The 56,857-nt window shown below is 64.6% G+C and carries 51 protein-coding genes and 1 tRNA gene; 36 read left to right on the forward strand and 16 right to left on the reverse strand.

The features are described from left to right. Positions 1–608: 608 nt before the first annotated feature. The 4 genes from ACE10W_RS08005 (at position 609) to ACE10W_RS08020 (ending at position 2,278) form a co-directional block, all read left to right on the forward strand. A complete protein-coding gene (locus tag ACE10W_RS08005) occupies positions 609–821 on the forward strand; it encodes a hypothetical protein (RefSeq protein WP_304550959.1) in 213 nt (70 codons plus the stop codon). Between the two features lie 78 nt (positions 822–899). Beyond that, the gene (locus ACE10W_RS08010; RefSeq protein WP_074077301.1) at positions 900–1,091 is read left to right on the forward strand and encodes a hypothetical protein; all 192 of its coding nucleotides are present in this window, start codon (positions 900–902) and stop codon (positions 1,089–1,091) included. Continuing rightward, on the forward strand, positions 1,088–1,300 hold the full coding sequence (locus ACE10W_RS08015; RefSeq protein WP_028174240.1) for a hypothetical protein: 213 nt from the start codon (positions 1,088–1,090) through the stop codon (positions 1,298–1,300). The genes ACE10W_RS08010 and ACE10W_RS08015 overlap by 4 nt, the downstream gene beginning before the upstream one ends. 180 nt (positions 1,301–1,480) lie before the next feature. Beyond that, positions 1,481–2,278 carry an adenylate/guanylate cyclase domain-containing protein gene (locus tag ACE10W_RS08020; protein ID WP_304550961.1) on the forward strand — a complete coding sequence of 266 codons (798 nt, stop codon included), beginning with the start codon at positions 1,481–1,483 and terminating at the stop codon, positions 2,276–2,278. Positions 2,279–2,334: 56 nt separating this feature from the next. Here ACE10W_RS08020 and ACE10W_RS08025 read toward each other — a convergent pair whose 3' ends face one another. Next, positions 2,335–3,597, reverse strand: a complete 1,263-nt coding sequence (locus ACE10W_RS08025; protein WP_304553699.1) for an ROK family protein — start codon at positions 3,595–3,597, stop codon at positions 2,335–2,337. 257 nt (positions 3,598–3,854) lie between these two features. On the opposite strand from ACE10W_RS08025, the gene ACE10W_RS08030 reads away from it, so the two are divergent. From ACE10W_RS08030 to ACE10W_RS08045, 4 genes are all read left to right on the forward strand, one after another. Further along, on the forward strand, positions 3,855–4,817 hold the full coding sequence (locus tag ACE10W_RS08030) for a sugar-binding protein (RefSeq protein ID WP_375762590.1): 963 nt from the start codon (positions 3,855–3,857) through the stop codon (positions 4,815–4,817). A gap of 61 nt (positions 4,818–4,878) precedes the next feature. Further along, a complete protein-coding gene (locus ACE10W_RS08035; protein ID WP_304550962.1) occupies positions 4,879–6,405 on the forward strand; it encodes a sugar ABC transporter ATP-binding protein in 1,527 nt (508 codons plus the stop codon). After that, positions 6,402–7,460, forward strand: a complete 1,059-nt coding sequence (locus ACE10W_RS08040) for an ABC transporter permease (protein WP_304550963.1) — start codon at positions 6,402–6,404, stop codon at positions 7,458–7,460. Before ACE10W_RS08035 ends, ACE10W_RS08040 begins: the two co-directional genes overlap by 4 nt. A gap of 137 nt (positions 7,461–7,597) precedes the next feature. After that, positions 7,598–8,944, forward strand: a complete 1,347-nt coding sequence (locus ACE10W_RS08045; protein ID WP_011085060.1) for a carbohydrate porin — start codon at positions 7,598–7,600, stop codon at positions 8,942–8,944. Between the two features lie 121 nt (positions 8,945–9,065). Here ACE10W_RS08045 and ACE10W_RS08050 read toward each other — a convergent pair whose 3' ends face one another. After that, positions 9,066–9,719 (reverse strand): hydrolase, encoded by a 654-nt coding sequence (locus tag ACE10W_RS08050; RefSeq protein WP_028174245.1) that lies wholly within the window; start codon positions 9,717–9,719, stop codon positions 9,066–9,068. A 151-nt stretch (positions 9,720–9,870) separates the two neighbouring features. On the opposite strand from ACE10W_RS08050, the gene ACE10W_RS08055 reads away from it, so the two are divergent. From ACE10W_RS08055 to ACE10W_RS08090, 8 genes are all read left to right on the forward strand, one after another. Then, positions 9,871–10,746, forward strand: a complete 876-nt coding sequence (locus ACE10W_RS08055; protein WP_304550966.1) for a LysR family transcriptional regulator — start codon at positions 9,871–9,873, stop codon at positions 10,744–10,746. Between the two features lie 162 nt (positions 10,747–10,908). Next, on the forward strand, positions 10,909–11,661 hold the full coding sequence (locus ACE10W_RS08060; protein WP_304550967.1) for an IclR family transcriptional regulator: 753 nt from the start codon (positions 10,909–10,911) through the stop codon (positions 11,659–11,661). Between the two features lie 120 nt (positions 11,662–11,781). Continuing rightward, on the forward strand, positions 11,782–12,693 hold the full coding sequence (locus tag ACE10W_RS08065) for an amidohydrolase (RefSeq protein ID WP_369525315.1): 912 nt from the start codon (positions 11,782–11,784) through the stop codon (positions 12,691–12,693). Beyond that, on the forward strand, positions 12,690–13,613 hold the full coding sequence (locus ACE10W_RS08070; protein WP_304550969.1) for an SMP-30/gluconolactonase/LRE family protein: 924 nt from the start codon (positions 12,690–12,692) through the stop codon (positions 13,611–13,613). Before ACE10W_RS08065 ends, ACE10W_RS08070 begins: the two co-directional genes overlap by 4 nt. A gap of 275 nt (positions 13,614–13,888) precedes the next feature. Continuing rightward, complete coding sequence (locus ACE10W_RS08075) at positions 13,889–15,253, forward strand: MFS transporter (protein WP_304550971.1); 1,365 nt, start codon at positions 13,889–13,891, stop codon at positions 15,251–15,253. A gap of 2 nt (positions 15,254–15,255) precedes the next feature. Then, entirely contained in the window at positions 15,256–16,170 is a 915-nt protein-coding gene (locus ACE10W_RS08080; RefSeq protein ID WP_304550973.1) for an NAD(P)-dependent oxidoreductase, read from the forward strand. A gap of 36 nt (positions 16,171–16,206) precedes the next feature. Further along, positions 16,207–17,529, forward strand: a complete 1,323-nt coding sequence (locus tag ACE10W_RS08085; RefSeq protein ID WP_304550975.1) for an MFS transporter — start codon at positions 16,207–16,209, stop codon at positions 17,527–17,529. Further along, the gene (locus ACE10W_RS08090) at positions 17,526–18,500 is read left to right on the forward strand and encodes an amidohydrolase family protein (RefSeq protein WP_304550977.1); all 975 of its coding nucleotides are present in this window, start codon (positions 17,526–17,528) and stop codon (positions 18,498–18,500) included. Before ACE10W_RS08085 ends, ACE10W_RS08090 begins: the two co-directional genes overlap by 4 nt. A 19-nt stretch (positions 18,501–18,519) precedes the next feature. Here ACE10W_RS08090 and ACE10W_RS08095 read toward each other — a convergent pair whose 3' ends face one another. The 3 genes from ACE10W_RS08095 to ACE10W_RS08105 form a co-directional block, all read right to left on the reverse strand. Beyond that, complete coding sequence (locus ACE10W_RS08095; RefSeq protein ID WP_304550979.1) at positions 18,520–19,197, reverse strand: RraA family protein; 678 nt, start codon at positions 19,195–19,197, stop codon at positions 18,520–18,522. A gap of 258 nt (positions 19,198–19,455) precedes the next feature. After that, positions 19,456–19,584: a hypothetical protein gene (locus tag ACE10W_RS08100; protein ID WP_007600646.1), complete on the reverse strand. Its 129-nt coding sequence runs from the start codon at positions 19,582–19,584 to the stop codon at positions 19,456–19,458. Between the two features lie 85 nt (positions 19,585–19,669). Further along, positions 19,670–20,131: a universal stress protein gene (locus ACE10W_RS08105; protein WP_304550984.1), complete on the reverse strand. Its 462-nt coding sequence runs from the start codon at positions 20,129–20,131 to the stop codon at positions 19,670–19,672. Positions 20,132–20,929: 798 nt separating this feature from the next. Here ACE10W_RS08105 and ACE10W_RS08110 point away from each other — a divergent pair. From ACE10W_RS08110 to ACE10W_RS08125, 4 genes are all read left to right on the forward strand, one after another. Continuing rightward, on the forward strand, positions 20,930–21,313 hold the full coding sequence (locus ACE10W_RS08110) for a response regulator (protein ID WP_011085073.1): 384 nt from the start codon (positions 20,930–20,932) through the stop codon (positions 21,311–21,313). A 252-nt stretch (positions 21,314–21,565) separates the two neighbouring features. Beyond that, positions 21,566–22,705: an FIST signal transduction protein gene (locus tag ACE10W_RS08115; protein WP_271555347.1), complete on the forward strand. Its 1,140-nt coding sequence runs from the start codon at positions 21,566–21,568 to the stop codon at positions 22,703–22,705. A gap of 95 nt (positions 22,706–22,800) precedes the next feature. Continuing rightward, positions 22,801–25,224 carry a response regulator gene (locus ACE10W_RS08120; RefSeq protein ID WP_304551008.1) on the forward strand — a complete coding sequence of 808 codons (2,424 nt, stop codon included), beginning with the start codon at positions 22,801–22,803 and terminating at the stop codon, positions 25,222–25,224. Beyond that, positions 25,221–26,804 carry an adenylate/guanylate cyclase domain-containing protein gene (locus ACE10W_RS08125; RefSeq protein WP_011085076.1) on the forward strand — a complete coding sequence of 528 codons (1,584 nt, stop codon included), beginning with the start codon at positions 25,221–25,223 and terminating at the stop codon, positions 26,802–26,804. Before ACE10W_RS08120 ends, ACE10W_RS08125 begins: the two co-directional genes overlap by 4 nt. 45 nt (positions 26,805–26,849) lie before the next feature. Here the strand turns inward: ACE10W_RS08125 and ACE10W_RS08130 are convergent. Continuing rightward, positions 26,850–26,925, reverse strand: a tRNA-Ile gene (locus tag ACE10W_RS08130). 346 nt (positions 26,926–27,271) lie between these two features. Then, positions 27,272–28,246 (reverse strand): tripartite tricarboxylate transporter substrate binding protein, encoded by a 975-nt coding sequence (locus tag ACE10W_RS08135; RefSeq protein ID WP_028174256.1) that lies wholly within the window; start codon positions 28,244–28,246, stop codon positions 27,272–27,274. A gap of 107 nt (positions 28,247–28,353) precedes the next feature. On the opposite strand from ACE10W_RS08135, the gene ACE10W_RS08140 reads away from it, so the two are divergent. After that, on the forward strand, positions 28,354–29,316 hold the full coding sequence (locus ACE10W_RS08140; RefSeq protein WP_161536184.1) for a TAXI family TRAP transporter solute-binding subunit: 963 nt from the start codon (positions 28,354–28,356) through the stop codon (positions 29,314–29,316). A 137-nt stretch (positions 29,317–29,453) separates the two neighbouring features. On the opposite strand, the gene ACE10W_RS08145 is transcribed toward ACE10W_RS08140, so the two are convergent. From ACE10W_RS08145 to ACE10W_RS08155, 3 genes are all read right to left on the reverse strand, one after another. Then, positions 29,454–30,683 (reverse strand): ABC transporter substrate-binding protein, encoded by a 1,230-nt coding sequence (locus ACE10W_RS08145; RefSeq protein WP_011085092.1) that lies wholly within the window; start codon positions 30,681–30,683, stop codon positions 29,454–29,456. Between the two features lie 97 nt (positions 30,684–30,780). Then, positions 30,781–31,674, reverse strand: a complete 894-nt coding sequence (locus ACE10W_RS08150) for a helix-turn-helix transcriptional regulator (protein ID WP_038966578.1) — start codon at positions 31,672–31,674, stop codon at positions 30,781–30,783. After that, the gene (locus ACE10W_RS08155; protein ID WP_304551036.1) at positions 31,652–31,987 is read right to left on the reverse strand and encodes a hypothetical protein; all 336 of its coding nucleotides are present in this window, start codon (positions 31,985–31,987) and stop codon (positions 31,652–31,654) included. Before ACE10W_RS08155 ends, ACE10W_RS08150 begins: the two co-directional genes overlap by 23 nt. On the opposite strand from ACE10W_RS08155, the gene ACE10W_RS08160 reads away from it, so the two are divergent. From ACE10W_RS08160 to ACE10W_RS08175, 4 genes are all read left to right on the forward strand, one after another. Next, complete coding sequence (locus tag ACE10W_RS08160) at positions 31,986–32,819, forward strand: substrate-binding domain-containing protein (protein ID WP_304551038.1); 834 nt, start codon at positions 31,986–31,988, stop codon at positions 32,817–32,819. The genes ACE10W_RS08155 and ACE10W_RS08160 overlap by 2 nt on opposite strands. 54 nt (positions 32,820–32,873) lie before the next feature. Continuing rightward, complete coding sequence (locus ACE10W_RS08165; protein ID WP_304551039.1) at positions 32,874–33,980, forward strand: molybdopterin-binding protein; 1,107 nt, start codon at positions 32,874–32,876, stop codon at positions 33,978–33,980. Between the two features lie 13 nt (positions 33,981–33,993). Next, positions 33,994–35,943 carry a molybdopterin biosynthesis protein gene (locus ACE10W_RS08170; RefSeq protein ID WP_304551040.1) on the forward strand — a complete coding sequence of 650 codons (1,950 nt, stop codon included), beginning with the start codon at positions 33,994–33,996 and terminating at the stop codon, positions 35,941–35,943. Between the two features lie 90 nt (positions 35,944–36,033). Beyond that, complete coding sequence (locus tag ACE10W_RS08175; protein WP_304553701.1) at positions 36,034–36,264, forward strand: FAD-dependent monooxygenase; 231 nt, start codon at positions 36,034–36,036, stop codon at positions 36,262–36,264. Here the strand turns inward: ACE10W_RS08175 and mobA are convergent. Together mobA and fdhD are read right to left on the reverse strand one after the other, a co-directional pair. Next, positions 36,197–36,838 carry a molybdenum cofactor guanylyltransferase MobA gene (gene mobA, locus ACE10W_RS08180; protein WP_370205590.1) on the reverse strand — a complete coding sequence of 214 codons (642 nt, stop codon included), beginning with the start codon at positions 36,836–36,838 and terminating at the stop codon, positions 36,197–36,199. The genes ACE10W_RS08175 and mobA overlap by 68 nt on opposite strands. Next, positions 36,819–37,709, reverse strand: a complete 891-nt coding sequence (gene fdhD / locus ACE10W_RS08185; protein ID WP_028174264.1) for a formate dehydrogenase accessory sulfurtransferase FdhD — start codon at positions 37,707–37,709, stop codon at positions 36,819–36,821. The genes mobA and fdhD overlap by 20 nt, the downstream gene beginning before the upstream one ends. A gap of 207 nt (positions 37,710–37,916) precedes the next feature. On the opposite strand from fdhD, the gene mobB reads away from it, so the two are divergent. The 8 genes from mobB (at position 37,917) to ybaK (ending at position 47,702) form a co-directional block, all read left to right on the forward strand. Next, the gene (mobB, locus tag ACE10W_RS08190) at positions 37,917–38,444 is read left to right on the forward strand and encodes a molybdopterin-guanine dinucleotide biosynthesis protein B (protein WP_011085099.1); all 528 of its coding nucleotides are present in this window, start codon (positions 37,917–37,919) and stop codon (positions 38,442–38,444) included. A gap of 9 nt (positions 38,445–38,453) precedes the next feature. After that, positions 38,454–39,710, forward strand: a complete 1,257-nt coding sequence (glp, locus tag ACE10W_RS08195; RefSeq protein ID WP_304551042.1) for a gephyrin-like molybdotransferase Glp — start codon at positions 38,454–38,456, stop codon at positions 39,708–39,710. Between the two features lie 44 nt (positions 39,711–39,754). Next, on the forward strand, positions 39,755–40,018 hold the full coding sequence (locus tag ACE10W_RS08200; RefSeq protein ID WP_028174267.1) for a sulfurtransferase TusA family protein: 264 nt from the start codon (positions 39,755–39,757) through the stop codon (positions 40,016–40,018). Between the two features lie 318 nt (positions 40,019–40,336). Beyond that, positions 40,337–41,992 carry an OFA family MFS transporter gene (locus tag ACE10W_RS08205; RefSeq protein WP_161536175.1) on the forward strand — a complete coding sequence of 552 codons (1,656 nt, stop codon included), beginning with the start codon at positions 40,337–40,339 and terminating at the stop codon, positions 41,990–41,992. Positions 41,993–42,084: 92 nt separating this feature from the next. After that, positions 42,085–42,366 carry a hypothetical protein gene (locus ACE10W_RS08210; protein ID WP_011085103.1) on the forward strand — a complete coding sequence of 94 codons (282 nt, stop codon included), beginning with the start codon at positions 42,085–42,087 and terminating at the stop codon, positions 42,364–42,366. Positions 42,367–42,520: 154 nt separating this feature from the next. After that, a complete protein-coding gene (locus ACE10W_RS08215; RefSeq protein WP_028174269.1) occupies positions 42,521–44,224 on the forward strand; it encodes an NADH-ubiquinone oxidoreductase-F iron-sulfur binding region domain-containing protein in 1,704 nt (567 codons plus the stop codon). Continuing rightward, positions 44,221–46,989, forward strand: a complete 2,769-nt coding sequence (fdhF, locus tag ACE10W_RS08220; RefSeq protein ID WP_375762591.1) for a formate dehydrogenase subunit alpha — start codon at positions 44,221–44,223, stop codon at positions 46,987–46,989. Before ACE10W_RS08215 ends, fdhF begins: the two co-directional genes overlap by 4 nt. A gap of 239 nt (positions 46,990–47,228) precedes the next feature. Further along, on the forward strand, positions 47,229–47,702 hold the full coding sequence (ybaK, locus tag ACE10W_RS08225; protein WP_304551046.1) for a Cys-tRNA(Pro) deacylase: 474 nt from the start codon (positions 47,229–47,231) through the stop codon (positions 47,700–47,702). A gap of 10 nt (positions 47,703–47,712) precedes the next feature. Here the strand turns inward: ybaK and ACE10W_RS08230 are convergent, their stop codons facing one another. Beyond that, a complete protein-coding gene (locus ACE10W_RS08230; protein WP_304551047.1) occupies positions 47,713–48,393 on the reverse strand; it encodes a GntR family transcriptional regulator in 681 nt (226 codons plus the stop codon). Positions 48,394–48,549: 156 nt separating this feature from the next. On the opposite strand from ACE10W_RS08230, the gene tcuA reads away from it, so the two are divergent. The 3 genes from tcuA to tcuB are packed head-to-tail and all read left to right on the forward strand — an operon-like array spanning position 48,550 to position 52,105. Further along, positions 48,550–49,941, forward strand: coding sequence for an FAD-dependent tricarballylate dehydrogenase TcuA (tcuA, locus tag ACE10W_RS08235; RefSeq protein ID WP_028174273.1), 1,392 nt, complete (start codon positions 48,550–48,552; stop codon positions 49,939–49,941). A 30-nt stretch (positions 49,942–49,971) separates the two neighbouring features. After that, entirely contained in the window at positions 49,972–51,000 is a 1,029-nt protein-coding gene (locus tag ACE10W_RS08240; protein ID WP_060912939.1) for an esterase, read from the forward strand. Between the two features lie 4 nt (positions 51,001–51,004). Beyond that, complete coding sequence (gene tcuB / locus ACE10W_RS08245) at positions 51,005–52,105, forward strand: tricarballylate utilization 4Fe-4S protein TcuB (protein ID WP_060910760.1); 1,101 nt, start codon at positions 51,005–51,007, stop codon at positions 52,103–52,105. A 4-nt stretch (positions 52,106–52,109) separates the two neighbouring features. On the opposite strand, the gene ACE10W_RS08250 is transcribed toward tcuB, so the two are convergent. The 3 genes from ACE10W_RS08250 to ACE10W_RS08260 form a co-directional block, all read right to left on the reverse strand. Continuing rightward, positions 52,110–52,784, reverse strand: a complete 675-nt coding sequence (locus ACE10W_RS08250) for an alpha/beta fold hydrolase (RefSeq protein ID WP_060910761.1) — start codon at positions 52,782–52,784, stop codon at positions 52,110–52,112. Between the two features lie 5 nt (positions 52,785–52,789). Beyond that, positions 52,790–56,194: an acyl-[ACP]--phospholipid O-acyltransferase gene (locus ACE10W_RS08255; protein ID WP_304551051.1), complete on the reverse strand. Its 3,405-nt coding sequence runs from the start codon at positions 56,192–56,194 to the stop codon at positions 52,790–52,792. A 355-nt stretch (positions 56,195–56,549) separates the two neighbouring features. After that, complete coding sequence (locus ACE10W_RS08260; RefSeq protein WP_369525316.1) at positions 56,550–56,816, reverse strand: hypothetical protein; 267 nt, start codon at positions 56,814–56,816, stop codon at positions 56,550–56,552. Positions 56,817–56,857: the final 41 nt, after the last annotated feature.

Raw genomic sequence — 56,857 nt, forward strand, 5'->3', positions numbered from 1 at the left:
TTCGTCCATCGATCATTGTCTCCTTGAGACGACGCCGACTCCGCAAGGGGGGCTGAGAGCCGGAGCCGCCAAAGTGCCGGTGTCTTGTGGGACCCGGCCTGCGCCAACGTCCGAGCGATGCGCCGGTTCCTGTCAGCCTCATTACCGGATCAGGCGATTGCGCGAACGCACGGTTGCTGCGGTGCGCCCTCCCTGCGCGCGTCGCAAGTCGTGCGGATGGGCAATATCGGACGCATTGTCAAAAGAAATCTCCGCGCAGAACTCCTAGGTTGGCTTTACTGGCGGCCCTGCCAATGGTGCCGCACGAACGCATCGACGACAGTCAATGCTGCCGGCGCGATGCAACAGAAAAGGTGATCGACGCATCGGATGCGATCCCAAGAGGAGACGCCAATGCCAAGCTGTTCCGAAGATATTCGCAGTCGAACCGGGCGCTGTGCCGTGTGCGACGGCAGGTTTGGTCTGGTCCGCTACTACTCTTGGCGAAAGCCCCTTTGCTCGAAGAGGTGCCTCGCACGTTTCACGGTGCGCCGGCAGGGTGACTGCGACTGGGTGGGCCGATTTCCGTTGGCTTTCGACACGCTTTCAGAGAACCGCGCGAGGCCCCTATGACCATTCAGATGTCGCGACGAGGGAAGGAATATCTCGAGACGGCGCAGAGCCTGTTGCGCGCGGCCCGGACCATGACGGATGCCGTGGTCGCGGCTCGGCTCGAGATGCTCGCCACTGACTATCAGCGGCGCGCCGAAAAGGCGTCAACGGTCGATGCGGCGAAATCAACGGCGCGTTCGGCCGGCACTGGATACGAAGGGTACCCGTGAGGGCGGGTTGCGCCACCGGTTTGGTCGCTTAACCAGGCCGGCTTGCCAGTTTCCTCTTTTGCCACCTGTGGAGCCGATATGGGCGAAGTTGTTCGACTGGTCACAAGGGCCGAGCGCGAACGAGCGCGTTTGATCCGGGAAGCGCGCGCCATCTGTGACGCCGTCTTTCCACCGACCGATCCCGACGGCAAGCAGCCTGTCAGGCCGCGGGTCGACCACCCGGGCGGCGACGCAAAACCCGAGCAGGTCGAAGGAGTTCTCGTGACATGATCAAGATCATTGCCGTGCTCTGCAGCCTCTCGTCCCCGACAGACTGCCGTGAGCAGATCGTCACGACCTCGGACTTCGCGGACGTGACGATGCAGTCCTGTCTGATGGGCGCGCCGCAGCTTGCCGAATGGATGGCGCAGCATCCAGCCGAACGTCTCGCGGCGTGGCGCTGCACGATCGGCAGGCAGGAGGTTCGCAGAGGAGCGTAGGGTGCGAGTTGTCGAGGCTCGCTGATTGCGTCCGTCACATCAGGAGAATCGGAGCCGGCTCCAGGCGCCGGCCCGCCGCGCGCCGGACGGCTTCACGCCGGATCGTATTGCAAACGCGAGGGTGTACCACTACGCTTTGAACTCGGTAGCCCAAACGTTCCTACGATTGGCCGCGCGTTCATGCCAAAATTTCTTCGCATCGGAGTCCATTGGTCGAACGTATCTGGGTACACGTCGAAGGCGTGGTGCGTCAGGCGCGTTGGCCCGGTGATTTTCCTGAAATGGGGTGCCGTGGAGGTCCATGGCACCGGTGCCGGGCGAAAGGTCTACTGGGCGCGTCTGCCGCAGGAGAAGACGATTCGTTGCGGCACGGCGCAGCGTGCCCAGGACTATGCCAAGGCCGCGATCGCGCGGCGGCGGAACCACCGCTACGAGCCGCTGACCGGGCCCATTGCGAACCGGCGCCGGTCGGCCGGCGGAAGCGCCGAGCCCAAACAGGCGCTCGCCACCATCCTGATCGTCGATATCGTCGGCTCCACCGCAAAGGCCGCGAAGCTCGGCGATGCGCGATGGACCAAGATCATGGGCCACTATTACGCGGCCGTCCGCAAGGAGCTGAAGACCTCGCGCGGCAAGGAAGTCGTGACGACGGGGGACGGCGTGCTCGCGACGTTCAAGGCGCCGGCGGCCGGCGTCAGTTGCGCGACCGCGATCCGCGAAGCCGTGCGTACGCTGGGCCTCGATGTCAGGGTGGGGCTGCATGCCGGCGAGTACACGGTGAGCGGCGGCGAAATGGTCGGGCTCGCCTTCCACATCGGCACCCGCGTCGCCGCCAAAGCGCGCGCCGGCGAGGTTCTGGTGTCGAGCGCGGTCAAGGACCTGATGAAGACGCAGTCAACGTTCAGCTTCAGGGATCACGGTGTGCATCAGCTCAAGGGCGTGCCGGAGCGGTGGCGGCTCTATCGGGTGGAGGGGTAGGTACCTCCGGCTCGCAAACCCTGACCTCGCCTTGAAGATCAAGCGACCTCCGTTGCTCACTCGGTCGCCTCCATGTGGTTTCGGTCCACCACCCGCAGCGTCCTCCGCACCATGCCGTCGACAATTGCCGTCGACTCGCTTGGACGCAGATAGATCGCCGTGGACTTGAGCAGCCATGGCAACACCGCCTGCTCAAGCCGCTCCTCATAGGCGAGGCGCATCATGTCGAATGCCTGCAGGCCGGGCCCTGCCAGAATGACATGGTGTGGGCGCAGCACGGATATCGTTGCCGCGACCGCCTCGGCAAGCGCGCGACCTGCCTGCTGGAAGAGGTTCTCGAGGCGCGGATCGCCGCCCAGCGCCCGCTCGCGCAGCAGAGCCATCTGCGCCTCGGACGGCTGCTGCGAGTCCGCCGGCGGCAAGTCGAGAAAGGTGCGGGCGTCGCGGTAGAGCGCATAGTCGGCAAGATAGGCCTCGATACAGCCGCGCTGGCCGCAGCGGCATTGCGGACCATCCGGCGCCAGCTTGACATGGCCGATCTCGCTGCCGGCGCCCCAGTGCGCTTCGCCATCGGCGACAACGCCCATCCCGATGCCGTGACCGACCATGATCGTGGCCGAGAGGCCCTCCGCCAGCGCCGGTTCGGCGGCCGTAAGGGCGAGCGCAACTGCGACGGCGTCGTTCGCCATCACGACCTCGACCCCGAACGCCTGACGTATCGGCGTCGCCAGATCGACGTCGGTGATCGACAGTGCCGGGCTCCACAGCGTCCGGCCGGTATCGGCGTTCACGATACCCTGCAGCGCAAGCCCGATTCCCAACAGCTGATGGCGCGGCGTCGCCGTCGCATCAAGCATCGCATTGATCTGCGCGATGACCAGATCGCGCAGTGCGCCTGCATCGAGAGCGCGCGTCGGGAGAGCTAGTCGCGACTGCGCCAGGCCAGCGCCTCCGAAATCGGCGATCAGCGTCTCAATCAGGTTCATGCGTACGGAGACCGCGATGATGCGCCCGAACTCCGGGTTCAAGGTCAGCAGCACGACCGGCCGGCCACGGCGGCGGCCATTCAGCCCGTCCGCATCCTCGTCGTCGGTATCGTCGGACCATGACGTTGCCGCTGTCTCGGTCTCGCACAACAACTCTTCCGCCATCAGTCTCGACGTCAGACCGGAAACGGCGGGGAAGCTCAGTCCCGTGCTCCGGGCGAGCGCCACGCGGGGCAATGGCCCCTGGCGTCGCAAGAGTTCGACGAGGCGGCCGCGGTTCGACCCGCGGGCCAGGCTGGAAACGCGTCGCGGTGGCTCAATCTGGTCAACCATGCTGTCCATTTAATTCTGTTAGTGAATTTAATAGGTGCGTGTCTCGGTAGTGTTGTTGAAAAAGCACAGCCAAAGGGAGTCGTTATGCGTCATATTTACTATTATAATACCCCATGTACTATCTAAACTCGAAGAGTGAGCAAGTGCATCCTGATTTTTCTGTTTTGCTCTGCGACATTTCTTCGCTGTGTGAATAAAATAAGGCGCAAAAAGCGCCGTGAAGTCGCCTGATGCGGGGCGACCAAAGGGAGGTGCACATGAACGGATCAAGGACGAAATTGATAGTGCCGCTGCTCGCGGCCGCCGCGCTCGCGATGACCGCGGGAATGGCGCAGGCGCAGCAGAAAAAGACCATCGCGCTGGTTACCAATGTCGCGGCCGATTTCTGGACCATCGCCGGGCGCGGGCTCGAAAAGGCGCAGAAGGAGCACCCGGACTACAATATCGAATTGATCGTCACCAACGAAGGCACGGCGGCGGGCCAGCGGCGCGAGCTGGACGACCTCCTGGTGCGCGGTGTCGCCGGCATCTCCATCTCGGTGGACGACGCGCCGCACGCAACCGAACAGCTCAACAAGGTTGCGGCCAAGACCGTCTTGATCACGACGGACAGCGACGCGCCGCAGAGCAATCGCCTCGCCTATATCGGCACCGACAACGTCGCGGCCGGGCGGCAGGCCGGCGAGGAGATCAAGAAGGCGTTGCCGAACGGCGGCAAGATCGCGCTGTTTGTCGGCACGATGGACGCGGACGACGCCCGCGAGCGGGTGCAAGGCATCAAGGAAGCGATCGCCGGCACCAAGGTCGAGCTGGTCGACGTGTTCACCGACCAGGTGGACTTCGCCAAGGCCAAGGCGAACATGGAGAACGTGCTCGTCAAATATCCCGACATCGCACTGCTGTCCGGCCTTTGGAGCTACGAGACACCGCTGATCTATGACGCGGTCAAGGCGGCGGGCAAGGCCGGCAAGGTGAAGATCGTCGGCTTCGACGAGGACCAGCGCACGCTGCGGGGCGTTTCCGACGGCACGATCGAGTCGACGGTGGTGCAGCAGCCGTACGAGTTCGGCTATCTCTCCGCCACCAACATCATCAAGACGCTGAACGGGGACAAGTCCTGGATCCCGGCGGGCGGCAAGCTGATCGTACCGACCAAGGTGATCAGCAAGTCCAACGTCGCGGAGTTCACCGCAGATCTGAAGGCCCTGCTGAAGAAGTAAGTAGCACCGCCTTTCGACGCCCGGCTGGCACTGCCGCCGGGCGTCGTGCGGGAGGAGATGAATGGCGGAAATCCTGTTCGAACTCGCCGGGATCAGCAAGTCCTATCCCGGGGTCATGGCCCTCGACGATGTCAGCCTGCGCGTGTACCGCGGCGAGGTGCTGGGCCTGATCGGCGAGAACGGCGCCGGCAAATCGACGCTGATGCGCGTGCTGGGTGGCGTGATCGCGCCAACCCAGGGCGTGATCCGCATCGGCGGCATCGACCGCGCCCGCATGACGGTAAGCGAGGCGACGCAGGCCGGCATCGCCTTCGTGCATCAGGAATTGAACCTGTTCGAGAATCTCGACGTCGCCGCGAACGTCTTCATCGGACGCGAGAAGCTTGTCGGCGGCCCTCTGAAGCTGGTGGACAATGCCGAGATGCGCGCCCGCGTGACGCCGCTGCTGGAGCGGCTGGGTGCCGATTTCGCTCCTGACACACTGGTCGACAATTTGTCGATCGCCGAGCGCCAGATGGTGGAGATCGCCAAGGCGCTTTCGATCGACGCCCGCGTGATCATCATGGACGAGCCGACCTCCAGCCTGACGATTTCGGAGACCGAGCGGCTGCTCGAGGTGATTGCCGATCTGAAGGCGCATGGCATCGCGGTCATCTATATCTCGCATCGGCTCGGCGAGATCATGACCTGCGCCGACCGCGTCGTGGTGCTGCGCGACGGGCGCACGGTGGGGGAGCTGGCGCGAGACGAGTTGAGCCATGCCGCAATGATCCGGCTGATGATCGGCCGCGACCTGAAAGCGCTGCATACGCCGCCGAAACGGCCGCCGCAGCCGGGTGGCTGCGACATCCTCGGCCTCGTGACATCGGCCTTTCCCGACCGGCAGATCGATCTCTCCGTGCGGCATGGCGAGATCCTCGGACTGGCGGGGCTGGTGGGTGCCGGTCGCACCTCGCTTGCCCGCGCGGCCTTCGGCATCGATCCGCTGCTGGGTGGCGAGATCAGGATCGACAACGCGCCGGTCGATGTCACATCGCCGCGGGACGCGATCAGGCAAGGCATCTATCTGATGCCGGAGGACCGCAAGAAATCCGGGCTCGTGCTGGAGCTGCCGATCCGGGAGAACGTGACGCTGGCAAGCCTGCTGAATTATGCCCGGATGTGGCTGGTCAGCGGCGCGGCCGAGCGCAAGGTGGCGAAGGAGCAGGTCAGACGCCTCTCCATCAAGGCGCCGAGCGTCGATATCGAGGCCGTCACGCTCTCCGGCGGCAACCAGCAGAAAGTCGTGCTGGGCAAGTGGCTCTCCATGCAGCCGCGCGTGATGTTCTTCGACGAGCCGACCCGCGGCGTCGATGTCGGTGCCAAGAGCGAGATCTACGCGCTGATGCGCGAGCTCGCCGACCACGGCGTCGCGATCGTGATGATCTCCTCGGACATGGAGGAGGTGATCGGCGTTTCCGACCGGATCGCGGTGATGCATGAGGGGAGTGTCAGCGGCGTGCTGGAGCGCCCGCAGTTCAGCGAATACAACGTGTTGCAGCTCGCAATGGGCCAGGCGCCGGAAACCGTGGAAGCGGCGGCGCCATGATCAAGAAGGAACTCGGCCTGGGCCTGCTGCTCGTGGTGATTTCCGCCATCACGGGCCTGATCAATCCGGCCTTCCTGTCGCTGGTGAACCTGCTGAACATGGCCAATCTGATTGGCCTGTTCGGTGTGTTTGCGCTGGGCGAGGGGCTCGTGATCATCACCGGCGGCATCGACCTTTCGCTCGGCTCGATGTTCGCGCTGCTCGGCGTCATCTTCATCGATCTTCTGACGACTCATCAGGTTCATTGGCCGCTGGCGCTGCTGGCCGTGTTGCTGGGCGGGCTCGTGCTGGGCGCCATTCAGGGTCTTCTCGTCACCCGGCTGAAGATGCAGCCCTTCATCGTGACGCTGTGCGGGTTGCTGATCTATCGCGGCGCCGCGCGCTACTATACGAGCGACTCGACGCGCGGCTTCGGCTACGGCGACGAGGCCGGGACACTGAGCAACATTGCCTCCGGCAATTTGGCGGGCATCCCGAACACCTTCATCCTTTTGATCGTCCTTGCGCTCGTCCTCGGCGTGCTGCTGCATCGCTCGGTCTACGGGCGCTGGCTTTATGCCGTCGGCAAGAACGAGGAAGCGGCGCGCTTCTCGGGCATCAACACGAATCTCGTGATCGCAACCGCCTATATCATCAGCGGTGGGCTGGCCGGCGTTTCAACAGTCCTGTTCGTGTTCTACACGAACTCGGTGTCTCCGAGCTCCTTCGGCAATTTCTATGAGCTCTACGCGATCGCAGCTGCCGTCCTGGGCGGGTGCAGCCTGCGCGGCGGCGAGGGCTCCATTCTCGGTATCGTGCTGGGGACTGCGCTGCTGCAGGTGCTGCAGAACCTCGTGAATATCCTGGGCATCCCCAATTCCTTGAACTTCGCGGTGATGGGGACCGTGATTCTGATCGGCGTGCTGGCGGATCAGCAATTGCAGGCCCGGCGGCGGCGCAGGCAGGCGCTCGCCGGCCTCGCTCGCACGGCGCCGAAATCGACACCGGTGCAAGGACAAGGCGCGTCACCGCGCGCCGCGGATGCCTTGCCGGTGAGAACGAGTGATCAAGCATGACGGATCCACGCTCCAGTTGACACGAGGCCGCTTCGTCGGCGGCCGCTGGGGGAGGGAGCGCGTTCCAGGCTCGAGGGCTTTGGGCCGGAACGTGAGGCAAAACAAGCAAAGCCTGAGACGGCGGGAGGACGAGTAAGATGTTGCGCAGGTTTGTAAACACCGCACGAGTGTGCAGTGTGGGGATTGCTTTCTCTTCGCTGCTGGGCGGCGCGGTGCATGCGGCCGATTTTTCGACGAAAGCTGCTCCTGTTCCTTATGCTGCCGACGATTTCTGGACGAGACCGTATCTATTCGGCGATCTCGGCAGGACGAAGCTGAAGGAGCAGGGCATCGAGCTGGGCCTGACGCTGGGTAACGAATCTGTCGGCAACGTCACGGGTGGAAGCAGGAACACCGCAGCCAACGCTGGTCAGCTGTGGTTCGGCGCGAAGCTCGATATGGGGAAGCTCGCGGGCATCCCCGGCGGCACGGTCGGTCTGACGCTGGTCGACCGCTTCGGCAAGAATCTGAACACCGAAGCGGACATTCCCGCCTTGCAGCTGACCAACGAGGTGTTTGGCCGCGGCAATATTCTGCGCCTGACACAACTCTACTACTCGCAGAAGCTTTTCGATGACCGCCTCGAACTCAAGGGCGGCCGTCTTCCGGTCGGCTCCGACTTCTTCTTCGGCCTGTGCGAGTTCATTAACCTGACCTTCTGCGGCGGCCAGCCCGGCAACATCCAGGGTGGCTACATCTACAACTGGCCGGTGAGCCAATGGGCCGGTGTCGTCCATTACAAGCTGGCGCCGGAATTCACGATTTCGGTCGGCGTCTACGATGCCAATCCGAATTATCTGACGACGTCAGACCCTGCCATCTACTTCCTGCCGGGCATCCCCGCCTCAAGCCGCGCCAGCGGCGTGATGGTGCCGGTGGAGTTGGTCTGGGCGCCGTCGGGGCCGCTGAACGGGACCTGGAGATTGGGCGGCTGGTATGACAGCGCATCGACCATTGATGGTGGCCTTCCCGGGGTCATCTCAACCATCCCCGGCATTGGAGGCGTCCCGGATCAAAATCTCGGGGATCAACGCGGGCGCTACGGCGTCTACGAGTCCATCCTTCAACGCTTGACCGTCGACGGTCCGGGCGCGCAGGGCTGGTACACTTTCCTCAACACGACCGTTGCCGATCACCGGACGTCGTATCAGGACTACCAGATCGCCCTGGGCTTCCGGCATACCGGAACGTTTAGCTGGCGTCCCCAGGACGAAGTCGGCTTCGCGGTGGGCACGACCCACGTGAACTCGGCTGCCCTCAGCCCCAACGCCGGCGGCAACGAAGTTCCGATCGAAGTCTGGTACGGATGGCAGGCGACCGGCTGGCTGAACCTCAAGTTCGACGCGCAGTATGTGATCAATCCCGGCGGGCGCGGCTATAACGCCGTGGGCGTGAAGACCGACAATGCCGTGGTTCTTGGTATGCGCACCGAGGTCCACTTCTGATTCACGGCAACCTGCCCGGATCAGGACATTGAGCGAGCCGGCAGTGAGAGGTGCATGCCCCAATCGGGGCATGCACGAAAGTCACCGTTCCAGATCGAGGATCCTCATCACCCGGTTCAGCTCAGCCCGCGCGTTTCGGTACCGGTGTGTTGAGCAGCTGCTGCTCCCACAGGAACGCGATGCCGCTCCCGCCGGCATGCTGCAGGATCACCTCCGTCAGCTTGACGGCTTGATCGGCCCTGGCCCAGTCGCGCTGCCATTCGGCCGCCACTGCCAGCCAAGTCATCATGTTGGCGCCAGCCGTAATCATGCGCTGGATGGCGACCTCGTGGGCCTCGACCGAAACGGCGCCGGACGCATCTGTGACCACAGTGACGTCCCAGCCTTCGCCGAGGGCCTGGATCGTCGGCATCGCGACGCATATCTCGGTCCACAGACCGGCGATGATCAGCTGCTTGCGGCCCGTGGCCTTGACCGCGTCCACCACCTTCTTATCCTGCCAGGTGTTGATGAACGTCCGGTCGATCACCTCCTGTCCGGGGAACACTTCGGTGATCTGGGGGAAGAGCAGGCCACCCCGCTCGGCAATCACGCTCGTCAGGATCGTGGGGACACCGAAGGCCTTTGCCGCCTTCGCGAGAGCTGCCGTGTTGTTGATCACCATCTGCGGTTCGTGGCTGTTCACGTTCGCAAGCTGGTAGGGCTGGTGGTCGATCAGGACGAGCACTGAGTCTTCGGGACGAAGAAGCGAAGCAAGGCCGTTACGAAGTTTCATCATGACATCCTTTGTTGCCGTTCAATGCGGCATCGGTTTTAGGGAGATGCTCGCCAAAGGCGGGCCACCTGCAGGGCTTATTGCCGTTCCCGCGTTCGATGCGGTAGTACCGTTTTGAGGCAAGCTGTGTCGCGAAATGAGGAACGCCAAAGTGGACATCGAGGAGCTGCGGACATTCGTAGAAGTTGCTGATGCTGGCGGAGTTTCGCCTGCTGCGCTCCGGCTCGGCGTCTCCAAGTCAATCGTCAGCCGACGGCTCTTGCGGCTTGAATCGGAACTTGGTGTCCAGCTTCTTGCACGAACCACCCGCGGCGCCGCTCTAACGGAAGCTGGGGTGACGTTCCGAGACTATGCTGCCAGAGTCTGCACCGAGATCGACGTAGCCAAAGAGACGATCCTGCCTGCCGGCGAGCTTCGTGGACGCTTGCGAGTTGCTGTGCCGCTGTCCTTCGGCTCGAGCTACTTCGCCCCCATGATGGCGGAAATGGCGCGACGACACCCTCAGCTCCAAATCCACACCTGCTACAGTGACCAATTCGTCGATCTCATCGCAGGAGGTTATGACTGCGCGATTCGGATTGGCTATCTTCAAGACTCCAATTTGATCGCCAAGCGCGTCGGACCGATCTACGGCAAGTTCGTTGCGAGTCCTGGCTACGTCAAAGAGCACGGGTCGCCTGAGACACCCGAGGAACTCGTCGCCCATCAAGCGCTCATGCAGGGCACCGAAACTTGGCAGCTCATGGACGGCGACAAGATCATCACGGTTCGTCCACAGGGTCGCTTCAAGGCTGACAACGGCACTGCTCTGGCGGCCGCCGCAACAGCAGGGCTCGGGATTGCCTACCTCCCCGATTTCCTCACCAATGAATTGCTGGCATCGGGTGCGCTTGTTTCCGTCATGACCCGTCATCCACCACCTCCGGCGGGTGCCTATGTCATCCGCCCGCCAGGCCAGCATCCCGCGCGGAAGATCCGGGTCCTCACGGAATTGCTGGTCGAGCATTGCAATCCGGTCTCGGGATAACGATCAGCTTCGCCTTCACGGCAAAACGACCCGCGGACCTCACGCAGAGCAGCCCAGCTCGGAACGCGATCTCTCGATATCCCGCCAAAGCCCTGCAGGCCATCGTAGCCCTTCTACCCGCGGCGAGAATGCCGTAGGAAATGGCAGCGACGAGGATTGGACATGGCAAAGCAGACCGAGAAGAAGCCGCCTGCACTCAAAGGCGTATCGGCAGCCGAACGGGCGTTAGCGGTATTGACGGCATTTCGCCGGGGCGACGGCGCCTTGAGCCTGGCTGAGTTGGCCGAGCGGACCGGTCTGGTGAAGAGTACCATCCTGCGGCTAGCTCTATCGCTGCAACGTTACCGGCTGCTCGCGCGCCTGCCGGACGGCTCTTATCGGCTCGATGCGGAGACCTTGCGTCTCGGGACAGCCTATCAGCAGGCGTTTCGTCTGTCCGATCATGTCATGCCCGTGCTTGAGCAGCTCGCGGCGAAAACCGGCGAGACGACGTCCTTCTATGTGCGAAACGGCGAGGAGAGGCTGTGTCTTTTCAGGGTGGAGACCACCAATCGGATCCGGATGACCGTGCAGCCGGGCGACACCCGTCCCATGGACAAGTCCGCCATTGCCCAAACGCTCCGCCGCTACGAGTCCGGGCCGCCTCGACCGGATGACGAATTGCCGCTGTTCACCTCCGGCATCACGGATCCTCATGCGGCCGCTCTCGCCATGCCCGTCTTCGGCATCGGCGACTCCCTGGTCGGGGCGCTCGCCATCTCCGGGCCGGTCAGTCGGCTGACGGCGGCGCGCGCAGAGCAAATCAAGGGCGCGCTGGTCGAGGCTGCAAACAGGCTCACTGTGGCGTGCGGGGGAACTCCGCCATCCGGAGCCGGAAAGAGCACCCGCAAACGGGCGGCCAGCGTGTCTGCGTAAAACGCAACGTCGTTTCATTTTTCTTGCCCGGTCAGTCGACGCGACTTATAAGGCTCGCCATAACAAAGTATGGGGAGGACGAACGTCGTGGCTTCAGCTTCGCTCACGCGGAGGACGGTCTTGGCCGGACTCACTGCATCCGCGCTTCCCCGGTTTGCGACGGCGCAGGAGGTGCGCTGGTCGAGCGGCTCGGAGAAGCCGCGCTTCGTTCCGCCGCCGGGCGCGACCGATTGCCATTTCCACACCTATGACAAGAGCTATCCGGTCATGAAGGGCGCGACGCTGCTGCCCGAGGACGCCTTGCCCGAAGACTATCGCGCGCTGCAGCGCCGGATCGGCACAACGCGGGGCGTCATCATCCAGCCCTCCACTTACGGTACGGACAACCGGCTGCAGATTGCGTCACGACAGGCGCTCGGGCCGGAGAACTTTCGCGTGGTCGCCGTTGTGCCCGAGGACATATCGGATACCGATCTGCGACGGCTCGATGAGCAGGGTGTCCGCGGTGTCCGCTTCAATCTCGGTTTTCCGGGAGCGTTGACGGTGGACTCTCTCAAGTCGCTCGCCCCGAGACTGGCCAATCGCGGTTGGCACTGCCAGATCAACATGCGTCCCAAGCAGATTGAGGACAATGCGGACCTTCTGGCGTCTTTGCCCGGAGGCCTCGTCCTTGACCATTTGGCCCAGATACCGCAGCCGGCTGGCCTGGAGAGCGCGCCTTACAAGATCATCCGCGGCTTGCTCGACCGCGGCAAGACCTGGGTGAAGCTGTCGGGTCCCTATGTGTCGAGCAAGCAGGGTGCGCCGGACTACGCTGACGCAGGAGCCGTCGCGGCGGCCTATGTCAAGGCGGCGCCCGAGCGAATGGTCTGGGGCAGCGACTGGCCGCACCCTTCCGAGAAGGAGCGCAAGCCTGACGATGCGCATCTGCTCGATCTTTTCGCCATATGGGCGGGAGGCGAGGCCGTGTTCAAGCGCATCCTCGTCGACAACCCTGCCGAACTCTACGGTTTTCCCAAGGTCGTGCCATGACGTTCTTCACCCCACCGCGTCGGATCGAAACCAGCATCTTCACACGGCTTCCGGACCAGTTCCGCAAGCCACGCCGCACCGCCTGGGCGGACGCCAATCAGGGCGGACGTGAGATCGACTCCTTCCTTGAAGGGCCATCCTTCGATCGGCAGGGCCGACTGTATGTCACCGATATTCCGTATGGACGCATCTTCCGTGTCAGTCCGGAAGGCGAGTGGGAGCTCGTGACCGAGTATGACGGGTGGCCGAACGGGCTGAAGATTCACCGCGACGGCCGCATGTTCATCACCGACTACAAGCGCGGGATCATGCTGCTGGACCCGGCCAGCGGCAGCGTAACGCCATTTCTGGAGACGGCGGCAAGCGAGAGCTTCAAGGGCGTGAACGATCTCATCTTCGCGCCGTCGGGTAATCTTTACTTCACCGATCAGGGCCAGACCGGGATGCACGATCCCACGGGCCGGGTCTGGAAGCTCGCGCCCGATGGCCGGCTCACCTGCCTGATCAACACGATCCCGAGTCCGAACGGCATCGTCGTCGACCACGAGGAGAGCTTCCTGCTGGTGGCCGTGACACGGGCCAACCAGGTCTGGCGCGTGCCACTGCCGGCCAGCGGCCTGACGACGAAGGTCGGCATATTCTCGCACCTGCACGGCGGTCCCGGCGGCCCCGACGGCTTGGCGCTGGACAGCGGCGGCAACCTGCTGGTCTGCCACACCGGCTTCGGCTCCGTGTGGCGGCTGTCCCCCCTGGCCGAGCCGCTTGACCGCATCGTTTCCTGCGCGGGCGTGGGCACGACTAATCTTGCGTTCGGCGGACCGGAACGAAAGAGCCTTTTCATTACCGAGAGCCGCACGGGAACACTGCTCCGCGCCGAACTCGAAACGCCGGGCATGCCGCTGTTCTCGCACACCGACTAGGGCAGCGCCCGGCTCGCGATCAGTTCGGTATGCATCGGAGCAGGTGGCCGCATATCGCAAACGCGCGGCAGCCAGTCTCTCTCCAGGCCTCCCTGACATCGTAACCGGCGGCCAGCACTCCACTTTTCCAGGGGAGCGCCTCCGATCGGGCGACGCAAGCGCTTCGCTGTAGTTTCTATAAAATGAAACGGCGTTTCATTATAAATTGCAACGTCGTTCTATTTTTGCTATGGCGCGTCATGGCCGGGAAACAACGGCCGGTCTCGGAGGGAACAATGGCAAGTGTCTCTGCCGCGTCGGTCGGCGCCGGCTTCACACCCGAGCAGGAGAAAATCCTCTCGAAGTTGCTGTGGCGGATCGTGCCGTTCCTGCTGCTCTGCTACATCGTCGCTTATCTCGATCGGGTGAACGTCGGCATCGCCAGTCTGACGATGAACCGCGATCTCGGCATCTCTCCGTATGAATTCGGCTGGAGCGCGGGGCTGTTCTTCTTCGGCTATTTCCTCGCAGAAGTGCCGAGCAACCTTGCCTTGCAGGCGATCGGCGCCCGTAAGTGGATCGCGCGCATCCTGATCACCTGGGGCCTGATCTCGGCCGCAACGGCATTCGTGGTCGGTCCCGTCAGCTTCGGCGTCATGCGCTTCCTGCTCGGCCTCGGCGAAGCCGGCTTCACGCCGGGCGTATTCCTCTATTTCACATACTGGTTTCCGGCGCGCGTCCGGGGCACGGCGACTGCGGCGTTCCTGCTCGGCATTCCGATCGCGAACATCGTGGGCGCCCCGATCTCGAGTTCGCTGCTGACGCTCGACGGCTTGGGCGGCTTGCATGGTTGGCAGTGGCTTCTGATCCTGGAAGGCCTGCCGGCCACGCTGCTTGGCTTCGTGTGCTTCTTCACGCTCACCGACAAGCCCGAGCAGGCCAAGTGGCTGAGCCCCGAGGAGCGGAGCTGGCTCGCGGAGGTGCTGGCGGCGGAGCGTCAGGCCATCGCCGCCAGGCACTCATCGCGGCTCAGGGACGCCTTCGTCAATTGGCGGGTCCTTGTCTGCGCCGCCGTCAACTTCTGCGCCATCATCGGCTCCGTCGGGCTTGGCCTGTGGATGCCGCAAATCATCAAGGGCCTCGGCTTCAGTGTCGTTGCCGTCGGCTTTATCGCGGCAATTCCCTACATCTGCGGCGCCGTCACGATGATGCTGTGGGCTCGCCTGTCGGACAGGGGCGGGGAACGAAGCTGGTTCGTGGCATCCGCGCTGCTCGTGGGCGCAGCGTCACTGATTGTCTGCGGCTATGCAACATCGTCCGCGCTGATCTCGATCGTCGCGCTCTGCGGCGCCGTAATCGGGATCATGTGTTACCAGTCCACTTTCTGGCCGATCCCGTCGAGCTTCCTCACCGGCAGCGCTGCCGCCGGCGGCCTCGCGATGATCGTCTCAATCGGCAATCTCGGCGGCTTCGTTGGTCCCTATCTCATCGGCATGATCCGGCAGTCGACCGACAGCTTCTCATGGGCCCTGATCTCGGTGGCCGCATTTCTCACCTTGGCCGCCATCCTGATCCGCGTGGTTGGTGCCAGTCTCCAGCGACCGGGCGGGGCGACTGACCGCCATACCGGCCCGATCGCAAGCCTCTCGAAAGGAATCTGAAGATGAGCGAAAAGCAGCAATTCCGCCTCGGTCTGGTCGGCTATGGCGAGATCGGCAGCACGCTGGGAAAAGGGCTGCGCGAGGCCGGACTGCAGCAGATCTTCTGCTACGACAAGTACGCCTTCGACGGACCATACGCCGATTTGATCCAGAGCCGCGCCAAGGCGGCAGGCGTCACGCTGGTCAAGTCCAACAAGGAATTGGCCGATGCCGCGGAGCTGATCTTCAGCGTCACGCCGGGCTCCGCGTCGCTCGAGAGCGCGGATGCGTTTGCACCCGTGCTCGATGGCCGCCACACCTTCCTCGACTTCGCCTCCGCCACTCCGAAGGTGAAGTACGGCGTGGCCGAGCGGCTTGCCAGGACGGGCGCCACGCTCGGTGACGGCTCCATCATGGGGACGCCCAAGCACGGCTATTCGATGCACATGATGTCGAGTGGTCCCGCCGGGCAGCGCGTCGTCGATCTGCTCGTGCCCTGGGGCATGAGCATCGCATTCGCAGGCGAGAAGCTCGGCACGGCTTCGGGCATCAAGATCCTTCGCTCCGTCCTGATCAAGGGCATCGAGGCGCTGATCGACGAGACGCTGTTGGCGGCCCGGTCCTACGGTCTGGACGAAACCGTACTGGCCTCGGCGTCGAAGACGCTCACGCGTCCGTTCATGGACACCGTCGAGAGCCTGACGCCCTCCGGCGTCATCCATGCCAAGCGGCGCACCGAAGAGGTCGAGATGGCCGCCGAGGCGGTCGAGGATGCCGGAATCGAGCCGCTGATGGCGCGCGCCACGGCGGCGCGGCTCCGCTGGAAGGACAGCCTGGGTCTGAAGGAGCATTTCAAGGGCGTCGTTCCCGAAAACTACAAGATCGCCATCGACGCGATCGTGGCCAGGACGCAGGCCGGGGCGAAGGCGGCCGAATAAGGCCAAGCCCGCCGGGAAGACAACAGGGAGAGAAACGTGACGGCCGCCCGAACGGAAATCGACCAGATCGAAAAGGTGACGATGCGCAGGGTTATCCTGCGCCTCGTGCCGTTCCTGATGATCTGCTACTTCTTCGCGTTGCTCGACCGCGTCAACGTCGGCTTCGCAGCGCTACAGATGAACAAGGATCTGGGGCTGACGCCGGCGATGTTCGGCTTCGCCGCCAGCCTGTTCTTCGTCTCCTACTTCCTCGTCGAGGTGCCCAGTAACCTCGCTCTGCAAAAGGTCGGCGCCCGGCGCTGGATCGCGCGCATCATGATTACCTGGGGATTGGTGACCGCGTGCATGGCGTTCGTCGTCGGGCCGTACTCGCTCTATGCGATGCGCTTCATTCTCGGTGCGGCCGAGGCCGGCTTCTTTCCCGGCGCCATCCTCTATCTGACCTATTGGCTGCCGTCGCAGTATCGGGCGCGCATCCTGGCGACGTTCACGGTTTCGATTCCGCTCGCCACGTTCCTGGGCTCGCCGCTTTCGGTCGGCCTGCTTGAACTCGACGGCGCGCTCGGTCTGCGCGGCTGGCAGTGGCTGTTCATTCTGGAAGGGCTGCCGACGGTTCTGCTGGGTCTTGCGTGCCTGTTCGTCCTGACCGACAAGCCCGCGCAGGCCTCCTGGCTGACCGTGGAACAGCGGGAATGGCTGACCCGGCGCATGGAGGCGGAGGCCGCCGCGCGCAAGCCGGTCGGGCATCTCACGCTCTGGCAGCTCGCCACCAACAAGCATTTTCTTGTCATGGCCCTGGTCTGCTCCGGCGCCTCCGCCACGGGCAGCGTGCTGTCGGTCTGGCAACCGCAGTTGCTGAAGTCGTTCGGCCTCTCCAACCTGCAGACCGGCTTTGTCAATGCGATCCCGTACGGCATCGCGACCGTGCTCATGGTGCTGTGGGGCCGCCATTCGGACAGGACGGGCGAGCGCCGCTGGCACACGGCGATCCCGCTCTTGTTCGCAGCAGGTGGTTTTGCGGCACTGGGCATGACCGGGACTGCGGTTGCGCCGACCATCGTCATGGTGACGTTCTGCCTGGTCGGCGCATATGCCTTCAAGGGACCGTTCTGGGCACTTTCGGCAAGCTGGCTTTCGGCGAGCACGCTCGCGGCGGGGCTCGCCGGGATCAACGCGATTTCCAACCTGATCGGCGGCGGCCTGATGGTGAACGTCGTCGGAGTCGTCAAGGAGCGGACAGGCAGCTTCGTGCTCGGGATGTTGCCGCTTGCGCTGCTGTGTGCCGTGGCCGCAGCCTGCGTCCTCGTGCTTGGACGCAACGTCGCGCGCGCGGCGGAAATGGCGGCGGTGAAGCCATGAGCGCACGCATCAGAGGACCGCAGCGCGCCATCACGCGACGCGGCGTTGTCATGGGCATGCTGGCTTGCAGCACAGGCGCCTTGGCTGCGGGCGCGATGGCTGCCGGGGTGGAGCAGGCGGTGCCCAACAGCACCGGGTCGGCGGCTCCACGCCTGGATGCGCCGGCGGGCGCGTGTGACTGTCATCATCACATCTATGACGGGCGTTTTCCCGTCTCGCCGCATTGGCGCCAGGGCTTTCCGCCGGGCGCAACGGTCGCCGACTATCGGCTGCTGCAGCGGCGGCTCGGCACCACGAGCAGCGTGGTGGTCCAGCCGTCGACATATGGGATCGACAACCGGTGTCTTGTGGACGCGCTGGGCCAGCTGGGTGCCTCGTCGCGAGGGGTTGCCGTCGTTGACACGGATGTCAAGGATGCGGAGCTGCGGGCGCTTGCCGATGCCGGCGTTCGTGCCATCCGCGTCAATTTCGTTTCTCCGCAGACCTGGGGCACGACGACGCCGCAGATGCTGACCACGCTCGCAGCGCGGGTGAATCCGCTCGGCTGGCACGTGCAGATCCTGATGACGGGCGATCAGATCGCCACCCATGAGAGCGTGATCCGGTCGCTTCCCACCAGGGTGGTCATCGACCACCTCGGCCGTATCCCTCAGCCGGAGGGCGTCAAGCATCCGGCATTCGCCGCGATACGCCGCATGCTGGATGGCGGCCGCACCTGGGTGAAGGTGACCGAGCCCTATGAGGACAGTAAGCTCGGGCCGCCCTATGCCGACTCCGGCGAGGTTGCGCGTGCCTGCGTGCACGCAGCGCCGGAGCGCATCCTGTGGGGCACGGACTGGCCGCATCCCACCCAGCGCGGGACCAAGCCGGATGACGCCCAGCTGCTCGATCTCCTCGCGGACTGGGCGCCGGACGAACCTACGCGCCGGCGCATCCTGGTCGAAAATCCCGCCGAGCTGTTCGGCTTCTAGCCACCAGGCGACAGGCGTCTCAGTCGATGCCTTCGCACTTCAGCTCGCGCAATTGCCGGTTCACCCAGGAGGCATCGTGCGTGCCGGCCTCGATGTTGGCGATCTGCTTCTGCTCGGCCTCGAACTTCGCCGTTGCGGCCTTGAACACCGCGCCCGTCTGGTCGAACGGCACGCAGAGCAGGCCGTCGTCGTCGCCAATGATGAGGTCACCCGGCTCGATCACCATCCCGTCGATCGCGATCGGCACATTGATCTCTCCAGGCCCGTTCTTGTAGGGGCCGCGGTGCGTGACTCCGGCCGCGAAAACCGGGAGCTTCTGGCCCCGAATATGACCCGCGTCGCGGATCGCGCCGTTGATGACCACGCCGGCCACGCCTCGCCTGGCCATTTGCATCAGCATCATCTCGCCGATGATAGCGTTGGTCAGATCGCCGCCGGCATCGACCACGATGATGTCGCCGGGCTCGGCGAGCGCGATCGCCTTGTGCACCATCAGATTGTCACCGGGAGGTGCCTTCACCGTCAGTGCGGGGCCCGCGAGCCCGCCACCCTGGTGCATGGGACGAAGCCGGGCGCCGGCTGCCGTCAGACGGGACATGCTGTCGCTCACATTCGCGACGGGCAGGCGGGCAAAGCCTGCGACGACGTCTTCGCCGACCTTTCGTTTCCGCGGCAAGACTCGAAATCCGGCAGACATCGGTGTTCCTCCACTCGAAGGCGACTATATTTTAGAACGACGTTTCATTATCAGAAAGACGGGCGTTGACGCAAGGCGATCCACCTCGCGTCGGAGTTCCTCCTATGCTCGCGGTCGAACATGGCGCGGGACGCCTCTGCGGCGCCGCGGCAGGTTGCCGACACAGCGGCAGCGAAACGAAAGTCCGATAATCGGTTGACGTACTGGTGGGCAGCTAGCGGCTCTTACCTTGGTATTGGAGAGGTCATCAGCTCAACATCACCGCACGCCCGTGCCCTTGCAGCGCTGGCACTTCACCACCTTGTCGCCCTTCTTGAGCAAACCTTTGCCTTCACAGTTTTTGCATTTCTGCTTCTTCTTGATGTTCGGGCCTTTTTCACTGGTCATGAAATTCTCCTGCCGCGAGAGAGCGGTCTTGTCCGGGTGCTCAGCGGAACAGCCGAGCGTCGCCGGGTCAACCCCGCACGGTCATCTATGCCGGCTTCGGCACCACCAGCACCGGAATGCTTCCGTCCACCAGGACCTCGGATGTCTGGCTGCCCAAAAACAGCTTTCTGAGGCCGCGTCGTCCATGAGAGGCCATGACGATCAGATCGCAGCCCCTGGACTTCGCCGTTTCAATGATCGCAGTCGCCGGGTGCGCATTCGGAACGTGCAAAAATTCTGCAGGCGCACCGATCTGCTCCGACATGGCGCGGGCGTCATCAAGCACTTTGCCCGCACGGGCCTTGCAGGCCGCGTTAAAGCTGTCAATCTCGTCCCGCGTCGGAATCCATCCCGAGTCGTGTCCGCCCCCATAGTCAACCGGCATCGCTTCCGTCACGGTGATGATTGTCAACCTGGCGTTCAAGGCCTTCGCCAAGGCAATGCCATGCTCAACGCCTTTTCTCGCGACGTCCGATCCATCTGTGCTCAAGAGAATGTTGGCGTACATTCAGTGGCTCCCTTGCTCGTAGAACAAAGTGATGCCCGGCTAATATGGTCCGATACGCGCCGCGGGTCCATTGCCGCGGTGACAACCAGCACGGGTCGTGCGTTAGATTCATGAGCCTTCGAACCCGCGAAGCGGCGGGAGCCCACGGTTTGCCTCTTGTTCTCCGCGCCGCTGCGCCACGCGTAGCCCGCAGGGTTCAGATACCCGCCTTCGCCCTTTGGGCTTCGGCGCGGCAGCCTCACTCGCTTCGCCTTGGATGTGTGGCGCTGGCTCGCCGAGCCGAAGCTCGCGAAGCGAGCGAAGGCTGGTGGGCCCGGCAGGACTCGAACCTGCAACCAGACCGTTATGAGCGGCGGGATATGGTGCAGCTTCGTTGATCTTGCTGTGCCGTTGTTCGGGTTGGATCGCGTTCGTTGCATTTTGGCGCGGTCGTTTCTGGTGCGAAACTGGTGCGGTGCGCGTGGTGGTTGGTGGGAACGGCGATTGCGTCGATCTCCGTAAGCGAGCAGCAAGACCTGCGTCGCGGTACGGAGCGCTGTCGACCTCGCCTTGCGGACAAGGGAAAGCGACCCCGCATCAACCATCTGCAACGCCGGCTCACGGCCGTCCTTGTGGCAGAGGTGGTTAGCTACCTGTCGGCGCAGCCCCAGATCACGCGTCCCGCCTCAATTCAATGTCGGCGCCACTGCTCGCCATTTTTTGTGATGCGACAGGTAGGCTTGGGTGCTAAATTGTTCTTCAGGCGTCTATTTGGAAGTCTCGGCAAGCGGTACTCACAGTCCGGCTCGAGGCGGTGCGATGCCCAAGATCCTGCTGGTCGAAGACAACGAGATGAACCGCGATATGCTCTCGCGACGCCTCGTGCGCGGTGGGTACGAGGTCATCATTGCCGAGGACGGAGCGCGCGGCGTCGCGATCGCGACGAGCGACAGGCCAGATCTCATTTTGATGGACATGAGCCTGCCGGTGATCGACGGTTGGGAGGCGACGCGCCAGATCAAGGCGACGCCCGAACTGCGCAAGATCCCTATCATCGCGCTCACGGCGCACGCCATGGCGACCGACCGGGACAAGGCCCTCAAGGCCGGCTGTGACGACTACGACACAAAACCGATCGAGCTGCAGAGGCTGTTGGGCAAGATCGAGACGCTGCTCGCAGCTACGGGACAATGGAGGAGCTAGAAATTCAGGACAGATGACGAGCTAGCTACACGGCTTCAGGAGGTTGTCGTCGCCATATTGCGGCCGGCGTAAGAACACACAAAATGGCCGCTCGCCGCGCTCCAGATGGGATGGACTCTGGCCAGGCGGTGGGTGCAGTCCTGCGAATTCATCGCCGGCACCGGCGATCAGCTACCCTGCTCAGGCGGACGTCCTGACCGGGGCAGAGGCCCGATCGGGGCGGAGAGTTTGTCTTTGTGATGGAGACGACTCATGAAAACAGCGCAGTACGAGTGGTCCAAAAGTGACGGGTGGCGGCCGAATTTGCCAACTGGCGAAGTCGGACGTCAGAGTGTCGTGTTCGTTTTCGGTGCTAGGTCGTTGGTGCAGGCAGGCAGCCTCGTGGGCGAGTTGCGCGACCACTTCAAAGGGGCCGCCATGCTTGGTTGCTCGACTTCCGGCGAGATTCTCGGCGACGTGGTCGTCGACGACTCTGTGAGTGCCACCCTTGTCGACTTCGAACATACGCGACTGCGGTTCGCCTCCGCTACGATTGGTGACGCAAAGGCAAGCTACAACGTCGGCAAGGAGCTCGCGCAGCAGTTGAACGACGCCTCGTTGCGCCACGTGTTCGTGCTTTCGGACGGCTTGCACGTCAACGGCTCCGACCTGGCGCGCGGTCTCGCGAGCGGCGTCTCGGAAGGCGTGTCGATCACTGGCGGCCTTTCCGGAGATGGAACCAACTTCGCCGAGACTTGGGTCATTGCCGACGGTGGCGCTGGCCCTCAGCGCGTGGCGGCGGTCGGTCTGTATGGCGACGATTTGCGCATTGGCTACGGATCGATGGGCGGCTGGCAGGCATTTGGGCCCCTGCGCACCATCACACGGGCCGAAGGCAACATCCTCTATGAGCTGGATGAGCGTTCGGCGCTCGATCTCTATAAATCGTACCTGGGCCCCCACGCCGACCAGTTGCCAAGCTCTGCCTTGCTTTTTCCCATCCTGGTTACCGAGGCAAAGGGCGGCCAGGGTGTCGTCCGAACCGTCCTGTCTGTGGACGAGCAGAAAAAGTCAATGACGTTCGCGGGCGACATCCCACAGGGCGGAACGGCGCAGTTGATGAAGACCAATGTCGACGATCTGGTCGACGGCGCGACCGCTGCCGCCAACGCCAGTCTCAGCGGGCTCGGCGGCAGGCGACCGGACCTTGCAATTCTGGTGAGCTGCGTCGGTCGTAAGCTCGTGATGAAGCAGCGCACCGAGGAAGAAATCGAAGCAATTCGAAATGTCTTCGGGGCGGATGCGAAGATTTCCGGGTTCTACTCGTACGGCGAGCTTTGCCCCTTCATGCATGGCGGCGACTGCCGCCTTCACAATCAAACCATGACAATTACAACTTTCGCCGAGGACTGAACGGTCACAGGGCACAGATGCACAGGCTGCTACGACGCCAGCTCAGAAAGCACCTCGGTCTGGAGGGCGAAGTACCGGCTGCGTTGCAGTCTTTCGTGGCGGCCGTCGATTCCGCATACACCGATTTCGATAGCGATCGGGCGATGGTCGAGCGCTCGCAAGAGCTGAGCTCGAAGGAGCTGTCGGAGGCACGCGACAAGGCAACAGAGGCGCAGCGCCGGCTGGTCGACGCGATCGAGAGCATCTCCGAGGGTTTCTCGCTCTACGATGCCGACGACAAGCTGGTTATATACAATCGGCGGTACCGGGACATGCACGGCACCGCCAGCATCAATGTCGTGAATCAGGGCGTATCGTTCGAGACAATCCTCCGCAACGCGACCGCGAGCGGCGAGATCCGCGACGCGGAGGGGCGCGTCGAAGCCTGGATCGAGCAACGCCTCGCTCAGCATCGCGATCCCAAGGGCACGCATGTGCAACGCCGCTCCGACGGGCGCTGGATCCAGATCAACGAGCGCAAAACCGACGACGGCGGCACCGTGGCGACCTACACCGACATCACCGACGTGAAGAAGGCGGAGCAGGCGATCCAAGAGAGCGAACAGCGGCTGCGCGTCATCGCCGAGGCCGCGCCTATGGCGGTGGCGATCGTAACCTTTGATGACGGGATCATCCGGTATGCCAATCGGCGCTTCAGCGAGATGTTCGAGCTCGAAGGTTCGTCTGCCCTGGGCCTGCAAGCGAAAACCCTCTACGCAGACCCGCAACATCGCGAGCGCTTCATCGGCGCGCTCACCGAGCACGGCCATGTGGAGGGCATGGAGATGCTGCTCAAGCGGGTTGGAGGCGAGGAGTTCTGGGCGCTCATAGCTTCTCAGCGCGTCGAGTTCGAAGGGCGCCCGGCGATGATCAACGGCCTCGCCGACATCAGCGACCGCAAGCGCATGGAAGGCGAGCTGCACAAGGCGATCTGGGCGAGCGAGCAGGCGACACGCGCGAAGTCGGACTTCGTAGCCAACATGAGTCATGAACTGCGCACACCCTTGAACGCGATCATCGGTTACAGCGAGATCCTGTTCGAGGACGCCCAGAGCGCCGGCCGCGAATCGGAGATGGCGGACCTGCGCAAGATTCAGGATGCCGGCAAGCATCTGCTCGGCCTGATCGACAACATCCTCGATCTTTCCAAGATCGAGGCTGGCAAGATGACGCTCTATCTCGAGACCTTCGAGCTCCGCCCCATGATCGATAGCGTCGCGGCGACCGTCACCCCGCTGGCCAAGAAGACCGGCAACGCTCTGGTGGCGAACTGTGCTGACGAGATCGGCACGATCCACAGCGATCTGACCAAGGTGCGGCAGACCCTGTTCAACCTTCTCAGCAATGCCTGCAAGTTCACGCGAAACGGGACGATAACGCTGACCGCGCTGCGTGACACGAATGCGGCTGGCGAATGGATCGAGTTCCAGGTGCGCGATACCGGCATCGGCATGACGCCGGATCAGCAGGCCAAGGTGTTCGAGGCCTTTACTCAGGCGGACGACTCGACGACCCGCGTCTATGGTGGTACGGGGCTGGGCCTCGCCATCACCAAGAGCTTCTGCCGGCTGATGGGTGGCGACGTGACGCTGACGAGCGAAGCCGGCAAGGGGACGGCGTTTGTAGTTCGTCTGCCGGCGGTAACACGCGCTGCATCGGACACTACAGTCTCGGCGGCAGACAAGCGTTCCGAGGGTCCGCAGGCTGCCGAGCCCGAGCATGCGCCGATCGTTCTCGTGGTCGACGATGATCCCAATGCGCGTGAGCTGCTGCGCCGACACCTGCAGCGCGGCGGTTACGCCGTTCGCCTGGCTGCCAATGGCGAGGAGGCGATGCAACTCGCCCGCACGCTGCACCCCGATGTCGTCACGCTCGACGCTCTGATGCCGCAGATGGATGGCTGGGCCGTGCTCAGCGCCATGAAAGAAGATGCGGTACTCGCGGAAATTCCTGTGATCATGGTCACGATCGTCGACAACCAGGGCATTGGCTTCTCGCTCGGTGCCGCCGATTACCTGGTCAAGCCGATTGATCGCGACAGACTGGTCAGCGCGGTGGAAAAGTGCTGCCCAAGGGGCGCGCTGCGACACGTGCTGATAGTCGAGGATGACGCGTCGGCCAGCGAGCTGATGGGGCGCGCCTTGCGGCAGATCGATTGCATGGTGACGCAAGCAGAGAATGGTCGGATTGGTCTTGAGCGTTTGAATGAGGCTTCACCCGATGCAATTCTGCTCGATCTGATGATGCCGGAGATGGACGGGTTCGAGTTCATCGCACGGGTGCGAGCCGAGTCCCGCTGGCGGAGCATCCCGGTCATCGTCGTCACCGCAAAGACGCTGACCGTTGAGGATCGCTCGCGCCTCAACGGCCAGGTACAGCATTTGGTGCACAAGGGCGAATACAGCGGCAAGGCCGTGCTGGCGGCGCTTGACGAGCTGGTACCCCTGCACGCCCGGCGCGCGCGCGCGGATCGGCCATGAGTATCATTGACACCGACAGCGCGCGCGCTTGGCGCATTCAGCTTGCCCATCTTCGCCAGGAACTGCAGTCCCCGGTCAACGCCTTGCTCGGCTACGCAGAGATCCTGCACGAAGAGGCGTCCCGGAACGGGCGCTTGGACATCCTCCCCGATATGAACCGTATCCTCGGCGCAGCCCGGGATCTCGCCGGCAAGGTCGACCGGCTGATGGACGGCGATCGCGCCAAGAGCCCGCCCGGCTCAGCGGCCACCACGCAAGAACAGGATCTTCGTCACGAGCTGCGCACGCCGCTCAACGCGATCAAGGGCTATGGTGAGATGCTGCGCGAGGATGCAGCCAGTTTCTCAAGCGACTCCCTGAGGGCGGATTTCGATCGCCTGCTGGCTGCGGCCACCGACCTGTTGCTGCGCCTCGATCGCATCGTGCGATTCTCGGTTGATGTCGAGGAGACGAGCTTGGCTCCCGATCAGACCGGCGCGGTCATGGTTAGCGACCTGATGCGCAGCCTCGGGCCGGTCCGGCAGTATGCTGCCACCGAAACCGGTTCTATTCTCGTCGTGGACGATATCGAGGCCAATCGCGACCTCCTGTCGCGCCGACTGACCCGCGACGGCCATCGCGTCTCTTCGGTGGCCGGCGGCCAGCAGGCGCTGCAGGCGCTTGCCAACGATGAGTTCGACCTCGTCCTGCTCGATTTGATGATGCCCGATATCAACGGGCTTGATGTGCTGGTGCGCATGAAGGCGGATGAGCGGCTGCGCCGCATTCCGGTGATCATGATCACGGCCTTGGCGGAGACCGAGAGCGCCGTCCGCTGCATCGAGGCCGGGGCCGAGGACTATCTGCCGAAGCCGTTTGATCCGATCCTGCTGCGCGCGCGGATCAATGCTTGCTTGCACAAGAAGCGCTGGCGCGACCGCGAGCAGAAGTATCTTCGCCGCATCGAGGAGGAGACCGCCAAGTTTGAGCGGCTGCTGCTGACAATCCTGCCAAGACAGGTGATTGGCCGTCTGAACCACGGCGAAGCCATGATTGCCGACCGCTTCGAGGGTGTGAGCGTTCTGTTCGCCGATCTGGTGGGCTTCACCGAGCATTCGTCACGGGTCACGCCTGCAGCGATGGTCGAGTACTTGAACCGGTTGTTCTCGGAATTCGACGCGCTTGCCCGTGAGCTCGGTGTCGAGAAGATCAAGACCATCGGCGACGCCTACATGGCCGTCGCCGGTTTGCCCGATCCGAACCCCGATGCGATCGCAGCGATCGCGAAAATGGCACTTGGCATGATCGATCGACTGGGACGCGTCAACAGCCATTTCGGCTGGCCGTTGCAAATCCGGATCGGCATACATTCGGGCCCCGTGGTTGCCGGCATCATCGGCGCACACCGCTTCATCTACGACGTGTGGGGCGATACCGTAAATGTCGCCAGCCGGCTCGAGGCCTACTCTCTGCCCAATCGAATCCATGTGTCCCGGGATATCGCCCGCCACCTCGTCGGTCGCTTCGCGCTGGAGCCGCGCGGCAGCATTGACGTGAAGGGCAAGGGCAAATTGGAGACTTTTTTCTTGAGCCGGATTTAGGTTCGGCGTGGCTGCGCCACGCGTAGTCCGACGAAGGGCGAAGCGTGGTGGGCCCGGCAGGACTCGAACCTGCAACCAGACCGTTATGAGCGGCCGGCTCTAACCATTGAGCTACAGGCCCCGCCGCGAGACGGCCGCGGGACTACGCGGCCGGCAACGGTGCGCGGTTCGTTTACAAGGCTGGAGGCGAGGGTGCAATGCCGGCCCCGGTCGATGGAAACGCCGGCGCAGCAATGCCTGCGAGTTCTAAAATACCGAAATTGGCGATGATGCCCTTATAATCCTGTTTTGCCCGACGGGTCAAACCAGCCCCGCCTAGGCTCGTTTTCCTGGATTTTGTAACCCCTTGTGATCGCTTGATCTTTCTACTGTGCATGGGGTTGTTTTCGATGTTTCGATGGGAGGGGCCTTCCTGGGGCCCCTCCAATGTCTTGCCGGCGAGCTGCAAGCTCGCCGCAGATCGTTGTCTAATCCACCGAAACCCCGGCGAACTCCACCACCTTGCGCCACTTCTCGGTCTCGTCCGCGACCAGCTTGCCGAACTCGGCCGGCGTCATCGGCTTGGGGATGCCGCCGGTCTCCGCGAGGCGGGCCACCAGCTTGGGGTCCTTCAGTGCCTCGCCGACGGCCTTGTTGAGGATCTCGACCACGTCGGGCGGCGTGCCCTTCGGCGCGGAGATGCCGTAGAAGCCGACCGATTCGAATCCCGGCACGGTCTCGGCGATCGCGGGCACGTCGGGCACGATTGGCCAACGCTGCGGCGAGGTCACGCCGAGCGCGCGGACATTGCCGCCCTTCGCCTGCTCCAGCGCGGACGGCAGATTGTCGAAGATCAGCTGCACCTTGTTGGAGATGATGTCGGGGAAGGCGATGGCTGAGCCGCGATAGGGCACGTGCACCATGTCGCACTTGGTCATCACCTTGAACAGCTCGGCCGACATGTGCACCGAGGTGCCGTTGCCGGACGAGGCAAAGGAGATCTTGCCGGGATTGGCCTTGCAGTAGTCGATGAACTCCTGAACCGTCTTCACCGGCATCGCGTTGGAGACCACCAGCATGTTGGTGAGCTGCATGATGCTGGCGACCGGCACGGTGTCGCGCAGGAAGTCGTAAGGCAGCTTCTTGTAGAGCGAGGTCGAGATCGCGTTGTTGGGCGCGACGAACAGCAGCGTGTAGCCGTCGGGGGCTGCGTTGATCGCGGCGGCGGCGGCGATGTTGCCGCCGGAGCCGGCGCGGTTCTCGACGATGAATTGCTGGCCGAGATGGTCCGACAGCCACTGCGCCATGATCCGCGCCACGATGTCGACCGGGCCGCCGGCGGCGAAGCCGATCATCCAGTGCACGGGGCGGTCGGGATATGCGGCGGAGGCGGGAGGTGCGGCGCTGAAAAGACTTAAGAGAAAAACCAGCCCGAAAACATAGTTACGCAAAATTCGCAACATGACGCCTCCCGTTGCATTATTGTCGTTGGGCTGCATGCTTTCACAAAATCGGGCCGCTGCCTACATCGTCGCAAGTCGGTGTTGACGCAGGTCCGCCGGGAACGACCATGAGATTCGCGATCATCCTTCTCGCCGCGGCGCTGCTCTTAAGCCCCGCTGCTGCTCAAACCGGAGGCACGGCCATTCCGACCACGACACTCAGCCTCGGCACCGCAACGCCCGGCGGCGGCTTCCCGCTCTACGGCAACGCCTTCGCGGAGGTGATGAACGCGGCCGATCCGCAAATCACCATCGCACCCCGCAACACCAAGGGCAGCAACGAGAACATTCCGCTGTTGGAGAAGGGCGAGCTCGATCTCGCCTTGGTCGCGGGCGAGCCGGCCTACGAGGCCTTCGCCGGCATCGGCCGCGCGCCAGTTCGGCTGAAGATCCTCACCGCGATCTATTCCAACCCCGGCATGTTCGTGGTGCGCGCGGACAGTCCGTACAGGACCATCCGCGATCTCGTCGGCCAGCCCGTTGCGTTCGGCGCCAAGGGCTCGGGCCTGCCGATCCTGGCGCGCTACGTGCTCGATGGCCTCGGGTTGAGGCAGGACGAGGACTTCAAGGCCGTCTATCTCGACCGCGCCGGCGACGGCCCCGCGATGGTCGAGGACGGCCGCGTCGCAGCGCTCTGGGGCGCCGGCATCGGCTGGCCCGGCTTTGCCGCGGTGGCATCGAGCGCATCAGGCGCGCGCTTCATCGCGCCCAGCGCGGAAGAGGTCACGCGCATCCGCGCCAGGCATTCGTTCCTGAAGCCGATGATCGTGCCGGCCGGCAGCTACCCGAAGCAGGCCGAGCCGATCGCCTCGCTCGGTTCGTGGAGTTTTGTCCTCACGCGCGAGGATCTGCCCGACGATGTCGCCTACCGGCTGGCGAAGACGCTGCATGGCGTGGAGGCGACGTTCTGCAAGAAGCTCGCACAGGCCTGCGAGACGACCGCGGCGAACACCGTCGCGGCCGCGCCGAAGCCGGAGCTGATTCATCCGGGCGTGATGAAGTACTTCCGTGAGATCGGCGTGGTGAAATGACGGTCGCTCCCTAAGCGGCCGTCATTCCGGGGCGCGCAAAGCGCGAACCCGGAATCTCGAGATTCTCAGGTGCGCAATTGCGCACCGTAGTTCGGTGCTTTGCACCGCCCCGGAATGACGATCGCTTTAAGCGATCGTCACTTCTTCACCATCGCACACGCCGGGTCCGGCGGCCCGAACGCCTTGTCGCCCGAGATGGTCGTGAGGATCTTGTAATAGTCCCACGGATATTTGCTTTCCTCCGGCGTCTTCACCTGCACCAGCCAGAGGTCGTGCACCATCAGATTGTCCTCGCGCAGCTTGCCGTTGCGGGCGAAGAAATCCTCGATCGGTTTTTCCCGCATCTTCGCCGCCACCTTCAGCGGATCGTCGGTGCCGGTCTCCTTGACGGCGTTGAGATAGTGCATCACGCTCGAATAGACGCCGGCCTGCCACATCGACGGCATCTTGTTCATCTTGGCGAAATAGCGCTTCGACCATTCGCGCGTCTTGTCGTCCATGTCCCAGTAGAACGAGGTGGTCAGCAACAGGCCCTGGGCTGCCTGCAGCCCGAGGCCGTGAATGTCGGTGATCAGCGCCAGCAGCGCCGCCATCTGCTGGCCGCCCTTGAACACGCCGAACTCCGAGCCGGTCTTGATCTCGTTCATGTTGTTGGGGGGACCGGCGGCAATGCCGATGATCTTGGCCTTGGAGGCCTGCGCCTGCAGCACGAACGATGAGAGGTCGGGCGTTGCCAGCGGCGGCTTCACCGAGCCCAGCACCTTGCCGCCATTGGCGGTGACGACGCTGGAGGCGTCGCGCTCCAGCGAATGGCCGAAGGCGTAGTCGTCGGTGATGAAGAACCAGCTGTCGCCGCCGCGCTTGACCACAGCATCCGCGGTGCCGACCGCGAGCGCGCGGGTGTCGAACACCCACTGGATCGCGTAAGGAGAGCAGAACTTGCCGTGGAAATCGGCGGTGCCGGTGGAGTGCGTGATGAACAGCCGCTTCTTCTCGTTGGCGATGTTCTGCACCGCAAGCCCGACCGCCGAGACCGGCACGTCGACGATCAGATCGACCTGGTCGACGTCGTACCAGCGCCGCGCGATGGCGCCGCCGATATCGGCCTTGAGCTGATGGTCGCCGATCACGATGCTGATCGGCTTGCCGAGCACGGTGCCGCCGAAATCGTCGATCGCCATCTGCGCCGCCGTCACCGAGCCCTGGCCGGTCGGCGCGGAAGCGGGACCGTTCATGTCGGTGAGCACGCCGATCTTGACGACGTTGTCGGAAACCTGCGCCATTGCGGCGCCCGGCAGCAGTGCTGCCGCCAAGAACGTCGCTGCAAAGCCGGCCGCGACCGGCAGTCCAAATCTTGCTGGATTCACGCTTGTCCTCCCCTGATCCGGCTCGTTGGCCGGTGTTGCCCGGGTATGCCCGGCTGAATTGGTTTCTTTTGCAACTATTTGGGGGCGGGCGTCAATGTCAGGCGGCGAAGCGGATCTGCCCCGCCGGCGAGGGGTCGTAGCCGGTCAGCTCCTCGGCGCGCTGGCGCAGCCTTCTTTCGCTCAGGAACCGGATCAGGGCCTGCATGGTGGGGCGGAAATAGCTGCGCTGCCGCATCGCCAGATCGAGATTTTCCCAGACCAGCGGCACGAAATCGAGGCCGGCCGAGCGCGCAGCCGCGCGTGTCGCCACCCCGCAATCGGCCTGGCCGGCGCGGACCATTTCGGCAAGATCCGGCCCGGTGAGGGCCGGCGTCTCCACCCGGCGCAAATCGCGGGTGGTGGCGTCGGCGCGCTTCAGGAGCACGTCGAGCAGCATCTGCGCGCCTGTGCCCTGTTGTCGCATCGCCATCCTGGCGCCGAGCGCGAGCACGTCGGCGAGACCGCGCAATCGCTTCGGATTGCCCGGCGGCAGCACGAGACCCTGCTCGCGGCGCGCGAATGCGACCAGCAGCGCGTCATGCAGGTCCGGAGCGTCTCGCAGCGCCGTCACATTGGCGTCGGAGGCAAGATTGCCGGAGGCATCCAGGCCGTGGAAGTGCACTGCGACAGCCGTCACCTCGTCGCGCTGCAGGCGCTCGAGCCCGCGCGCGCTTCCCTCGCTCATCGATCCCAGGCCGGAGCCGGATTCGCGCAGGCTCCAGTCCAGGAGCTCGTCCTGGCTCCCGCCCACGACGGGTGGCGGCTCCGTGGCCAGCATGCCCGCAGGGCGCGCCAGTCCGGACAGCACCCAGAGATCGAGTTCGTGCCGCGGGAAGAGCCACTTCCCGGTCACCTTGCTACAGGGGATCGCGCCGGTGGTGACGAGTTCGTAGAGCTTGCGTTCGCCAAGTCGGAGATAGTCAGCGGCTTCACTGGTCGTCAGGAATTCCATCCTGCATTCCTATGCAAATTCTTGCTTCTTTTTGGACTTTCGTCGCAGGTGGAATTCTGCAGTTCATTTTCGGTCCGCGGGAACCATGCCCGATCATCTCGTTGCTTTGCAACACATCCGCGGTCGCCTCTTCCGCTTTGGTGAACGATCCTGAAGCGCTCACATGGTGCGGGCGTTGCTGTCGCGCGCGCGATTGCAATCGGCTGCAATTGCCGGAATTTCCCGAACGGTAGCACGCGAGGGGCAAATGCGTCACGAGTGCGGCGCAATCGATCCTCATGATCGTGGCCGTATCCAATGGGAACCAGCTCATGGCCTTTCGCCGCCTGTCCGTTGCACTCGCGCTTCTCTGCGGCCTGACCGCGGACATCGCAGCGTCGTTCGCGGAGGACCGCGCCATCGTCCTGGCCTCCACCACAGCGACGCAGGATTCGGGCCTGCTCGATCATCTGCTGCCGATTTTCCGTGACAGGACCGGCATCGAGGTGAGGGTGATCGCGCAGCGCGCCGACGAGGTGCTCAACGAGGCGCGCAAGGGTGATGCGGACGTCGTGCTGATGCATGCGCGGCCACAGGAGGAAAAGTTCGTCGCCGAAGGTTTTGCCGTGAAGCGCTTTGACGTGATGTACAACGACTACGTGCTGATCGGGCCGAAGAGCGATCCTGCCGGCGTGAAGGGCAAGGACATCGCGACCGCACTCAAGGCGATCGAGGCCAGGGGCGCGCCGTTCGTGACGCGCGGCGATCGCTCCGGCACCCACGCCGCGGAGCTCGCGCTCTGGATCGTCGCCGGCATCGACATCGCCGCTGCCAAAGGCGCCTGGTACCGCGAGGCCAAGGAGGGCATGGGCGCGGCGCTCGAAGCTGCGCGCGCCGCAAATGCCTATGTGCTGTCGGACCGCGGCAGCTGGATCGCCTTCAAGGAGCGCGGCGATCTCGACATCATCGTCGAGGGCGACAAGCGGCTGCTCAACCAATACGGCGTGATGTTGGTCAACCCCGAGAAGTTTCCGAGCGTGAAGAAGGAGCTGGGGCAGACCTTCATCGACTGGCTGATCTCGCCGGACGGGCAGGCGGCGATCGCCGGCTACAGGGTCGACGGGCAGCAGCTGTTCTTTCCGAATGCGGACAAGTCGGCCGGCTGACATCTGCATCTCCGGCGGTTGCCAAACGGAGCGTTGCATGGTCCATCATGGCGCATGACCCAGCGCCTGCCGCCATCGCTGACGCCGCTCGACACCGCGCTTGCCGCGTTGCTGCGAGACGTTGAACCGATCGCACCTGTTGCGTTGCCGCTGACTGAAGCGATCGGCTGTATCGCGGCGGACGCTCCGCTGCTTGCGGCCTATCCGCCGCACGACATTGCCGGCATGGACGGGTGGGCGTTGCGCGCCAATGATCTCGTCGGTGCGTCCGCCTATTCGCCGTCGCCTCTGGCGACGGCGCCGGTCTGGGTCGATGCCGGCGACGCGATGCCGGCGGGATGCGACTGTGTGCTCGATGCCGACGCCGTCGAGATGTCTGGACCGCTCGCGCAGGTGCTGGCGGAGGGCGTGCCGGGGCAGGGTGTCCGCCGCGCCGGAAGCGACATCGCCGTTCGCACGCTTGCCGGCACAGAAGGATATCCGGTCGGTCCGGCCGCGCTGATGCTCGCCGGCGTCGCGGCGGTGGACAGGCTGAGCGTGCGGCGGCCGCGGTTGCGCATCGTCAATGTGCCTGATACGACGACGACGGCGCATATGATTGCCGGGATCGCGCGCACCGCGGGACTGGATGTGAAGGCGTTCGAGGCCGCCGCGCGCGATGGCGCATCGATTGCAGATGCGCTCGATGCTTCCTCTTGCGACCTGCTGCTGATTGTCGGCGGCAGCGGCGTCGGCCGCCGGGATGCCGCTGTCGCGGCGCTGGCCCGGCGCGGTGACGTGATCGCCCATGGCATTGCACTTCAGCCCGGCCGCACCGCCGCGGTCGGGCGGCTCGAAAAAGTTCCCGTCGTTGCCTTGCCCGGCTCGCCGGATCATGCGCTCGCAGCCTGGCTCGCGCTCGTGCTTCCGCTCGTCGATCGTTTGTCGGCACGGCAGCTGCGCCGGCACGTGACACGGCCGCTCGCGCGCAAGATCGCGTCCAGTGTCGGCATTGCCGAAATCGCACTGCTGGCCGAGGACCATCATGCCTGGATGCCGCTTGCAGTGGGGGAGTGGCCGTTCCAGGCCATTGCCCGTGCGGATGCATGGCTGATCATACCCGCCAGCCACGAGGGATTTGCAGCGGGCGCATCCGTCGATGCCTATCTGATGCGGGAGTGATATGGGTTCCGGCATGACGATGATCCCGCAATCGCAAGACCGCAGCGCGCTCGAACAGGAGCAGTTCCTCAAGATCCTCTCGCGTGAGGAGGCGATGGCTCGTTTCGAGGCGGCGCTGTTTCCCCGCGCGATTCCGAGCGAAACGCGCAAGCTTGCCGATACGCTCGGCACGGCGCTCGCCGAAGACGTCACCGCCCCGATCGACGTCCCGCCGTTCGACCGTTCCAATGTCGACGGCTTTGCCGTCCGCTCGGCGGACCTCGCCGCGGCCGGCGAAGGTGCGCCTGTCCGCCTTGCGTTGAACGGCGAGACCATCCACTGCGGCACCGCGCCGAGGATGCAAGTTGCCACAGGCACCGCAACGCCGATCGCCACCGGCGGCCCGCTGCCGCGCGGCGCCGACGCTGTCGTCATGGTCGAGCACACCCAGCCTGCCGGCCCGGATGCGGTCGATGTCCGCCGTGCCGCGTCTCCCGGGCAGTTCGTCTCCTATGCGGGCTCCGACATCGCACGCGGCGAAGCGCTGCTGCGCGCCGGCACGCTCGTCGGCTCACGCGAGATCGGGATGCTGGCGGCCTGCGGCATTGCCGAGGTGGCCGTCGCGCGCAAGCCGCGGGTCGCCGTGATCTCGACCGGCGACGAACTGGTTCAGCCCGGCGAGGTGCTTGCGCCCGCGGAGATCCACGACACCAACGGCGCGATCGTCGCGGCCGCGATCGACGAGAATGGCGGCGAGGCAATCTTCCTCGGTGCCATTCCCGACGACGAAGCGAAGCTCGAATCCGCCATGCGCCGCGCGCTGCCGGACGCCGACATGCTGGTGCTCTCCGGCGGCACGTCGAAAGGCGCGGGCGACCTGTCCCACCGCATCATCAGCCGGCTCGGCCAGCCCGGCGTCGTCGCGCATGGCGTGGCGCTCAAGCCCGGCAAGCCGCTGTGCCTCGCGGTCTGCGACGGCAAGCCGGTCGTGATCCTGCCGGGCTTTCCGACCTCGGCGATGTTCACCTTCCACGACATGATCGTGCCGGTGCTGCGCAGGATGGCCGGCCTGCCGCCGCGCTCCGATGCCAAGGTCAGCGCGACCGTGCCGGTGCGCATTGCCTCCGAGCTCGGCCGCACCGAATTCGTCATGGTCTCGCTGGTCGAGGGCAGGGGCGGCCTGATCGCCTATCCCTCCGGCAAGGGCTCCGGTGCGATCACCTCCTTCGCGCAGGCCGACGGCTTCCTGCGCATCGATGCGCTCGCCGATCAGATGCCCGCGGGGACCGAGGCCGAGGTGACGCTGTTCACGCCGCATGTGCGCGTGCCGGATCTCGTCATCGTCGGCAGCCATTGCACCGGCCTCGACCTCGTCACCGCACAGCTCGCGCATGCGGGCCTCACAGTGCGCTCGATCGCGGTCGGCAGCCTCGGCGGGCTTGCGGCAGCCAAAAGGGGCGAGTGCGATCTCGCGCCGATCCATCTGTTCGACGACAGAAGCGAGACCTACAACACGCCTTATTTGGTCGAAGGGCTCGAGCTCGTGCCGGGCTGGCGGCGGATGCAGGGCATCGTGTTCCGCAAGGGCGACAAGCGCTTCGAGGGCCTCAGCGCAAAGGACGCCGTTGCCGCCGCGCTCACGGATCCCGCCTGCATCATGGTCAACCGCAACCAGGGCGCCGGCACGCGTATCCTGATCGACCGGCTGCTCGGCGGTGCGCGCCCCGAAGGCTATTGGAACCAGCCGCGCTCGCACAACGCCGTTGCCGCCGCCGTCGCGCAGCAACGCGCCGACTGGGGCATGACCATTGCGCCGGTCGCCCATGCGGTCGGTCTCGGTTTCATTCCGCTCGCGGAAGAGCATTATGACTTTGCGTTGGTGACGGCGCGCAAGCAGCGTCCGGCGGTACAGGCCTTTCTCGACGCACTTGGCTCGGGCGAGGCACGTACGGCACTGGAGCGAGCGGGCTTCCGGCCGGCGTAGATGATAGACGACGACGCGGCCTTCAAGCCGTGCGACAGGTTGGGGGACGCGATGGCAAGGCCGCTTTCGGTCGCGATCGTCGGTGCCGGCATGGGCGGGCTTGCGACCGCCGCGGCGCTCCGGCGCGTCGGCATCAATGTGATGGTCTACGAGCAGGCCTCCCAATTTGCCCGCATCGGCGCCGGCATCCAGATCGGCTGCAATGCCATGAAGGTGTTGCGCGCGCTGGGGCCGGAGGCGCGGATGCGCGAGGCTAGGCCGCGTCATCCAGCGCCGCGAGCCGCTCGGCCTCGGCGATGTCCTCGACCGTATTGGCGTTGAAGAACGGATCGAGCGGCTCGACCGGCCACGTCACCGTCGCGAGCGGATAGCGTGCGGTCCAGCGGTCGATCTTGCGCAGGTCCTCGACGACCAGGGCGTGGCGCAATTCGTCGCGCAAGGCCACGCGCCACAGCCCGATCACCGGATGCGTCTGGTCGCCCGATGCGGCGACCGCGAGCTGCGCGCTCTCCCGCTCACGGGCTTCATGCAGGCGCGCGACGAGATCGCGCGGCAGGAACGGGCAGTCGCCGGCGGCACTGAGCACCCATTCGATCCCCGGCCGGTTCGCCGCGGTCCAGTCGAGCGCGGCGAGAATGCCGGCGAGCGGGCCGGGAAAGCCGGGTACGTCGTCGGCGACCACCTGCAGGCCGAATGTGGCGAAGCGCGCGGGATCGCCGTTCGCATTGAGGATCAGTCCGCTGCACTGGGGCGAAAGACGTGCGATCACGCGCTCCAGGATGGTGCGTCCGCCGATGGTGCGCATCGGCTTGTCGCCGCCGCCCATGCGTCGCGCGAGGCCGCCGGCGAGCAGCACGCCTTGCGTCAGCGGAGTTTCAGTCGTCACCACCTTCACCCTTGCGCTTGTGCTTGGCCGACTCCTCTTCGACGTAAGCAAGGTTCTGGTCGTAGACGATCCGTTCCTCGCCAGCGAGCGCGATGAAGCGCTTGCCGCGGGTGCGGCCGATCAGCGTCAGGCCCACCTGTCTTGCGAGATCGACGCCCCACGCGGTGAAGCCGGAGCGCGACACCAGGATCGGAATGCCCATGCGTACCGTCTTGATCACCATCTCCGAGGTGAGACGTCCCGTGGTGTAGAGGATCTTGTCGCCGGCATCGACGCCGTGGCGGTACATCCAGCCCGCGATCTTGTCCACGGCGTTGTGGCGGCCGACGTCCTCGGTGTAGCAGAGCGGCTCGCCCTCCTTGCACAGCACGCAGCCGTGGATCGCACCGGCCTCCAGATACAGCGAGGGCATGGTGTTGATGGTCTGCGTCATCTGGTAGAGCCAGGAGGTGCGCAGCTCCGCCTTCGGCAGCGCGACGCTCTCGACCGCTTCCAGCAGATCGCCGAAGGCGGTGCCCTGCGCGCAGCCCGAGGTCTGCGTGCGCTTCTTCAGCTTGGCCTCGAAATTGGTGTGATGCGAGGTGCGCACGACCACGACCTGGAGGTCGTCGTCGTATTCGACCTCGGTCACCGCGTCATTATATTTCAGCATGTTCTGGTTGAGCAGATAGCCCAGCGCCAGATATTCCGGATAGTCGCCGATCGTCATCATGGTGACGATCTCCTGGGAATTCAGGTAGAGCGTCAGCGGCCGCTCCATCGGCACCTTGATCTCGACCCTGGCGCCGGTCTGGTCGGTCCCGGTCACGCTCTGGGTCAGGCGCGGGTCATCCGGGTTGGGGACGATCAGGGGCACCGGGGCTTTGTCGATCTTCATCATGGCCACGACGTTAGCATGACATTCGGGTCAAGCCGATATAAGCATGCTGGCGGAAAGCGAAAATGCTGCCTCGCCGTCATTGCGCGCGGCGAAGCAATCCAGAACTATACCGCGGTGGCAGTCTGGATTGCTTCGCTACGCTCGCAATGACGGGGAGAGGCCGGCGGTTCCATCGGCAGGTGTGTCGTTGGCGGAGACGGATCGGTTATGAAAGTCATCGGCCTTGCGGGCTGGAGCGGTGCGGGCAAGACCACGCTGTTGACGCGGCTGATCCCGTATTTCAGCGCGCAAGGCCTGCGCGTCTCCGTCATCAAGCATGCGCATCACCAGTTCGACGTCGACGTGCCCGGCAAGGATTCCTGGCGCCATCGCGAGGCGGGCGCGGCCGAGGTGCTGGTTGCCTCGTCAAATCGCTGGGCTCTGATGCACGAGTTGCGCGGCGCGGCGGAGCCGCGGCTGCCGGAACTCCTGAGCAAGCTTTCCGCGGTCGATCTCGTCGTGGTCGAGGGTTTCAAGCGCGAGCCGCACCGCAAGATCGAAGTCCATCGTGCCGGCAACGGCAAACCGTTGCTGTTTCCCGACGATCCCGGAATTGCCGGGATCGCGACCGACGCCCCGATTGACACCCGGCTGCCGACCGTCCATCTCGACGATATCCCGGCCGCGGCGTCGCTGCTGTTGCGTGTGGCGATGCCGGTCGAGGAAGCGGTCGCGAAAAGCGCTGCTATGCGCTGACGAGGCACCATGGCGCAACTGTCTGACGATTGCTTTGCCTTTGGCGGACCGATGATGTCGGTCGACGAGGCCGTTGGCCTGATCACGACGCGCGTCAACGCGATTGCCGATCTCGAGACCGTGGCGCTGGTCGATGCGGATGGTCGCGTGCTGGCCCGAGACATCGCCGCGCCCCTGCCGCTGCCACCCTTCACCAACTCCGCCGTCGACGGCTATGCCGTGCGCGACGCCGATCTTCCGGACAGCGCGGAACGGGCGTTTCCGCTCGATGGCCGCATCCAGGCCGGCGGCCTTGTTCAAGCGCCGATCAGGCCCGGCCACACCGCGCGCATCTTCACGGGTGCGCCGATGCCGCCGGATGCCGGGACCGTCTTCATGCAGGAGGATGTCCGCATCGATGACGCCGCCAGGATCGTGCTGCCGCCGGGGCTGAAGCCGGGCGCAAACGTCCGGCCCGCGGGCGAGGACATCCCTCAAGGGCACGTCGCGCTGCGCGCCGGCCAGCGGCTGCGGCCACAGCATGTCGCGCTCGCCGCGGCGTTCGGCCTGACGCGGGTCGACGTCGTCAGGCGCATCCGCGTTGCGGTGTTCTCGACCGGTGACGAGCTGGCGTCGCCGGGCGAGCCGCGCGCCGCCTCGCAGCTGTTCGACTCCAATCGCTTCATGCTGAGGGCGATGCTGCGCCGGCTCGGCTGCGAGGTCAGCGATCTCGGCATCCTGCGTGACGAGCGGACTTCCCTCGCGAATGGCTTGAAGCAGGTTGCAGGCAGCCACGACCTGATTCTCACCACCGGCGGCGTCTCGACCGGCGAGGAGGATCACGTCAAGGCGGCGGTCGAGAGCATCGGCTCGCTGGTGCTGTGGCGGATGGCGATCAAGCCCGGCCGGCCCGTGGCAATGGGCATCATCGGCGGCACCCCGCTGATCGGCCTGCCCGGCAATCCCGTCGCGAGTTTCGTCACCTTCGTCCATGTGGTGCGGCCGACGGTGCTGGCGCTGATGGGTGGTTTGCCGGAGCCGCTGTTGCCGATCCCGGTGCGTGCGGCGTTCACCTACAAGAAGAAGATCGGCCGCCGCGAATATGTTCGTGTCTCGTTGCGGAGGGGACAGGATGGCGCGCTGGAGGCCATCAAGTTCCCGCGCGAAGGCGCCGGGCTGTTGTCGTCGCTGGTCGAGACCGACGGCCTCGTCGAGCTCGGCGAGGACATCACGCGTGTCGAGCCAGGGCAGAGCGTGGGGTTCCTGTCCTATGCCGATCTGCTCTGACCGGTTGCGTTGACGCCATTGATCGGTCCCGCCATGTTGCGCCCATGACCAGAACCACGCTCGATCTCACCGGGCTGAAATGCCCGCTGCCCGCCCTGAAGACACGCAAGGCGCTCAAACCGTTACAGCCGGGCGATCAGCTCGAGGTGTACTGCACCGATCCGCTGTCGGTGATCGACATTCCGAATCTGATTCGCGAGACCGGCGACACGGTGGAGATCACCGAGCGCAACGACGCGCGCATCGTGTTCTTGATAGAAAAGGCAAATGGTCCGATAGGCAACACCAATGGTGCGCTGCGTTCCTGACGCGTTACCGCGTTGATACCGACCTTTTGTCTATCGACATCGATCATGGCTTCTGCCCAAATTGACTTTATCCGTGCGGGCGCGGAGGTTGAGTGTTGTCTGCGATACGCGGATCAACGGGCCAAACACGAAGCCTGCACGTGGTATCGGGCATAGAGCCCCGCTCGAGGGGTTAACTTTTCGGAGGCGCGTGACCGATCCTGGCGCGCGCCGGATGATGATGCGGGGCAGCGGGGGACAACTGGCTGAACCGTGAATGGCTGAGGATCAGGATCTTAGCGGCAGGCTGCTCAGAAGGGCGGCCTAGGGGAGGACTGTATGTCTACTATTGAGAGCGCTGGAACGATATCGGGCGCCGGCTCTGGCTTTCTTGATCGTGAGCGGACGATTGCGACCGCCGGCTTCAATCGCTGGCTGGTGCCGCCTGCGGCGCTGTGCATCCATTTGTGCATCGGCATGGCCTACGGCTTCTCGGTGTTCTGGCTGCCACTGTCGCGCGCGATCGGGTTGAACGCGCCGAAGGCGTGCCCCGACATCTCGCTGTTCCAGGAGTTGTTCTCCACCACCTGCGACTGGAAAGTCGCGAGCCTGGGCTGGATGTACACGCTGTTCTTCGTGCTGCTCGGCGTTTCGGCCGCGATCTGGGGCGGCTGGCTCGAGCGGGTCGGTCCGCGCAAGGCCGGCTTCGTTGCCGCGTTGTGCTGGTGCGGCGGCCTGTTTCTCGGCGCGATCGGCATCTACACCCACCAACTCTGGTTGATGTGGCTGGGCTCGGGCGTGATCGGCGGCATCGGTCTCGGCCTTGGCTATATCTCGCCGGTGTCGACGCTAGTGAAGTGGTTCCCCGACCGCCGCGGCATGGCGACCGGCATGGCCATCATGGGCTTCGGCGGCGGCGCCATGATCGGCGCGCCGCTGGCGAACCTCTTGATGAACTACTTCAAGACCCCGACTTCGGTCGGCGTCTGGGAGACCTTCGTCGCGATGGGCGTCATCTACTTCGTGTTCATGATGATCGGCGCGTTCCGTTATCGCTTGCCGCCGCCCGGCTGGCAGCCCGAAGGCTGGACCCCGCCGTCCAAGGCCAACGCGATGATCTCGAAGAACAACGTTCATCTCAATGACGCACACAAGACGCCGCAGTTCTGGCTGATCTGGTGGGTGCTCTGCCTGAACGTGTCGGCGGGTATCGGCGTGATCGGCATGGCCTCGCCCATGCTGCAGGAGATCTTCGCCGGCAAGCTGATCGGCCTGCCGGACGTCGGCTTCAACGCGCTCGATGCCGGGCAGAAGGCGCAGATCGCCGCGATCGCCGCGGGCTTCGCCGGATTGCTGTCGCTGTTCAACATCGGCGGCCGCTTCTTCTGGGCATCGCTGTCGGACAAGATCGGACGCAAGAACACCTACTACACCTTCTTCATCCTCGGCATCGTGCTCTATGCGCTGGCGCCGACCTTTGCGGCGATGGGCTCGAAGCTGCTCTTCGTGCTCGGCTTCGGCATCATCCTGTCGATGTATGGCGGCGGCTTCGCGACCGTGCCGGCCTATCTCGCCGACATGTTCGGCACGCAGTTCGTGGGCGCCATCCACGGCCGGCTGCTGACGGCATGGTCCACCGCGGGCATCATCGGCCCCGTCGTGGTCAACTACATCCGCGAGTTCCAGCTCGCGGCGGGCGTGCCGCGCGATCAGCTCTACAACACCACCATGTACATCCTGTGCGCGATGCTGATCGCGGGCCTGATCTGCAACTACCTGATCAAGCCGGTCGATCCGAAGTGGCACATGAAGGAGGCCGATGTCGCCAAGTTGCAGGCGGCGAGCGCCAGCGCCGCCGCAGCCGGACCGCACGGCTCTTACGGCATCGGGTTTGGCGGGCTTGACGCCAAGGCGGCGCTGTTCTGGGCCTTCGTCGGCATTCCCCTGCTCTGGGGTGTGTGGAAGACGCTGGAGAGCGCGGTCAAGATATTCTGATCGCCATCAAGACAGCCGCGGGATGCTCATCATCGGTGTCCCGCGGCGTTCGCCTTTCAGACATCATCAAGACTGGTACTTAGGGGATTTAAATGCTTCGCACCCGAATTTGCCTTGCGGCCGTGTTGCTGGTCGCTGGCCTTCATGCCGCGTCCGCGCAAACCGCGGCGGCGCCTGCCACCACGGCACCGGCCGCGACGACGGAGGCCAAGCCGGGCAAGATCAAACTCACCATGCAGAAGCTGAAGGACATGAAGGCGAAGTGGTCCGCCAACAAGCCGAAGCTCAAGGCCTGCCGCGCCGACGTGAAGTCCAAGGGCCTCGCCGGCGACGATCGCTGGTTCTACATCGAGGAGTGCATGAACAAGACCTGAGGTCGGGTTCCACCAACAGTTCGAGGCAAGGGGCGTGGAGCGTGTTGGCCCCATGCCCCTTAAATGCTTATCGGAATGGATGAATTCTCTTGGCATCTGGTATGCCAACGGCTAGACTTGGACGTGTTTTAAAGAAGGTTTACGAGACTCATCGATGAGCCATGACGTGCACGAGGTCCGCTCGTTCGAACATCCGGGCGAGGGGCGGAAGCGAGCCAAGGCCACGCCCAAGGGGCGGCAGGTCGATCCCACCGCCGCACACGAGATCGAGCAGCTGCTCGGCGATCGCCCGCGGCGGCGCGACCTCCTGATCGAATATCTCCACCTGATCCAGGACAAATATCACCAGATCTCGGCGGCGCATCTTGCGGCCCTCGCCGACGAGATGAAGCTCGCCTTCGCCGAGGTGTTCGAGACCGCGACTTTCTACGCGCATTTCGACATCGTGAAGGAAGGTGAGCCTGATATCGCGCCGCTGACGATCCGCGTCTGCGATTCGTTGACCTGTGAGATGCTCGGCGGTGGGCAGCTGTTGCAGGATCTCCAGCGCAGCGCCGGTCCCGGTATTCGCGTCGTACGCGCGCCCTGTGTCGGATTGTGCGACGCGGCCCCGGTCGCGGAAGTCGGCCATCATTTCGTGCATCAGGCTACGGCCGCCGAGGTGCTGGCCACGGCAGCGCGCGGCGACGTTCACGCGCACATTCCTGCTTATGTCGACTACGACGCCTATGTGAAGGACGGCGGATACAAGCTGCTGGAGCGGCTGCGCTCCGGGGCGGTCAGCAAGGACGATATCCTCAGGCTTCTCGAGGATTCCAGCCTGCGTGGTCTCGGCGGCGCGGGCTTCCCGACGGGACGCAAATGGCGCGCGGTGCTTGGCGAGCCCGGCCCGCGGCTGATGGCGGTCAACGGCGACGAGGGCGAGCCGGGCACCTTCAAGGACCGCGTCTACCTCAACAACGACCCGCATCGCTTCCTCGAGGGCACCCTGATCGGTGCGCATATCGTTGAGGCGTCCGACGTCTACATCTACATCCGCGACGAATATCCGGCCGCACGCGAGATCCTGGAGCGCGAGATCGCAAAGCTGCCGCCGGGCGGCCCGACGTTGCACATGCGCCGCGGCGCCGGCGCCTACATCTGCGGCGAGGAATCTTCGCTGCTCGAGAGCATCGAGGGCAAGCGCGGCCTGCCCCGGCACAAGCCGCCTTATCCGTTCCAGGTCGGCCTGTTCGGACTGCCGACGCTGATCAACAACGTCGAGACGCTGTGGTGGGTGCGCGACATCGTCGAGAAGGGCGCCGACTGGTGGAAGGGCCACGGCCGCCACGAGCGTCATGGCCTGCGCAGCTTCTCGGTCTCCGGCCGCGTGAAGAATCCCGGCATGAAGCTCGCGCCGTCAGGCATCACCGTGCGCGAGTTGATCGACGAATATTGCGGCGGCATGGCCGACGGCCACACCTTCTACGCTTATCTTCCGGGTGGCGCCTCGGGCGGCATCCTGCCGGCGTCGATGGACGACATCCCGCTCGATTTCGGCACGCTGGAGAAATACGGCTGCTTCATCGGCTCGGCCGCGATCGTGATCCTGTCGCAGAAGGACAGCGTGCGAGCAGCGGCCCTGAACCTGATGAAATTCTTCGAGGACGAGAGCTGCGGCCAGTGCACGCCGTGCCGCGTTGGAACCCAGAAGGCGGCGCTGCTGATGCAGAAGCCAGTCTGGAACCGCGCGTTGCTGGAAGAATTGAGCCAGGCGATGCGCGATGCCTCGATCTGCGGGCTCGGGCAGGCGGCATCGAATCCGCTTACCACCGTGATCAAATATTTCCCTGACGAGTTCAAGGAAGCGGCCGAATGACGAAGATTACGTTCGAGCTCGACGGCAAGCAGGTCGAGGCCAGTCCCGGCGAGACCATCTGGCAAGTCGCAAAACGCCAGGGCCGCGAGATCCCGCATCTCTGCTACTCGCCGGCGCCCGACTATCGTCCCGACGGCAATTGCCGCGCCTGCATGGTCGAGATCGAGGGCGAGCGCGTGCTCGCCGCATCGTGCAAGCGCACGCCGTCGGTCGGCATGAAGGTGAAGACCGAGTCCGCGCGTGCGGTTTCCGCGCAGAAGATGGTGATGGAGCTGCTCGTCGCCGACCAGCCGGCGCGCGAAACCTCGCACGATCCGGACTCGAAGTTCTGGCACTGGGCCGAGACCACCGGCGTCACCGAGAGCCGCTTTCCCGCTGCCGAGCGCTGGGCGACCGACGCGAGCCATCCGGCGATGCGCGTCAATCTCGATGCCTGCATCCAGTGCGGCCTGTGCGTGCGCGCCTGCCGCGAGGTCCAGGTCAACGACGTCATCGGCATGGCCTACCGCAGCCATGGCTCGAAGATCGTGTTCGACTTCGACGATCCCATGGGCGAGTCCACCTGCGTTGCCTGCGGCGAATGCGTGCAGGCCTGCCCGACCGGCGCGTTGATGCCGGCCGTGATGCTCGACGAGAACCAGACCCGCGTGACTTACGCGGACAAGAAGGTGGATTCGCTCTGCCCGTTCTGCGGCGTCGGCTGTCAGGTCACGTACGAGGTCAAGGACGAGAAGGTGATCTATGCCGAGGGCCGTGATGGCCCCGCCAATCACAACCGTCTCTGTGTGAAGGGCCGCTTCGGCTTCGACTACATCCACCATCCGCACCGCCTGACCAAGCCGCTGGTGCGGCTGCCTAATGCGAAGAAGGATGCCAACGACCAGGTCGATCCGGCCAATCCCTTCACCCATTTCCGCGAAGCGAGCTGGGAAGAGGCGCTCGACATCGCCGCCAAGGGGCTCGTCAAGATCCGCGACACGAACGGCGCGAAGGCGCTCGCCGGCTTCGGCTCGGCCAAGGGCTCGAACGAAGAGGCCTATCTGTTCCAGAAGCTGGTGCGCACCGGTTTCGGCTCCAACAATGTCGACCACTGCACCCGGCTGTGCCACGCCTCGTCGGTGGCGGCGCTGTTCGAAGGTCTCAGCTCGGGCGCCGTGTCGGCGCCGTTCTCCGCGGCGATGGACGCCGAGGTCATCATCGTGATCGGCGCCAACCCGACCGTGAACCATCCGGTCGCCGCGACCTTCATCAAGAACGCGGTCAAGCAGAACGGCGCCAAGCTGTTCGTGATGGACCCGCGCCGGCAGACGCTGTCGCGCCATGCGACCAAGCATCTGCAGTTCAAGCCCGGCTCCGACGTCGCCATGCTGAACGCGATGATCAACACGATCATCACTGAAGGCCTGACCGACGACCAGTACATCGCCGGCTACACCGAGGGTTTTGAGGACCTCAAGGAGAAGATCAAGGAATTCACGCCGGAGAAGATGGAGGCGATCTGCGGCGTCCCGGCGCAAACGCTGCGTGAGGTTGCACGCACCTATGCGCGGGCAAAATCGTCGATCATCTTCTGGGGCATGGGCATCAGCCAGCACGTCCACGGCACCGACAATGCGCGCTGCCTGATCGCGCTCGCGCTGATCACCGGCCAGGTCGGCCGCCCCGGCACCGGTCTGCATCCGCTGCGCGGCCAGAACAACGTGCAGGGCGCATCCGATGCCGGCCTGATCCCGATGTTCCTGCCGGATTACCAGCCGGTCGGTCGCGACGACTTGCGCGGGGCCTTCGAGAAGCTGTGGCAGCAGGATCTCGATCCCGTTCGCGGCCTCACGGTGGTCGAGATCATGAACGCGATCGATGCCGGCGAGATCAAGGGCATGTATATCGAGGGCGAAAACCCCGCGATGTCGGACCCCGATCTCCAGCACGCGCGCCACGCGCTCGCCATGCTCGACCATCTTGTGGTGCAGGACCTCTTCGTGACCGAGACCGCGTTCCACGCCGACGTGATCCTGCCGGCCTCGGCCTTCGCCGAGAAGGAGGGCTCCTTCACCAACACCGATCGCCGCGTGCAGCTCGCGCGCCAGGTGATCAAGCCGCCGGGCGATGCGCGGCAGGATCTCTGGATCATCCAGGAGATCGGCAAGCGCATGGGCCTGCCGTGGAATTACGCCGGCGCCGGCGATGTCTACACCGAGATGGCAGAGCTCATGCCGTCGCTCAAGAACATCAGCTGGGAACGGCTGGTGCGCGAAGGTGCCGTCACCTATCCGGCGGACGATCCGAACAAGCCGGGCAACGAAATCATCTTCACCACGGGCTTCCCGACCGCGAGCGGCCGCGGCAAGATCGTGCCCGCGAAGGTCATCCCGCCGGATGAATTGCCCGACGCCGAATATCCGATGGTGCTCTCGACCGGCCGCGTGCTGGAGCATTGGCACACCGGCTCGATGACCCGCCGCGCCCAGGTGCTCGACCAGATCGAGCCGGAGGCGGTCGCCTTCATGAGCCCGAAGGACATGCACAAGAAGCAGCTCGCGCCTGGCGATTTCATTCGCCTGGAGACCCGCCGGGGCGCCGTCGAGGTCAAGGTCCGCTCCGACCGCGACGTTCCGGAGAACATGGTGTTCATGCCGTTCTGCTACGCGGAGGCAGCGGCGAACCTCCTGACTAACCCGGCGCTCGATCCGTTCGGCAAGATCCCGGAATTTAAGTTCTGTGCGGCCAGAGCCGAACGCGTGGAGATGCGGGACGCCGCGGAGTAAGGGCGGCGGCGTTCGTTGGGCGGCGCGATATCCACCCAACACTCCGATGTCGTCCTGGCGAAAGCCAGGACCCATACCGCGGAATCTATCGAGCGCGGACGGTGGCAATTCCGAACGACAAGTCTTCGCCAAACCGCTCCCTGGGGTAATGGGTCCTGGCTTTCGCCAGGACGACCCGGGGAGAGTTTGCGCCGTACTCGTCGCTTCGCTCCCAGCAATGACGGTGGTAAATGTGACCCATGTCCAAAGTCACTCCCGCCACACGCGCGCTCGCGGCCGCCGATGTAGCCTTCACCGTCCACGCTTACGACTATGATCCCGATGCCGAGAGCATCGGGCTCCAGGCGGCGTCGGCCCTCGGTGAGAATCCGGCGCGCGTGTTGAAGACGCTGATGGCGCTCGTCGACGGCAAGCCGGTCTGCGTGATCGTGCCGTCCGACCAGGAGGTCTCGATGAAGAAGCTCGCCGCTGCCGTGGGCGGCAAGTCGGCGCAGATGATGAAGCCGCCGGAAGCCGAGCGCGTCACTGGCTTCAAGGTCGGCGGCATCAGCCCGTTCGGGCAGCGCAAGCCCGTGCGCACGGTGATCGAGCAGAGCGCGCTCGCGCATGACTACGTCTATCTCAATGGCGGCCAGCGCGGCTTGCAGGTGCGGCTCAAGCCCGCCGACGTCCGGGATGTCTCGAAGGCGGTCGCCGCGGATGTGCTGGCGTGAGCGCAGCGCTCTACTGCTTCTGCAACAATTTCAGCCGGCAGCGCAGCGCCTCGCGGATGTGTGCGCGCGCAAGCAGTTCGGCCCTGTCGCCGTCGCGCGCGGCGATGGCGTCGATGATGGCCTGGTGCTCGCCGTGGCTGGTCGAGGGACGTCCCGTCACCGTGAATGTGGTCGGGCCGAGCAGGGCGATCCAGTCCTGTAGTTCGCGGGAGGCGTTGTCGAGATAGCGGTTGCGCGCGGCGCGGCAGATCGCCTCGTGGAAGGCGCGGTTGAGCCGCGCCATCTCGATGGCGTCGGTCGCGGACGCCTCGACGAAGGTCTGCTCGATGTCCCGGAGCGCGTCGATTTCGGTCGCCGAGGCGTGCTCGGCGGCGAGGCGCGCGGCGGCGCCTTCCATGATCTCGCGCATGGCGTAGAGCTCGAGCACCTCGGAGATATCGAGGTTGCGGACGATCAGGCCGCGGCCGCCGGCGGGCTCGACGAAGCCGCGTGCGGCGAGGCGGCCCAGCGCTTCGCGAACCGGCGTGCGACTGACCTTCAGCCGCTGCGCCACTTCCTCCTCGCGCAGGCGGTCGCCCGCGCGGTAGCTGCCGGCCTGGAGCGCCTCGCAGAGGGAGCGGAACACCGCTTCGCCCAACGCGACGCCCGCGCCGCGCGCGATCGATCCTGCCTTTGCCGGGCGTCTCGTCATGCATCCTCGAAGCAAAAAGCGCATCCTGCCCATGCAGAGATGCGGCTTGCGCAGCTTCTGTATATCTTTGTATACAAAGGTACGCAATGGCGGAGCGGTTGACCGAGGCCGCCGGCGGGCAGAATGTCTCCAACTTCGTCGCATCGGGCGGACGGCATGAGCAGCAAATACGACGTGCTGGTGATCGGAGGCGGCAACGCGGCGCTGTGTGCGGCGATCGCGGCGCGTCGTGGCGGCGCCTCGGTGCTCGTGCTTGAAGGCGCGCCAAAATTCTATCGCGGCGGCAACACCCGCCACACCCGCAACATGCGCTGCGCCCATGACGCTGCCACCGAAATCCTCACCGGCCCCTACACCGAGGAGGAATTCTGGAAGGATCTGCTGCTGGTCACCGGCGGGCAGACCGACGAGGAACTTGCGCGCCACATGATCCGGGAGTCCAAGGACATCCTGAACTGGATCGTGGAGCAGGGCGTGCGCTGGCAGCCCTCGCTCGGCGGCACGCTGAGCCTCGGCCGCACCAACTCCTTCTTTCTCGGCGGCGGCCGCGCGATGCTGAATGCGCTCTACCTCACCGCCGAGCGGCTCGGCGTCGATGTCGAATACGATGCCGAGGTCACGGACCTGGTGATCGAGGACGGCATGTTCCTGGCCGCCCGCCTCAAGCGGCCGATCAAGGGCGAGACCGAGATCCGCGCGACGTCGCTGGTCGCCGCGGCCGGCGGGTTCGAGGCCAACATCGAATGGCTGAAGCAGTATTGGGGCGAGGCGGCTGACAACTTCCTGATCCGCGGCACGCCCTATAACCGCGGCTCGATCCTGAAAATGCTGCTCGACAAGGGCGTGCAGGAGGTCGGCGATCCCACCCAGTGCCACGCGGTGGCGATCGACGCCCGCGCGCCGAAATTCGACGGCGGCATCATCACGCGTCATGACTCGGTCGTGTTCGGCATCGTCGTCAACAAGCACGCCCAGCGCTTCTATGACGAGGGCGAGGACATCTGGCCGAAGCGCTATGCGATCTGGGGCCGGCTGGTCGCGGCGCAGCCCGATCAGATTGCCTATATCATCTTCGATTCCACCGTCGTTACCTCGTTCATGCCGACGCTGTTCCCGCCGATCGCCGGGCAGACGGTCGCGGAGCTTGCCAGCAAGCTCGAGCTCGATCCGGCCGCGCTGGAAAAGACCATCACCGAGTTCAACGCCGCGGTGAGGCCCGGCACGTTCGACCACACCATCCTGGACGACTGCCGCACGGAGGGCATCACGCCGCAGAAGACGCATTGGGCGCGGCGGATCGAGACGCCGCCCTATCTCGCCTATCCGGTGCGGCCCGGCATCACCTTCACCTATCTCGGCACGCGCGTGACCAAGGAAGCGCGGATGCTGATGGCTGACGGCAAGCCGTCGGCGAACATGTTCGCGGCCGGCGAGATCATGGCCGGCAACGTGCTCGGCAAGGGCTATGCGGCGGGCATTGGCATGACCATCGGCAGCGTGTTCGGGCGGATCGCAGGGCGGGAAGCGGCACGTCATGCGAAGAACTAGGGACCAAGAAGAAAGGTGATGGGAGAAACCATGTCGCGCATTGTCATTGCCTCGATCACGGCGCTGCTGATCGCCGGCCACGCCCGCGCCGCCGAGCCGATCACCCTGCGCGACATGGGGTCGTTCCATGTCGGCGGGCGCCTTGTCGAAATCTCCGGCAAGCCGGTGAAGGAGGTCGTGTTCGCGCCCGGCGGCGTGCCGGCCAAGGTCGATCCCAACGGCACCTATCAGGTCGAGCAGATGTACGTGCAATATTTCCTGCCGGCAAACGAGAAGGGGGCCTATCCGCTGCTGATGTGGCATGGCGGCGGACTGACCGGCGTCACCTACGAAACCACGCCTGACGGACGCGAAGGCTGGCTGAATTATTTTCTGCGCAAGGGATGGGCAGTCTACAATTCCGACGCGGTGGAGCGCGGACGCGCGGGCTGGGCGCAATACCCCGATATCTTCAAGAGCGAGCCGGTCTTCCTCACCACGGCCAATCCGTTCGAGCGTTTCCGCATCGGCGATGGACCAAACTCCTACGATCCCGATCCCGCCAAGCGAAAGGTGCTGCCGGGCAACCAGTTTCCCGTCGAGGGCTACGAGAATTTCGTCAAGCAGAACGTACCGCGCTGGACCACGACTGATGATGCGGCCATCGCCGCCTATATCGCCGAGCTCGATCGCGTCGGCCCCTCGGTGATCCTGTTCCACAGCCAGGCCGGCAGCTTCGGCTTCAAGGTCGCGCAAGCCCGGCCTGACAAGGTCAAGGCGCTGATTGCGATCGAGCCGGCTGGCATCGGTGATCCCGCGAGGGCGGATGTGCTGAAGAACATTCCGACCCTCATCATCTACGGCGACTATATCGAGCGCGATTCGCGCTGGCCCAAGATCCGCGCCAACGGCATCGCCTTTGCGGACGCCATCAAGGCGGCCGGGGGCAGCGTCTACATCGTCGACCTCCCACAGGCCGGCATCAAGGGCAATTCGCATATGGTGATGATGGACAAGAACAACCTCGAGGTCGCGGCCCTGATCCAGAAATGGCTCGAGGGCAAAGGCCTGACGAAGTAGAGCCATGCACGGAACCCAAATTCTGGACGAAGCCGACCGCCTGATGACGGTCTGCAATTCCTGCCGCTACTGCGAGGGTCTTTGCGCGGTATTTCCCGCCATGGAAATGCGCCGCGCCTTCTCCGACGGCGATCTCAATTATCTCGCCAACCTCTGCCATTCCTGTGGCGCCTGCTACGTCGATTGCCAGTTCTCGCCGCCGCACGAATTCGACGTCAACGTCCCGAAGACGCTCGCGGTCGCGCGCGCGGAGTCTTATGCGGCCTACGCCTGGCCGCGGGCGCTGTCCGGCGCCTTCGCGCGCAATGGTCTCGTGATCAGCATCGTCGCTGCGCTCAGCATGGCCGCCTTTATCTTCGGCTTTGCTGCGCTGAACGATCGCAGCGTGCTGTTCGGTGTCCATACCGGGCCGGGCGCGTTCTACAAACTGATGCCGCACAACGCGATGGCTGCGTTGTTCAGCGCTGCATTCCTCTATGCCATCCTTGCGCTTGTCATGAGCGTGCGTGCCTTCTGGCGCGATATCGGCACGCCGATCGGCGGCCGCGCCGACGGCGGCTCGATTGTCCAGGCGATCCGCGATGCCGGCGAGCTGCGCTATCTCCATGGTGGCGGCGTTGGCTGCTACAACGAGGACGACAAGCCGACCGACCGGCGCAAGCTCTATCATCACCTGACGTTCTACGGCTTCCTGCTGTGCTTTGCCGCGACGTCCGTCGCCACGCTGTATCACTATCTCCTCGGACGCGAGGCGCCGTATCCGTGGTGGGATCTGCCCGTCGTGCTCGGCGCGCTCGGCGGCATCGGCCTCATCGTCGGGCCGATCGGCCTGTACGTCGCGAAATTGCGCAGGGCGCCGGAACTGCTGGACGAGAACAGCTACGGCATGGATGTCGGCTTCATCGCCATGCTGTTCCTGACCGGTCTCACCGGCATGCTGCTTCTGCTCCTGCGCGAGACCGCGGCCATGGGGCCGTTGTTGGCGCTGCATCTCGGCGCCGTGTTTGCGCTGTTCATCACCATGCCCTACGGCAAGTTCGTGCACGGCATCTATCGCTTCGCGGCGCTGGTTCGCTATGCACAGGAACGGCGGACGGCGCCGTGACCCGTTACCTCGGCCGAAAATGGCCGTTGCGTAGAAAAGCGATCGTCTGCGCGATCGCGGCGGCGTGACGCGGCAGCCCGGTGTGGGACGCCTTCACGACGACATGGTCGGTCATGCCGGCAAGCATCGTGCTCTGCACCGACACCCGTCCGTCATTGGGCTTCGGCAGAACGAAGAGACCGGCGACGGGATCGATGAAGCGGTTTCCGGCGATCACACCGACCGGATAGTCGATGGCGGGGAGGGCATTCGGTGCGGTTGCGGGCGTGGTGGTCAGCTCGAGGCCGGCTGGCCCGTAGAATGCGCGGTAGGGCAGCAATCCCTGCAGGAGATCAGCGACCTCGCTGCCGCTGTTCGGCGTGCCCAGCATCACGACGCGGGCAAGCCGGGCGGGGCGGTGTCTTGCGATGTAGGCGCGCGCGACGAGGCCGCCCATCGAATGTGCGACGAAATGCAGCGGCGCCTCAACTTCGGCGAAACGGGCGATCGCCGGATGAATGTCGTCTACGATGGCCGCGATCGGCTTGCTGCGGCTGGAATAGTCGATGTTAAGCGTCGTGAACCCGCTCGCCCGGAGCGCCCGCTCCAGTTTCGTCAGGGATGCCGAGGTGCGCGCGATGCCATGAAGCAGAACCACTCCCGGACATCGCGTGCCGCCTGATTGAGGCGCCTCGCGCATCTGGCTTACGCCACCTCGCGCTCCGGCGAGGACGCCTGCTCGCGGGCCATCGTCGTTGCCGTGACATAGTCGGTCTTGCCGGTGCCGAGCAGCGGCACCTTGTCGACCACCATGATCGCGGCGGGCACGGTCAGCTCGGACGCGCCGATCGCCTTGGCCTGGCCCTGCATCGCGCTGCGCTCGGCGGTCTTCTCCGTCGTCAGCAGCACGATGCGCTCGCCCTTGCGCTGGTCGGGGATCGACACGGCGACCGAGCCGGCCTGCGGCCACAGCGTCGCCGCGATGCTTTCGACCGCGGACAGCGAGACCATCTCGCCTGCGATCTTGGCAAAGCGCTTGGCGCGGCCCTTGATGGTGATGAAGCCGGCCGGGTCGATTGCGACGATGTCGCCGGTGTCATGCCAGCCTTCCGCGAGCACTTCGAGCACGCCGGGATTTTCGGCCCTGAGGTAACCGAGCATCACGTTCGGTCCGCGCACGGAGAGGCGGCCGCCGTCCTCGATGCCGGGGACCGGATCGAGGCGGCTTTCCATCAGCGGCGACAGGCGGCCGACGGTGCCGGGACGGTTGGCCATCGGTGTGTTCATCGCCAGTACCGGCGCCGTCTCGGTGACGCCATAGCCCTCGAGGATGCGGATGCCGTAGCGCTCCATGAACACCTGCCGCGTGCGATCCTTGACCGCTTCGGCGCCGGCGATCACGAGACGCAGGGTGCGGAAGTCGTAAGCATGCGCCGAGCGCGCGTAGCCGGTGAGGAACGTGTCGGTGCCGAACAGGATGGTGGCGCCGGTCTGGTAGATCAGCTCGGGCACGATCCTATAGTGCAGCGGGGACGGGTACATGTAGATCGGAATGCCCGCGAGCAGCGGCATCATCATTCCGCCTGTCAGCCCGAAGGAGTGGAACACCGGCAGGACGTTGAACACCTTGTCATTGGCGTTGGCGTCGACCCGCGCCAGCGCCTGCGCCGCGTTGGCGAGGATGTTGCGGTGGGACAGCACGACGCCCTTGGGCGTGCCTTCCGAACCCGACGTGAACAGCACGACGGCCGGATCGTTCGCCTGGCGTGCGACACGCGGCGCGGTGCCTGCGAGCAGGCCCTTGATCTTGTCGGCCACACCGATCGAGGCGCGGACGTCTTCGAGATAGACAATTCGGGCCTCCGCGGAGATCGCGGCCATCAGTTTGTCGAGCTTGCCCTTCTCGATGAAGGCTTTCGAAGTCAGTACGGTCTTGACCTGCGCGGCCTTCATGGCGGCGAGGACGTTGACCGGACCGGCCGAGAAGTTGAGCATCGCCGGCACGCGGCCGATGTTCTGCAGGGCCATGAAGACGACGGCGACGCCCGCGGAGTTCGGCAGCAGCACGCCGACATTCTCGCCGACGGCGGTGCCGTCTTCCAGCTTCCGGCTCAGGACCTGCGCGCCCAGGATCAGCTTGCGATAGGTCAGCTTGGTGCCGAGCGCGTCCTCGACGATGACCTTGCCGGTGTCGCGGTCGCGATAGGCGTGTCCGAGCGCTTCGAACAGCGAGTGATCGAGCATGGCGTTCTTGACCAGAGCGTCGATCATCACGTCCTGGAGTGCGGCGCCGGCGGCATTGCGGCGCGCCTTGCCCTTCAGCGCCGGGTCGACCGGCAGCTTGACCGGCGGCAGGATCGTGACCGTCACCCGCGGAAACCACGAGCGCTTGATCTGGCTGCTGTTGAGATAGCTGAGATGCGAGCGCTGCGCGCCTTCGATGCGAACCGGCACGACCACGGCGTCGGCCTTGTCGGCGATCATCGCGGTGCCATCATAAACCTTCATCAGCGAGCCGGAGACGGTGATGCGTCCTTCCGGGAAGATGACCACCGGCTCGCCGGCGGCAACCAGCTTGATCAGGTCGCGCGCGGCCAGCGGCTTGGTGGGGTCCATGGTGTAATGCTTCACCACCCGCAGGAACGGCTTGGCCCACCAGGCCTTGGCGATGCCGGTATCGACCGCGAAACTCGCGTCGATCGGCAGCACGGCGTGCAGCAGCGGGCCGTCGATCAGGCTGACATGGTTCGGCGCGATCAGCATGCGCGTGCCGGATGGCGGCAGGTTCTCGAGGCCGCGGATCTCGGTGCGGAACAGTGCGCGGAACAGCAACCCGCCGAAATCGCGCACGCCTTCCTTGCCCCATTTCGTCAGCACGAACCACACCGCGCCGAAGCTGGCGACGCCAAGGCCGAAGAAGATCCAGCCGACATGGAGGCCTGCGGCCTGCAGCAGCGCGACGAACAGCGAGCCGACCACCATGAAGGCAGCCTGTAGCACATTGCCGGCCGCGATGATGCGGGCGCGCTCGGAGGGGACCGACCAGGCCTGGACTGCGGCGAAGGAGGGGACGACGAACAGGCCGCCGCCGAATGCGAAGGCGACGAAGTCGATCAGCATGCGCAGGCCCGCGAACGAGGTTGCGAAGTCGAGCGCGGTGATGTCGTGACCCTTGGTGGTCACGCCGATGGCCCAGGCGAGATCGAGGCCGGCAAACCCCATGATGATGGCGCCGATCGGCACCAGGGCGAGGTTCGGGCGAACGTGGCTCAGTTGCGCCGCGAACAGCGAGCCGATGGCGATGCCGATCGCGAAGATCGCAAGACACAGCGTCACCACGCCTTCGGTGCCGCCGACGACCTCCTTGACCAGCGCCGGCAGCAGCGACAGCACGATGGCGCCGACCAGCCAGAACCAGGAGACGATCACGGTGCCGTCCCACAGACGGTGGTCGGCGTGCAGCGTCTTCAGTAAGCCGAGAGTCGAGGTCCAGGGATTGGCATCGACGGGCAGATCGGGCGCGGAGGGCGTGGTCTGCGGAATGCGGGAAGCGAAAGCCCAGGACAGCAGAGCCAGCACCACCACGGCGGATGCGACCCAGCCCATATGGGCGGAGCCGGCCACGAACTGGCCGCCGGCGACGGTGCCGAGCAGGATGGCCATGAAGGTCGCGCCTTCGACCAGCGCATTGCCGGTCGCGAGCTCGCCGAGCTCGAGCTGGTCCGGCAGCATGGAATATTTCACGGGGCCGAACAGGGCGGCGATGATGCCGAACAGCGCGAGCGCTGCGAACAGCAGCGGCACCGAGTGCAGGAAGAAGCCGGCGGCGGCAAAGCCCGCGGCGAAGATCTCGGTGAATTTGAGCCGCCTTGCGACGACGGATTTGACGTATTTGTCGGCGAGCTGTCCGCCGAGCCCGGACAGGATGAAATAGGGGAAGATGAAGACGGCGCCTGCCACCGTCACCAGCGCGTCGCCGTGGCCGGTCGCGGCACTGTAAAGCAGGATGATGACGAGTGCGTTCTTGAGCACGTTGTCATTGAGCGCCGAGAAGAACTGCGCCCAGAACAGCGGCGCGAAGCGGCGTGACGACATCAATTCCCTGATCATGACTAGTCCTGTTTTGGAAAGGCAGCCTGAGGTTGCTTCGTGGGCGGTGAAAGCGTCACGACCGGAAGGGAATGGGACGAACGATTGCAGAGTGACGATGGTCGTCGGCCTGCTCTGTCCCCTCGATCCCTCCGATCCTGTTGGTCTCCAAATGGTCTCGTTAGGTTCGCAAATTTCCGGTTGCGGCCGCGTCGGCTTTGGACGGAAGGGCCGCGCTGACCCGGATATGCGACGGGCCGTGAGCAAAAACTGAACCGCACCGGTAAGGCCCGCGACATCGGCCGCGAATGTCGGAAAATGGTAAGTCCTTCATTGCGGCCTTTTCTTGCATTCGAACCGCTTCGCGGCGGGTGCCTCAGGTGAGGTGAGCGAGGTGGCGAAAGGGGGAGAAGCGACCAAGCAGGCTGAACCTGCGGCCTTCGCGACGGGTGCGGCCACGGTTGGCGCGCCACATCCGGAAGGTCGCGCGACGCTCAGCGAGCACGCCGGCAATGTCGCAGGCATTGGCGATGCGATCGATCGGCGCCACCGCGCGCTTGAGGATGGCCCGGCCGAGCCCGGTCACGAGGGCTGCGGCGTCGTCGACGAAGGTGGTGGCAATATCAACAGCGAGGGTTTGCATTTTGCAGGTCTCCGGGTTAATTTGAACAATGTTCACATGAG

The sequence above is a fragment of the Bradyrhizobium sp. B025 genome (assembly GCF_042257955.1).
In the GTDB taxonomy this organism is placed as follows: domain Bacteria; phylum Pseudomonadota; class Alphaproteobacteria; order Rhizobiales; family Xanthobacteraceae; genus Bradyrhizobium; species Bradyrhizobium diazoefficiens.

Bases quoted from the DNA above. Each gene is read 5' to 3' on its own strand.
- fdhD (WP_028174264.1), bottom strand. From the start codon at position 37,709: ATGATGAAGATCGACAAAGCCCCGGTGCCCCTGATCGTCCCCAACCCG.
- tcuB (WP_060910760.1), top strand. From the start codon at position 51,005: ATGCACGGAACCCAAATTCTGGACGAAGCCGACCGCCTGATGACGGTC.
- ACE10W_RS08035 (WP_304550962.1), top strand. From the start codon at position 4,879: ATGGCGGAAATCCTGTTCGAACTCGCCGGGATCAGCAAGTCCTATCCC.
- ACE10W_RS08025 (WP_304553699.1), bottom strand. From the start codon at position 3,597: ATGGTTGACCAGATTGAGCCACCGCGACGCGTTTCCAGCCTGGCCCGC.
- ACE10W_RS08115 (WP_271555347.1), top strand. From the start codon at position 21,566: ATGAAAACAGCGCAGTACGAGTGGTCCAAAAGTGACGGGTGGCGGCCG.
- ACE10W_RS08100 (WP_007600646.1), bottom strand. From the start codon at position 19,584: ATGACCAGTGAAAAAGGCCCGAACATCAAGAAGAAGCAGAAATGCAAA.
- ACE10W_RS08255 (WP_304551051.1), bottom strand. From the start codon at position 56,194: ATGATCAGGGAATTGATGTCGTCACGCCGCTTCGCGCCGCTGTTCTGG.
- ACE10W_RS08135 (WP_028174256.1), bottom strand. From the start codon at position 28,246: ATGTTGCGAATTTTGCGTAACTATGTTTTCGGGCTGGTTTTTCTCTTA.
- ACE10W_RS08030 (WP_375762590.1), top strand. From the start codon at position 3,855: ATGAACGGATCAAGGACGAAATTGATAGTGCCGCTGCTCGCGGCCGCC.
- ACE10W_RS08160 (WP_304551038.1), top strand. From the start codon at position 31,986: ATGGCCTTTCGCCGCCTGTCCGTTGCACTCGCGCTTCTCTGCGGCCTG.
- ACE10W_RS08260 (WP_369525316.1), bottom strand. From the start codon at position 56,816: ATGCAAACCCTCGCTGTTGATATTGCCACCACCTTCGTCGACGACGCC.
- tcuA (WP_028174273.1), top strand. From the start codon at position 48,550: ATGAGCAGCAAATACGACGTGCTGGTGATCGGAGGCGGCAACGCGGCG.
- ACE10W_RS08010 (WP_074077301.1), top strand. From the start codon at position 900: ATGGGCGAAGTTGTTCGACTGGTCACAAGGGCCGAGCGCGAACGAGCG.
- glp (WP_304551042.1), top strand. From the start codon at position 38,454: ATGGCGCAACTGTCTGACGATTGCTTTGCCTTTGGCGGACCGATGATG.
- ACE10W_RS08095 (WP_304550979.1), bottom strand. From the start codon at position 19,197: ATGTCTGCCGGATTTCGAGTCTTGCCGCGGAAACGAAAGGTCGGCGAA.
- ACE10W_RS08110 (WP_011085073.1), top strand. From the start codon at position 20,930: ATGCCCAAGATCCTGCTGGTCGAAGACAACGAGATGAACCGCGATATG.
- ACE10W_RS08090 (WP_304550977.1), top strand. From the start codon at position 17,526: ATGAGCGCACGCATCAGAGGACCGCAGCGCGCCATCACGCGACGCGGC.
- ACE10W_RS08150 (WP_038966578.1), bottom strand. From the start codon at position 31,674: ATGGAATTCCTGACGACCAGTGAAGCCGCTGACTATCTCCGACTTGGC.
- ybaK (WP_304551046.1), top strand. From the start codon at position 47,229: ATGTCCAAAGTCACTCCCGCCACACGCGCGCTCGCGGCCGCCGATGTA.
- ACE10W_RS08215 (WP_028174269.1), top strand. From the start codon at position 42,521: ATGAGCCATGACGTGCACGAGGTCCGCTCGTTCGAACATCCGGGCGAG.
- ACE10W_RS08070 (WP_304550969.1), top strand. From the start codon at position 12,690: ATGACGTTCTTCACCCCACCGCGTCGGATCGAAACCAGCATCTTCACA.
- ACE10W_RS08175 (WP_304553701.1), top strand. From the start codon at position 36,034: ATGGGCGGGCTTGCGACCGCCGCGGCGCTCCGGCGCGTCGGCATCAAT.
- mobB (WP_011085099.1), top strand. From the start codon at position 37,917: ATGAAAGTCATCGGCCTTGCGGGCTGGAGCGGTGCGGGCAAGACCACG.
- ACE10W_RS08200 (WP_028174267.1), top strand. From the start codon at position 39,755: ATGACCAGAACCACGCTCGATCTCACCGGGCTGAAATGCCCGCTGCCC.
- ACE10W_RS08020 (WP_304550961.1), top strand. From the start codon at position 1,481: ATGCCAAAATTTCTTCGCATCGGAGTCCATTGGTCGAACGTATCTGGG.
- ACE10W_RS08105 (WP_304550984.1), bottom strand. From the start codon at position 20,131: ATGTACGCCAACATTCTCTTGAGCACAGATGGATCGGACGTCGCGAGA.
- ACE10W_RS08230 (WP_304551047.1), bottom strand. From the start codon at position 48,393: ATGACGAGACGCCCGGCAAAGGCAGGATCGATCGCGCGCGGCGCGGGC.
- ACE10W_RS08075 (WP_304550971.1), top strand. From the start codon at position 13,889: ATGGCAAGTGTCTCTGCCGCGTCGGTCGGCGCCGGCTTCACACCCGAG.
- ACE10W_RS08045 (WP_011085060.1), top strand. From the start codon at position 7,598: ATGTTGCGCAGGTTTGTAAACACCGCACGAGTGTGCAGTGTGGGGATT.
- ACE10W_RS08205 (WP_161536175.1), top strand. From the start codon at position 40,337: ATGTCTACTATTGAGAGCGCTGGAACGATATCGGGCGCCGGCTCTGGC.
- fdhF (WP_375762591.1), top strand. From the start codon at position 44,221: ATGACGAAGATTACGTTCGAGCTCGACGGCAAGCAGGTCGAGGCCAGT.
- ACE10W_RS08040 (WP_304550963.1), top strand. From the start codon at position 6,402: ATGATCAAGAAGGAACTCGGCCTGGGCCTGCTGCTCGTGGTGATTTCC.
- ACE10W_RS08125 (WP_011085076.1), top strand. From the start codon at position 25,221: ATGAGTATCATTGACACCGACAGCGCGCGCGCTTGGCGCATTCAGCTT.
- ACE10W_RS08060 (WP_304550967.1), top strand. From the start codon at position 10,909: ATGGCAAAGCAGACCGAGAAGAAGCCGCCTGCACTCAAAGGCGTATCG.
- ACE10W_RS08005 (WP_304550959.1), top strand. From the start codon at position 609: ATGACCATTCAGATGTCGCGACGAGGGAAGGAATATCTCGAGACGGCG.
- ACE10W_RS08210 (WP_011085103.1), top strand. From the start codon at position 42,085: ATGCTTCGCACCCGAATTTGCCTTGCGGCCGTGTTGCTGGTCGCTGGC.
- ACE10W_RS08240 (WP_060912939.1), top strand. From the start codon at position 49,972: ATGTCGCGCATTGTCATTGCCTCGATCACGGCGCTGCTGATCGCCGGC.
- ACE10W_RS08140 (WP_161536184.1), top strand. From the start codon at position 28,354: ATGAGATTCGCGATCATCCTTCTCGCCGCGGCGCTGCTCTTAAGCCCC.
- ACE10W_RS08250 (WP_060910761.1), bottom strand. From the start codon at position 52,784: ATGCGCGAGGCGCCTCAATCAGGCGGCACGCGATGTCCGGGAGTGGTT.
- ACE10W_RS08170 (WP_304551040.1), top strand. From the start codon at position 33,994: ATGACGATGATCCCGCAATCGCAAGACCGCAGCGCGCTCGAACAGGAG.
- ACE10W_RS08050 (WP_028174245.1), bottom strand. From the start codon at position 9,719: ATGAAACTTCGTAACGGCCTTGCTTCGCTTCTTCGTCCCGAAGACTCA.
- ACE10W_RS08165 (WP_304551039.1), top strand. From the start codon at position 32,874: ATGACCCAGCGCCTGCCGCCATCGCTGACGCCGCTCGACACCGCGCTT.
- ACE10W_RS08080 (WP_304550973.1), top strand. From the start codon at position 15,256: ATGAGCGAAAAGCAGCAATTCCGCCTCGGTCTGGTCGGCTATGGCGAG.
- ACE10W_RS08015 (WP_028174240.1), top strand. From the start codon at position 1,088: ATGATCAAGATCATTGCCGTGCTCTGCAGCCTCTCGTCCCCGACAGAC.
- ACE10W_RS08155 (WP_304551036.1), bottom strand. From the start codon at position 31,987: ATGAGCTGGTTCCCATTGGATACGGCCACGATCATGAGGATCGATTGC.